This is a genomic window from Alteromonas sp. KS69 (assembly GCF_003989595.1).
Lineage (GTDB): Bacteria > Pseudomonadota > Gammaproteobacteria > Enterobacterales > Alteromonadaceae > Alteromonas > Alteromonas naphthalenivorans.
This window is the reverse complement of the sequence record NZ_PYHU01000044.1, coordinates 1-57671: the sequence shown is the minus strand read 5'-3', so window position 1 is coordinate 57671 and position 57671 is coordinate 1. Positions and strand designations below refer to the sequence as shown.

Annotated in this window: 46 protein-coding genes and 1 other RNA gene (1 of these 47 running past the window's edge); 29 read left to right on the top strand and 18 right to left on the bottom strand. The window is 43.8% G+C overall.

Annotation, left to right across the window (positions count from 1 at the left end):
* Nucleotides 1-368 carry the 5' portion of a TIGR02281 family clan AA aspartic protease gene (locus tag C7Y69_RS18525; protein WP_126873769.1) on the bottom strand. The gene continues 163 nt to the left of window position 1, outside the view, so the window shows 368 of its 531 coding nt (coding positions 1-368); its start codon is at nucleotides 366-368; its stop codon lies beyond the left edge, outside the window.
* A gap of 676 nt (nucleotides 369-1044) precedes the next feature.
* On the opposite strand from C7Y69_RS18525, the gene ampD reads away from it, so the two are divergent.
* The 7 genes from ampD to C7Y69_RS21985 all read left to right on the top strand — a co-directional run bounded on the left by ampD (nucleotide 1045) and on the right by C7Y69_RS21985 (nucleotide 10673).
* Nucleotides 1045-1605: a 1,6-anhydro-N-acetylmuramyl-L-alanine amidase AmpD gene (ampD, locus tag C7Y69_RS18520; RefSeq protein WP_126873768.1), complete on the top strand. Its 561-nt coding sequence runs from the start codon at nucleotides 1045-1047 to the stop codon at nucleotides 1603-1605.
* A gap of 62 nt (nucleotides 1606-1667) precedes the next feature.
* Entirely contained in the window at nucleotides 1668-2537 is an 870-nt protein-coding gene (gene ampE / locus C7Y69_RS18515) for a beta-lactamase regulator AmpE (protein ID WP_126873767.1), read from the top strand.
* A gap of 319 nt (nucleotides 2538-2856) precedes the next feature.
* Complete coding sequence (locus C7Y69_RS18510) at nucleotides 2857-3603, top strand: FCD domain-containing protein (RefSeq protein WP_057789987.1); 747 nt, start codon at nucleotides 2857-2859, stop codon at nucleotides 3601-3603.
* A gap of 202 nt (nucleotides 3604-3805) precedes the next feature.
* Nucleotides 3806-6481: a pyruvate dehydrogenase (acetyl-transferring), homodimeric type gene (aceE, locus tag C7Y69_RS18505; RefSeq protein ID WP_126873766.1), complete on the top strand. Its 2676-nt coding sequence runs from the start codon at nucleotides 3806-3808 to the stop codon at nucleotides 6479-6481.
* A 26-nt stretch (nucleotides 6482-6507) separates the two neighbouring features.
* Nucleotides 6508-8541, top strand: coding sequence for a pyruvate dehydrogenase complex dihydrolipoyllysine-residue acetyltransferase (gene aceF / locus C7Y69_RS18500; protein ID WP_126873765.1), 2034 nt, complete (start codon nucleotides 6508-6510; stop codon nucleotides 8539-8541).
* Nucleotides 8542-8669: 128 nt separating this feature from the next.
* Entirely contained in the window at nucleotides 8670-10091 is a 1422-nt protein-coding gene (lpdA, locus tag C7Y69_RS18495) for a dihydrolipoyl dehydrogenase (protein WP_126873764.1), read from the top strand.
* Between the two features lie 135 nt (nucleotides 10092-10226).
* Nucleotides 10227-10673, top strand: coding sequence for a hypothetical protein (locus tag C7Y69_RS21985; RefSeq protein WP_260563712.1), 447 nt, complete (start codon nucleotides 10227-10229; stop codon nucleotides 10671-10673).
* 97 nt (nucleotides 10674-10770) lie between these two features.
* Here the strand turns inward: C7Y69_RS21985 and C7Y69_RS18485 are convergent, their stop codons facing one another.
* A complete protein-coding gene (locus C7Y69_RS18485) occupies nucleotides 10771-11877 on the bottom strand; it encodes a LysR family transcriptional regulator (protein WP_126873763.1) in 1107 nt (368 codons plus the stop codon).
* A 337-nt stretch (nucleotides 11878-12214) separates the two neighbouring features.
* On the opposite strand from C7Y69_RS18485, the gene C7Y69_RS18480 reads away from it, so the two are divergent.
* The 9 genes from C7Y69_RS18480 (at nucleotide 12215) to C7Y69_RS18440 (ending at nucleotide 23124) form a co-directional block, all read left to right on the top strand.
* Nucleotides 12215-13456: an efflux RND transporter periplasmic adaptor subunit gene (locus tag C7Y69_RS18480; RefSeq protein ID WP_041452471.1), complete on the top strand. Its 1242-nt coding sequence runs from the start codon at nucleotides 12215-12217 to the stop codon at nucleotides 13454-13456.
* Nucleotides 13456-16578: an efflux RND transporter permease subunit gene (locus tag C7Y69_RS18475; protein ID WP_126873762.1), complete on the top strand. Its 3123-nt coding sequence runs from the start codon at nucleotides 13456-13458 to the stop codon at nucleotides 16576-16578. Before C7Y69_RS18480 ends, C7Y69_RS18475 begins: the two co-directional genes overlap by 1 nt.
* Nucleotides 16579-16864: 286 nt before the next feature.
* Nucleotides 16865-18106: a putative DNA modification/repair radical SAM protein gene (locus tag C7Y69_RS18470; protein WP_013782966.1), complete on the top strand. Its 1242-nt coding sequence runs from the start codon at nucleotides 16865-16867 to the stop codon at nucleotides 18104-18106.
* 28 nt (nucleotides 18107-18134) lie between these two features.
* Entirely contained in the window at nucleotides 18135-18929 is a 795-nt protein-coding gene (locus C7Y69_RS18465; RefSeq protein ID WP_126873761.1) for a TIGR03915 family putative DNA repair protein, read from the top strand.
* Between the two features lie 142 nt (nucleotides 18930-19071).
* Complete coding sequence (locus tag C7Y69_RS18460) at nucleotides 19072-19782, top strand: SIMPL domain-containing protein (RefSeq protein ID WP_126873760.1); 711 nt, start codon at nucleotides 19072-19074, stop codon at nucleotides 19780-19782.
* A 167-nt stretch (nucleotides 19783-19949) separates the two neighbouring features.
* Nucleotides 19950-20252: a DUF1289 domain-containing protein gene (locus tag C7Y69_RS18455; protein ID WP_013782969.1), complete on the top strand. Its 303-nt coding sequence runs from the start codon at nucleotides 19950-19952 to the stop codon at nucleotides 20250-20252.
* 58 nt (nucleotides 20253-20310) lie between these two features.
* Complete coding sequence (locus tag C7Y69_RS18450) at nucleotides 20311-21135, top strand: HDOD domain-containing protein (protein ID WP_013782970.1); 825 nt, start codon at nucleotides 20311-20313, stop codon at nucleotides 21133-21135.
* 256 nt (nucleotides 21136-21391) lie between these two features.
* Nucleotides 21392-22195, top strand: a complete 804-nt coding sequence (locus C7Y69_RS18445; protein WP_013782971.1) for a YdiY family protein — start codon at nucleotides 21392-21394, stop codon at nucleotides 22193-22195.
* Nucleotides 22196-22380: 185 nt separating this feature from the next.
* On the top strand, nucleotides 22381-23124 hold the full coding sequence (locus C7Y69_RS18440) for a YdiY family protein (protein WP_126873759.1): 744 nt from the start codon (nucleotides 22381-22383) through the stop codon (nucleotides 23122-23124).
* A 103-nt stretch (nucleotides 23125-23227) separates the two neighbouring features.
* Here the strand turns inward: C7Y69_RS18440 and serA are convergent, their stop codons facing one another.
* The 7 genes from serA to ssrS form a co-directional block, all read right to left on the bottom strand.
* On the bottom strand, nucleotides 23228-24457 hold the full coding sequence (serA, locus tag C7Y69_RS18435) for a phosphoglycerate dehydrogenase (protein ID WP_013782973.1): 1230 nt from the start codon (nucleotides 24455-24457) through the stop codon (nucleotides 23228-23230).
* A 241-nt stretch (nucleotides 24458-24698) separates the two neighbouring features.
* The gene (gene rpiA, locus C7Y69_RS18430) at nucleotides 24699-25355 is read right to left on the bottom strand and encodes a ribose-5-phosphate isomerase RpiA (protein WP_013782974.1); all 657 of its coding nucleotides are present in this window, start codon (nucleotides 25353-25355) and stop codon (nucleotides 24699-24701) included.
* Nucleotides 25356-25436: 81 nt separating this feature from the next.
* On the bottom strand, nucleotides 25437-26048 hold the full coding sequence (locus tag C7Y69_RS18425; RefSeq protein WP_260563698.1) for a 5-formyltetrahydrofolate cyclo-ligase: 612 nt from the start codon (nucleotides 26046-26048) through the stop codon (nucleotides 25437-25439).
* A 54-nt stretch (nucleotides 26049-26102) separates the two neighbouring features.
* Nucleotides 26103-27722 (bottom strand): GAF domain-containing hybrid sensor histidine kinase/response regulator, encoded by a 1620-nt coding sequence (locus tag C7Y69_RS18420; RefSeq protein ID WP_126873757.1) that lies wholly within the window; start codon nucleotides 27720-27722, stop codon nucleotides 26103-26105.
* A gap of 70 nt (nucleotides 27723-27792) precedes the next feature.
* Nucleotides 27793-28734 (bottom strand): nucleoside hydrolase, encoded by a 942-nt coding sequence (locus tag C7Y69_RS18415; RefSeq protein ID WP_126873756.1) that lies wholly within the window; start codon nucleotides 28732-28734, stop codon nucleotides 27793-27795.
* A gap of 23 nt (nucleotides 28735-28757) precedes the next feature.
* Nucleotides 28758-29654 (bottom strand): ribokinase, encoded by an 897-nt coding sequence (locus C7Y69_RS18410; protein WP_126873755.1) that lies wholly within the window; start codon nucleotides 29652-29654, stop codon nucleotides 28758-28760.
* Between the two features lie 21 nt (nucleotides 29655-29675).
* Nucleotides 29676-29857: non-coding RNA, 6S RNA (ssrS, locus tag C7Y69_RS18405), on the bottom strand.
* A 394-nt stretch (nucleotides 29858-30251) separates the two neighbouring features.
* Here ssrS and C7Y69_RS18400 point away from each other — a divergent pair.
* The 7 genes from C7Y69_RS18400 (at nucleotide 30252) to C7Y69_RS18370 (ending at nucleotide 39148) form a co-directional block, all read left to right on the top strand.
* Entirely contained in the window at nucleotides 30252-30818 is a 567-nt protein-coding gene (locus C7Y69_RS18400) for a UPF0149 family protein (protein ID WP_013782979.1), read from the top strand.
* A 151-nt stretch (nucleotides 30819-30969) separates the two neighbouring features.
* Nucleotides 30970-32328 (top strand): Xaa-Pro aminopeptidase, encoded by a 1359-nt coding sequence (pepP, locus tag C7Y69_RS18395; protein ID WP_013782980.1) that lies wholly within the window; start codon nucleotides 30970-30972, stop codon nucleotides 32326-32328.
* On the top strand, nucleotides 32325-33566 hold the full coding sequence (locus C7Y69_RS18390; protein ID WP_013782981.1) for an FAD-dependent oxidoreductase: 1242 nt from the start codon (nucleotides 32325-32327) through the stop codon (nucleotides 33564-33566). Before pepP ends, C7Y69_RS18390 begins: the two co-directional genes overlap by 4 nt.
* A 114-nt stretch (nucleotides 33567-33680) precedes the next feature.
* Nucleotides 33681-34865 carry an FAD-dependent 2-octaprenylphenol hydroxylase gene (locus tag C7Y69_RS18385; protein WP_013782982.1) on the top strand — a complete coding sequence of 395 codons (1185 nt, stop codon included), beginning with the start codon at nucleotides 33681-33683 and terminating at the stop codon, nucleotides 34863-34865.
* Nucleotides 34866-35116: 251 nt separating this feature from the next.
* Complete coding sequence (locus C7Y69_RS18380) at nucleotides 35117-36799, top strand: M28 family metallopeptidase (RefSeq protein ID WP_260563741.1); 1683 nt, start codon at nucleotides 35117-35119, stop codon at nucleotides 36797-36799.
* Nucleotides 36800-36870: 71 nt separating this feature from the next.
* Nucleotides 36871-37782, top strand: coding sequence for a multidrug transporter (locus C7Y69_RS18375; RefSeq protein WP_013782984.1), 912 nt, complete (start codon nucleotides 36871-36873; stop codon nucleotides 37780-37782).
* A 61-nt stretch (nucleotides 37783-37843) separates the two neighbouring features.
* The gene (locus tag C7Y69_RS18370; protein ID WP_126873753.1) at nucleotides 37844-39148 is read left to right on the top strand and encodes a M24 family metallopeptidase; all 1305 of its coding nucleotides are present in this window, start codon (nucleotides 37844-37846) and stop codon (nucleotides 39146-39148) included.
* A 146-nt stretch (nucleotides 39149-39294) separates the two neighbouring features.
* Here C7Y69_RS18370 and C7Y69_RS18365 read toward each other — a convergent pair whose 3' ends face one another.
* Nucleotides 39295-40149, bottom strand: coding sequence for a LysR substrate-binding domain-containing protein (locus C7Y69_RS18365; protein ID WP_126873752.1), 855 nt, complete (start codon nucleotides 40147-40149; stop codon nucleotides 39295-39297).
* Nucleotides 40150-40286: 137 nt separating this feature from the next.
* On the opposite strand from C7Y69_RS18365, the gene gcvT reads away from it, so the two are divergent.
* From gcvT to gcvP, 3 genes are all read left to right on the top strand, one after another.
* Nucleotides 40287-41366 (top strand): glycine cleavage system aminomethyltransferase GcvT, encoded by a 1080-nt coding sequence (gcvT, locus tag C7Y69_RS18360; protein WP_013782988.1) that lies wholly within the window; start codon nucleotides 40287-40289, stop codon nucleotides 41364-41366.
* Nucleotides 41367-41392: 26 nt separating this feature from the next.
* Entirely contained in the window at nucleotides 41393-41782 is a 390-nt protein-coding gene (gcvH, locus tag C7Y69_RS18355; protein ID WP_013782989.1) for a glycine cleavage system protein GcvH, read from the top strand.
* Nucleotides 41783-41925: 143 nt separating this feature from the next.
* Nucleotides 41926-44823 carry an aminomethyl-transferring glycine dehydrogenase gene (gcvP, locus tag C7Y69_RS18350; RefSeq protein WP_126873751.1) on the top strand — a complete coding sequence of 966 codons (2898 nt, stop codon included), beginning with the start codon at nucleotides 41926-41928 and terminating at the stop codon, nucleotides 44821-44823.
* Nucleotides 44824-45024: 201 nt separating this feature from the next.
* Here the strand turns inward: gcvP and C7Y69_RS18345 are convergent, their stop codons facing one another.
* From C7Y69_RS18345 to C7Y69_RS18325, 6 genes are read right to left on the bottom strand one after another with little or no spacing between them, the layout of a single operon-like run.
* The gene (locus C7Y69_RS18345; protein ID WP_126873750.1) at nucleotides 45025-45825 is read right to left on the bottom strand and encodes an adenylate/guanylate cyclase domain-containing protein; all 801 of its coding nucleotides are present in this window, start codon (nucleotides 45823-45825) and stop codon (nucleotides 45025-45027) included.
* Between the two features lie 3 nt (nucleotides 45826-45828).
* Nucleotides 45829-46377 carry a Pycsar system effector family protein gene (locus C7Y69_RS18340; protein WP_126873749.1) on the bottom strand — a complete coding sequence of 183 codons (549 nt, stop codon included), beginning with the start codon at nucleotides 46375-46377 and terminating at the stop codon, nucleotides 45829-45831.
* Between the two features lie 17 nt (nucleotides 46378-46394).
* Complete coding sequence (locus C7Y69_RS18335; protein ID WP_126873748.1) at nucleotides 46395-47639, bottom strand: restriction endonuclease subunit S; 1245 nt, start codon at nucleotides 47637-47639, stop codon at nucleotides 46395-46397.
* Nucleotides 47632-48342 (bottom strand): class I SAM-dependent DNA methyltransferase, encoded by a 711-nt coding sequence (locus C7Y69_RS21975; protein WP_260563738.1) that lies wholly within the window; start codon nucleotides 48340-48342, stop codon nucleotides 47632-47634. The genes C7Y69_RS18335 and C7Y69_RS21975 overlap by 8 nt, the downstream gene beginning before the upstream one ends.
* A gap of 14 nt (nucleotides 48343-48356) precedes the next feature.
* Nucleotides 48357-49220 (bottom strand): N-6 DNA methylase, encoded by an 864-nt coding sequence (locus C7Y69_RS21970; RefSeq protein WP_260563690.1) that lies wholly within the window; start codon nucleotides 49218-49220, stop codon nucleotides 48357-48359.
* A gap of 31 nt (nucleotides 49221-49251) precedes the next feature.
* Nucleotides 49252-52338, bottom strand: a complete 3087-nt coding sequence (locus C7Y69_RS18325) for a type I restriction endonuclease subunit R (protein WP_126873747.1) — start codon at nucleotides 52336-52338, stop codon at nucleotides 49252-49254.
* Between the two features lie 524 nt (nucleotides 52339-52862).
* Between C7Y69_RS18325 and C7Y69_RS18320 the strand changes: the two genes are divergently transcribed.
* The 3 genes from C7Y69_RS18320 to C7Y69_RS18310 all read left to right on the top strand — a co-directional run bounded on the left by C7Y69_RS18320 (nucleotide 52863) and on the right by C7Y69_RS18310 (nucleotide 55719).
* Nucleotides 52863-53720: a TnsA endonuclease N-terminal domain-containing protein gene (locus C7Y69_RS18320; RefSeq protein WP_126873746.1), complete on the top strand. Its 858-nt coding sequence runs from the start codon at nucleotides 52863-52865 to the stop codon at nucleotides 53718-53720.
* A complete protein-coding gene (locus C7Y69_RS18315) occupies nucleotides 53717-54694 on the top strand; it encodes a hypothetical protein (protein ID WP_126873745.1) in 978 nt (325 codons plus the stop codon). Before C7Y69_RS18320 ends, C7Y69_RS18315 begins: the two co-directional genes overlap by 4 nt.
* A 440-nt stretch (nucleotides 54695-55134) precedes the next feature.
* Nucleotides 55135-55719 carry a hypothetical protein gene (locus C7Y69_RS18310; RefSeq protein ID WP_126873744.1) on the top strand — a complete coding sequence of 195 codons (585 nt, stop codon included), beginning with the start codon at nucleotides 55135-55137 and terminating at the stop codon, nucleotides 55717-55719.
* Between the two features lie 159 nt (nucleotides 55720-55878).
* Here the strand turns inward: C7Y69_RS18310 and C7Y69_RS18305 are convergent, their stop codons facing one another.
* Nucleotides 55879-56100 (bottom strand): hypothetical protein, encoded by a 222-nt coding sequence (locus tag C7Y69_RS18305; RefSeq protein ID WP_126873743.1) that lies wholly within the window; start codon nucleotides 56098-56100, stop codon nucleotides 55879-55881.
* A gap of 823 nt (nucleotides 56101-56923) precedes the next feature.
* The coding region (locus tag C7Y69_RS21630) for a hypothetical protein (RefSeq protein ID WP_185864200.1) at nucleotides 56924-57671 on the bottom strand (748 nt) is incomplete at its 5' end.

The window sequence follows — 57671 nt, the reverse complement described above, 5'->3', positions numbered from 1 at the left end:
TCAGCAACGGTAACGGTTCCATTCGCTGTATTGGCTAAGCCTTTACGACCCGCTTGTAATTGAAGTCTCTGGGCTAGATGGGCGGGAATAGACACATCGGTAGCGCCGGTATCTACCAAAAACACCACTTCTTCGCCATTAATAAAGCCTGAGGTCACGTAATGTCCTGCTCGGTTTTGCTTTAAGCGTACTTCGGTTTGTGACCCAATACGCTGTGATTGAGGTTCGCTATTAGGGTTAACTTGCTTATCGAGCAAGCCAGAAAAGACATAGACCAGCAGGCCAAACCCACAAATCCACGCCAGCACCACCATATACTTTGCCGCAGAATTCTCGCCCACAGAATCATCTTCACTCATATAAAACATCTCACTTCTTTTTATACGTTCTATTTATACCGCCTTTCTACGTATATATAAATGTATCGGCCTAACAAAAGGAGTTCGTACCCAGTGAAACTTTATGGAGTAAGGGGTAGCACTTTTTTCTTTTTCAAAAAACGCTCGCGATTATTAAGTGCAAGGTGAGTTTGAGGGTAAAGCCGTCTGCGCAATATCTCTTGAAACATTATTCACGCTCAATTCAAGTGGTCATTCGTCAAAGCAGTAAGGCAGCATCCATTTAAAACCTTATGCAGCAAGGAGCTGAATTCTTCTCTTTTTTAATATGTAACTTGCCTATTTAAGTGCAAGGTGAATTTGAGAGTAAAGCCATCTGCGCAATTTTTCTTGAAACATTATTAACGTTCAAATCAAGTGGTCATTCGTCAAAGCAGTAAGGCAGCATCCATTTAAAACTTTATGCAGCAGGGAGCTGCATTCTTCTCTTTTTTCAAATATGTAACTTGCCTATTTAAGTGCAAGGTGATTTTGAGGGTAAAGCCGTCTGCAGCATGGATGCTGCAGCCGAGCCTCCATGGATGGATTCACGGCGTGCTTTACCCTCAAACTCACCTTTCACCAGAAACGGCGTTTAGCTTGTGCCCTTGGGCAGCTGGTGTCACACTGTTATTAATGAAAACCACGTAACGAATCTTCAAATTATATGGTGTTATACAAGCCCGCGAAGCAAATTGATTGCCCCCATTATGATGAACGGCCCGACGAAAGCGATGTGAGTGTGTTGGTTATTCATAATATTTCGTTGCCACCCTCACAGTTTGGTACATCAGGCATTCGTGAACTGTTTACCGGTACGTTAAACCCTGATGAGCACCCATTTTACAAATCAATAGCAGGAATTAGGGTATCTGCCCATTGCGTTATTTACCGCAACGGCGAAATAGAGCAGTTTGTTCCCTTTAATAAGCGGGCGTGGCATGCAGGGTTATCGACATTTCAAGGTCGCTCACGTTGTAACGACTTTACCATTGGTATTGAATTAGAAGGTACGGATACTCTGCCTTACACGGATGCTCAATATGAGCAACTATCGATATTGAGTAGGTTTATATTACAACAATACCCGCGCATTACCTTGGGTCGAATTGTGGGTCATAATGATATTGCGCCAGGGCGAAAGACCGATCCAGGTGTAGCGTTCGATTGGTCACGCTACAGACAGTCACTTGATGCAACTAACATCTCAAGCAACACGATTATTTAAATCGGTAAGCAAGGCGATTATGCGTCTGCCTATTACCTATAATTCTACGGTAGGAAATAAACATGATACTAATGAGTTTACTGCTGGTATTAAGTCTTGAAAGGCTCATTACTAAAACGCCGGTATGGCACATAGAACGTTATGCAGTTGCCTATCAAAATTGGCTTTACGAGCGAAAATGGCTAGAAGAAGACACGTCATCGATTGCTTTTTATTTATATATGTTGCTGCCAGCAATAATCATTGGGCTAATTGAGCATTGGCTGTTCGGCGCTTTTCTTACCTTTATTGAACAAAGTATCATTCTGTTTATTTGTATAGGCTGCCCGGTATTGCGTGCCACGTATAAGCAATTTTTGAACGCCGCAGACCGAGGCGATTTACAAGCTTGCAGTATGTACACCGACCAACTAGGGCATTGCGGTAGCAAGCGTGATAGTGACGGTACGGCCATGGCTGAGGGAAAAAGCTTCGGCCAACACCTTACTTGGCTGAACTATCAGCACTACGCTGCGGTGATGTTGTGGTTTATAGCATTTGGTGCACCGGGTGCCGTGTTCTACTGTTTCAGTAGAAGTGCTACTGAGCGTTTCTGTGCATCTCAACATCCATTAGCTATGGCGGCGGGCAAGTTAATGTACGCACTTGATTTTATACCGGTACGCATTACTGCGTTTGGCATGCTGATGATGGGGCACTTTTCTCGTGCATTACCTGAATGGCTGAAAGACGGCTTATCATTGAATATTTCTGCGTATGACCTACTCACTAAAGTGTCGTCAAAAGCTGAGATGTTAACGGCTGAAGAGCATAAAGCTCAGACAGAAAATGCAGCCGTAGAGCCTAAAGTGTTGGTCAAGTTAGCAAAACGTAATGTTATTTTTCTACTTGTTATTACCTCTGTACTTACCGTTATTGGCACCCTTGCCTAACTAATACCGTTAACAAACGTATTACCATTCTATCCTGGTCTATAAATTTTTTATTTATAGATCAGGCATTTCATGTCTCATATGCATGTTACCTCACCTCATCAGACCAGTAAGGCTTTGCTAAATTTTTGCAACAAATTCAACAATAAAGCTTAACAATAAGCAACTCGTTACAAGTTTGCTATGCTTGAGAGTATTTACCTCACTTTCAAACTATCTTAAACTGTATAGGTAAAATGGTATTACCAATTGTGACTGTAGACCTTACTTGTTTACAAAATAGTCGCATACTCAAGTAAACGAAGGAATATAGTCACGCATGCGTCAGCAGCGAAAAAAACTTGCCGATGTTATCACCGAGCAGCTTGAGTCCATGATTTTGGATGGGAGCTTATTGGCAGGTCAGAAATTGCCACCAGAGCGTGAACTTGCGATTCAGTTTGAGGTATCACGGCCTTCCTTACGAGAAGCCATAGGTAATCTCCAGGCACGTGGATTGGTTGAGCGCAAGCAGGGCGGCGGCACGTTTGTAAACCGCAACCTTAACTCTGCCATGAAAGACCCATTGATGGCACTTGTCAGTAAACGGCCTGAAACTCAGTTCGATTTACTTGAGTTCCGTCATGCCTTAGAAGGAATGGCTGCGTATTACGCAGCGCTTCGCGGGCAACCTGAAGATTATGAAGCGCTGAAAAATGCGCTTAATGAACTACCCACGCCAGCACCCGAAGAAAGTAAGCGGGAACAAGCGGAAGCGCTAGGTAAGTTCTACATCATTATGGCAAGAGCATCCCATAACATGGTGCTTTTACATGTAATGAGCACCATGCAAAGTATGCTGGTGGAAAACATTGAACGTAACTTTGATATGTTAGCGACTCATCCGGATGCCGTGGCCGATATTGCTCGTCAAAGACGAGAAATTGTTGAGGCTATCGCTGCAAGGGATCCAGAAGCGGCACGTCAGGCGTGTAATACGCACCTTGCGTTCATTGAAAAGACATTATTAACCATTAATCAGCGTGACACTCGTGTACAACGCGCGTTACGACGATTGGAAATTTAACACGCCTTCTTGTTTACCCAGTTTTATGAGGCGTGATTATATAAGCAGAGGCTTAAAGAGAATTTTAGCTACTGCGATAGGCAAAAAGCACAGGTGAGCCACTAAGGGTCACAGCGAGTACAACGTAATTTGGTCATTCTTCTTTCGATAATTAGGTCGAAGGAAGAATTCTCTATATATAAAGCAAAAATAGGATGGCACCATGACTGATATGATGCACCAAGATGTGGATCCTCAAGAAACTAAAGAGTGGATTGACGCTCTTGAATCTGTTTTGGAAGAGGAAGGTGTAGAACGCGCCCATTATCTACTCGAGAAACTTATTGATAAGGCTCGTCGTAGCGGAGCGCACTTACCGTACGACGCCACCACAGCGTACATCAATACAATTCCTTCAGCGCAAGAGCCAAAAATGCCTGGCGACCTAACGATTGAAGCACGTATTCGTGCCGCCATTCGTTGGAATGCATTGATGATTGTATTACGTGCTTCTAAGAAAGACTTAGAGCTTGGTGGTCACATTGGTAGTTTTGCGTCATCTGCCATGCTGTACGATGTTGGTTTTAACCACTTCTTTAAAGCGCCTACAGAAAATGCTGGCGGCGACTTTATTTTTGCTCAAGGCCATATCTCTCCAGGTATTTATGCCCGTTCTTTCATTGAGGGTAACCTTACCGAAGAACAGCTAAACAACTTCCGTCAAGAATGTGCTGGTGAAGGCTTATCTTCATACCCACACCCTCACTTGATGAAAGATTACTGGCAGTTCCCAACAGTATCGATGGGTTTAGGTCCACTTCAAGCCATCTATACTGCACGTTTCCTTAAGTATCTTACTAATCGTGGTATCAAAGACTGTTCTGAACAGCGCGTATACTGCTACATGGGTGACGGTGAGTGTGATGAGCCAGAATCATTAGGTGCTATTGGTCTTGCTTCACGCGAAGGCCTAGATAACCTAACTTTCGTTATCAACTGTAACCTACAGCGCCTAGACGGCCCGGTACGTGGTAACGGCAAAATTATCCAAGAACTTGAAGGCACATTCCGCGGCGCAGGCTGGGAAGTGGTTAAAGTTATTTGGGGCAGTTACTGGGATGAGCTTCTTGCTCGTGATAAATCAGGCAAACTTATTCAGTTAATGGGCGAAACCGTAGACGGTGAGTACCAGAACTGTAAGGCGAAGGGTGGTAAATACACTCGCGAAAACTTCTTCAACAAGTACCCAGAAACGGCTGCACTTGTAGCGAACATGTCTGATGATGACATCTGGCGCTTGAACCGTGGTGGACACGATCCAGTAAAAGTCTTTGCTGCTTATCAAAAAGCGAAAGAGACCAAAGGTCGTCCAACGGTTATTCTTGCTAAAACTGTTAAAGGCTTTGGTTTAGGTGCTTCTGGTGAAGCCTTGAACATTGCGCATAACGTGAAGAAAATGGACGTTGATTCACTTAAAGTGTTCCGCGATCGTTTCAACATTCCAATCGCTGATGAGAAGATTGAAGAGCTACCTTACTTCAAGTTCCCTGAAGACAGTGAAGAAATGAAGTACTTGCGCGAGCGTCGTGAATCTTTAGGCGGCTACCTGCCTTCTCGTAGAGAGCAAGCAGAAGAGCAACTTGAAGTACCTGAGCTAAAAGCATTCGATGCAATCTTAAAAGGTTCAGGCGATCGTTCAGTTTCCTCTACTATGACCTTTGTTCGCGTACTTAATGCCTTGTTGAAAGACAAGAAAATTGGTAAGCGTATTGTGCCAATCATTCCTGATGAAGCACGTACATTCGGTATGGAAGGGCTGTTCCGCCAAGTGGGCATTTATGCTAACGAAGGCCAAAAATACGTTCCACAAGATGCAGAACAAGTGGCTTACTATCGTGAAGATAAAAAAGGTCAGGTATTGCAGGAAGGTATTAACGAATTAGGTGCAATGGCATCATGGGTTGCGGCAGGTACGTCTTACTCAACCTGTAACGCTACGACTATTCCGTTCTACATTTACTACTCAATGTTTGGTTTCCAACGTGTTGGCGACTTGGCGTGGGCAGCTGGCGATAGCCAAGCAAGAGGTTTCTTGTTAGGTGCTACTGCAGGTAGAACCACATTGAACGGTGAAGGTCTACAGCACCAAGATGGACATTCACATGTTCAAGCGAACCTTATCCCGAACTGTGTAACTTACGATCCAACTTACGGATACGAAGTAGCTGTTATTGTACAAGACGGTTTACGTCGCATGTATGGCAACAACGAAAACGTATTCTATTACCTAACATTGATGAACGAGAACTACCAACACCCAGCTATGCCTGAAGGTGATGACGTAGCAGATCAAATCATTAAAGGTATTTATAAGCTTGAACGAGTTGAAAACAAGAAGACCAAGACCAATGTACAATTAATGGGCTCGGGGACTATCTTGAATGAAGTACGTAAAGCGGCACAAATTCTTTGTGACGATTACAACGTTTCTTCAGACGTTTACTCGGTAACCTCGTTCAACGAATTGGCTCGCGAAGGTCAAGAAGTGGCGCGCTGGAACATGTTGAATCCAGAAGCAGATCAGAAAACAGCTTACGTTGGTCAGGTCATTACGAAAGATGCAGGTCCTGCTATTTCTGCTACCGACTACGTGAAGAACTATTCTGATCAGGTTCGTGCATTTATCGACACTGATTACCGCTGTCTAGGTACTGATGGCTTTGGTAGAAGTGATAGCCGTGAAAACTTGCGTACTCACTTTGAAGTTAACGCTGCATACATTGTAGTGGCTTCATTGTACGAACTAGCGCAACGCGGTGAGTTTGATAAGAAAGATGTTGCCGAAGCGATTAAACGTTTTGATATTAACGTTGAAAAACTAAACCCACTTTACGCGTAGCCGCAGGCAGATAAGGTATTTTACATATGTCAGATATTCAAAAGATTATCGTACCCGATGTAGGCGGTGACGAAGTTGAAGTTATCGAGCTATGTGTTGCCGTTGGCGACACCATTGATGCAGATGAAGGCGTTGTTACCGTAGAAAGTGACAAAGCCTCTATGGACATTCCTGCACCATTTGAAGGTGAGATTGTTAGCTTATCTGTTGCCGTTGGCGACAAGATTAAAGAAGGCGATGTTATCGGTGAAATGAAAAAAGCAGGTGGCGAAGAAGCCTCTTCTGAAGAAAAAGAAGAACCAGCTGAAGCAGCACCTGCAAAAGAAGAGCCTAAAGAATCACCAAAAGAAGAAAGCAAGTCAGAAGCGGCACCAGCATCATCAGGTGGCGGTGAAGTGATAGAAGTTGCGGTTCCTGATATTGGTGACGACGGCGAAGTAGATGTTATTGATGTATTGGTTTCTGTAGGCGATACCATCGAAAAAGAAGATGGGCTTATTACGCTAGAAACCGATAAAGCCACTATGGATGTGCCTTCTACTCACGCAGGTACGGTGAAAGAAGTATTCATCAGTACTGGCGATAAAGTAAAAGAAGGTACGCTAGTTATTAAACTAGAAACCGCTGGAAGTGGTGAAGCAGCTAGCAGCGATGCGCCTGCGGAATCAAGTTCTGAAAAAGCGGCACCTGCGGCTGAATCATCTTCTGACGACGCGGCTTCATCTGCCTCATCTTCAGAATCAGCTGGCGGCGTGGTAGAGGTTGAAGTTCCTGATATTGGTGAAGACGGCGAAGTAGACGTTATCGATGTATTAGTTTCTGTGGGCGACACCATTGAGAAAGAAGATGGTCTTATTACCCTTGAAACTGATAAAGCGACAATGGATGTGCCTTCTACCCATGCAGGTACAGTAAAAGAAGTCTTTATTAAAGCCGGTGACAAAGTTAAGCAAGGTACGTTAGTTATTAAGCTAGAAACTGCCGGAAGTGGCGGTTCAACTAGTAGCGAAGCACCTGCACCGAAGAAAGCAGAATCTGCGCCTGAGAAGCCAAAAGCGGCTGAAAAACCAGCATCGCAAAATAAGTCACCTGTGCCAGCGCAAGAAGCGCCAGAGCCTAAGGGCAATGGGAAAGCACATGCTTCTCCTTCTGTGCGCCGCGTAGCAAGAGAGTTTGGTGTAGACCTCACCCTTGTTAACGGAACAGGGCCTAAGAATCGTATTCTTAAAGAAGACGTTCAGGCTTACGTGAAAGCTGAGCTTGCTAAGCCGAAAGGCAGCGCTGCAAGTGCATCTGCACCAGCTGGCGATAACGTGCTTCAAATTGTGCCGGTTAAACCTGTTGACCACAGCAAGTTTGGTGAAGTTGAAGAAGTTAAGCTTTCACGCATTCAGAAGATTTCTGGCCCGTTCTTACACCGTAACTGGGCGACTATCCCTCATGTAACACAGTTCGATGAGGCTGATATCACCGACGTAGAAGCGTTCCGTAAAGAACAAAATGCGTATCATGCAAAAACCAAGTCTGGCTTGAAGATCACGCCACTTGTTTTCATCATGAAAGCGGTCGCAAAAGCACTAGAGAAATACGAAGTATTTAACTCTTCGCTTTCTGATGATGGTGAAAGCTTGATTATCAAGAAGTTCATCAACATTGGTATTGCGGTAGAAACTCCGGGTGGCTTGGTAGTGCCGGTAATCAAAGACGTGAACAAGAAAGGTATTGAGCAGTTATCTCAAGAGCTTATTGAAACGTCGAAGAAAGCCCGTGATGGCAAGCTGAAGTCTTCAGATATGCAAGGCGGTACGTTTACCATTTCAAGCTTAGGCGGTATTGGCGGAACAGCGTTCACGCCAATTGTTAATGCCCCTGAAGTTGCTATTTTAGGTGTATCTAAGTCTGATATGAAACCGAAGTGGAACGGTAGCGAGTTTGAACCTCGCCTAATGGTTCCGTTAAGCTTGTCGTACGACCATCGTGTTATTGATGGTGCGGTAGGTGCAAGGTTCTCTACTGAAGTAGCTGCAAACTTGACTGACTTGCGCAGAATTATACTTTAAATCAAAATACGAGAATGTTTGTTATATCATTAACATTCTCGGTGATTTTATAAGCCCTTGGGGCAGTATTTAGGTTATGCTATTACGCACAAAGTGATAGATAACAAAAAATAGGATTGAGGTTCACAATGAGCGAAATTAAAACGCAATTAGTGGTACTGGGCGGCGGCCCTGGCGGTTACTCTGCAGCATTCCGTGCTGCCGACTTAGGCATCGAGACCGTTATTGTTGATTCAAGGGAATCCCTTGGTGGTGTGTGTCTTAACGTTGGATGTATTCCTTCAAAAGCATTGCTTCACGTAGCGAAAGTAATGAAAGAAGCGAAACACTTAGCTAGCCATGGTGTAACTTTTGGCGAACCAAAAATCGATCTAGACAAAATTCGCGAATATAAAGACAGCGTTGTAAAACAGCTGACTAACGGTCTTGGCGGCATGTCAAAAATGCGTAAAACCAAGCACGTTAAAGGTTACGGTAAATTTACCGGTGCTAATACCCTTGAAGTAAAAAACGGTGACGACGTTACTACTATTACTTTTGAAAAAGCAATTATTGCTGCAGGCTCTGAGCCAGTAAGTCTTCCGTTTATTCCAGAAGACGACCGTATTATCGACTCAACTGGCGCTTTGGAAATGAAAGATATTCCAGAGAAGATGCTTGTACTTGGTGGCGGTATCATTGGCCTAGAAATGGGTACAGTGTACGAAGCATTAGGTTCAAAAATTGATGTTGTTGAATTTTTAGATCAGCTTATTCCAGCTGCTGATAAAGACATCATGAAAGTCTTTATGAAAGATTATAAAGAAAAATTCAACATCATGCTTGAAACCAAAGTGACTGCGGTTGAAGCAAAAGAAGACGGTTTGTATGTAACGTTTGAAGGTAAAAATGCACCTTCAGAACAAGTACGCTACGACAAAGTATTAGTGGCTGTTGGACGTCGTCCAAACGGTAAAATGGTTGGCGCAGACACTGCTGGTGTTAACGTTGACGACCGTGGCTTTATTAACGTTGATAAGCAAATGCGTACTAACGTTGAACATATCTTCGCTATTGGCGACTTGGTTGGCCAACCTATGCTTGCGCATAAAGCGGTTCACGAAGGTCATGTTGCAGCTGAGGTTATTGCTGGTCAGAAACATTACTTCGACCCACGTGGTATTCCTTCAGTAGCGTACACTGAGCCGGAAGTTGCTTGGGTTGGTGTTACCGAGAAAGAAGCGAAAGAGCAAGGTTTAAGCTACGAAACAGCCGTATTCCCATGGGCTGCTTCAGGTCGAGCCATTGCGTCTGACGCAACAAACGGTATGACTAAAATGATTTTCGAAAAAGACACCGGTCGTGTACTTGGTGGCGCAATGGTAGGTACTAACGCGGGCGAAATGCTTGGCGAAATTGGTCTTGCTGTTGAAATGGGCGCAGACGCGGAAGATGTTGCTTTAACAATTCACGCTCACCCAACGCTAAACGAGTCAATTGGCCTAGCGTCTGAAATATTCGAAGGTAGTATTACCGATTTGCCTAACGCTAAGGCAAAGAAAAAGAAGTAAGTTAGCTAATTAGTTAACGCAGAAACCCGCCAAATGGCGGGTTTTTTTATTTTTAGCGCAGCTAACGTGGCGTAATCTACATATAGCGCCTACTATTAGAGCAGGTAGTTAGCAGTTAATTTTAAACGAGACAAAATGGTCCCGAGCAACATTCATACTATTGGAAAAAACACCTCCCATGCAGAAACTAAGCACGCCGAATATGATATTGAGCTAATAGGTAATGTGCTGCGAGTAGACGGACGTGGCGTGGTGAATGAAGAGATTTTGAAGCAATACCACGAGGACGTTAAAGATATTGTCATTAGCCTTAAAGGCCAAAAATGGGGCTTTTTAGGATTTGTTCAGGGTACTGGGATTTTAACGCCGGCAGCAGAATCTACCTTAATAGACTCAATCAAACTTCGTAAAATATACGGTATGTCAGCCTGTGCTTTAGTGGTTGCCAACGCTGATATTCCAGCGCTGGTCCAAAGTCAGTTCGAGCGGGTGTACTTGGCAGCAGATATCGATTATTTCTTTTGTGCTGATGAAAAAGAGGGTTTAGCGTGGCTTGCCAGTAAAGAGTGCAAGTACAAGTAAGCCTAAACAGGTGAAAAGCTGTCTATCAGAGGGGATTAATAGCAGCTTATCTTTAAGGTTTATTGCAACCTGTCACCAACAAGGTTTATTTAAAAAACTACGCAATTACTTTTCCCTTCGGGTCGTTCACAGCGTTATCTAAATTTGAAATCTCGGCGGCCTCGGATACGTCTACCTCATCACCATGCTTAATATGCGATGGCGTAAAGTCGCTGCTGTCCATGTTGCGCTGAGCCAAGAAGCGCTTAACAGTTTCGGCGCAGTATGCTTTGCGGCAGCACTGAGATAGCAGCATTTCGTGGCGCTCTACACGCTCGCGAATGAACTTCACCACTAATTTACGTAACCACTGTAACCCAGCATCTAAGTCTTGGCGTTTGTGCCACATAACAGACATTGGCAGGCCTTTAATTTCAACAGGTGTTTCAAATACTGCGAGCTCACCAGAGAAAATCTCCTTCTCAACGACCAGTGATGGTGCAACACATATTAAGTTGCTTTCTTTTAGCAGCGGCGTGGCGTTGTAGAACTGATTGACCGACATAGCAATACGGCGTTTTAACCCCATGTTAGCTAATACTTGATCGGTAGGGCCGGTAACATCGCCTGTTACCGACACCAATAAGTGATCTGCGGCAATAAAGTCTTCCAAGGTAAGCTGCGCTTTCGCTAACGGGTGATCGGGGCGCATCACGACTACCCAACTAGGATCTAACACGTGCTCGGTACGTATTACCGCATCAGGTTGATGGTATTTAGAAAAAGTTAGTTCAGCCTCAGCGTCTTTTAATACCTTATCAGTACCCAAATCGTAACTGGGGATCGCATGAATATTAATGCCTGGCGCTTCATTTTCAATAACCTTACGAAGCGGCCCCCATACCATAGCAACAATGCTGTCAGTGGCTGATATACGAAAGGTGCGCTTGGCCGTAGCAGGGTCAAATTCCGCGGGGCTGACGGCAACTTCAAGTTGCCCTAGCGGGCCTTGAATTTGGCTCCACAGGTTTTTGGCATAAGAGGTAGGCTGAATACCCCGACCATCCTTTACGAATAACTCGTCTTTCCATGCGGTACGCATGCGAGAAAGGGCGTTTGAGACTGCTGGCTGTGTCATCGACAATCTATCAGCAGCACGGGTAATCGCGCCTTCCGTCATGATGGCATCAAATATCATCAATAAATTTAAATCATGTGGACGCACCAGTCTCTCCGGTTATTCGTAAAATAGTTCTGTATCTGGGTTCTAGTTCAATGCTGAGGTAAAGCCGAGGTAAGGAAATACTCCGTAAACACGCGGCGAACCCATCGCTTTTTATCGCTTCGGCTCTTCTCTACACGGCGTGTCTAACTATTATCACAACACTTTTTCGCTTCAGACTGTGGTGCCAACTTTTATGTAACACCTTGAGCAAAATAGCCTAAATTTCATACTTCTCAATATATATCATTTTATGATGTGTTGCATACGAAAATATAATTATTTTTATTGTATTGCCATGTGCATAATGCACGCCTTCACACTTTTAGAGACGCTTGCAATGACGACTTTAACTCGATTTTTGGCAATTCTAAGCCTTACAGCACTTGTCGCCGCATGTGGTAGCGACGATACGGATCCTGGCCAGCAAATGCATGCGAATGCGGGCATTCCTGTAGATGTTGCGCCAGTGGTCTCGCAGCGTTTAACTGAGTGGGACAGTTTTACTGGCCGTTTAGAAGCGCCGCAAACGGTATCGCTTCGCCCACGTGTTTCAGGCTACATTGAATTTGTAGCGTTTGAAGAAGGCGAATATGTAGAGCAGGGCGAAACCTTATTCCTTATTGATAACCGCGCTTTTAAAGCAGAAGTTGAGCGTTTAACCGCGCAACTTGAAGAAGCAAAAAGCCGTTACGACTTATCTGTGCAAAGTTACGACAGAGTCGTAAAACTTCGTAAAACCCAAGCGGTTTCACAAGAGGTGCTAGATGAGCGTTTAGCGGGTAAGAATCAAGCTTTTGCTAGCATCAATCAAACGAAAGCGGCATTAGACGTTGCTCGTTTAAATCGCGGTTTTGCCCGTGTTGAAGCGCCAATCTCTGGCCGTGTGTCTCGGGCAAACATCACCGAAGGTAACTATGTAACGGCAGGACAGTCTGAGCTTACCAGCATCGTATCTACTCATCAGCTTTACGCTTACTTCGATATTGATGAGCAAACCTACCTAAATTACGTAAGTAGCGATGGTAAAGCAGATTCTGCGGTAAACGACCAAGCGGTGGCTATGCGTCTTGCCAATGAGCAAGACTATGGTCACTGGGGACAAATCGATTTTGTCGATAATCAAGTGAATGGCAATACGGGTACCCTTCGTGTTCGCGCGGTTTTCAACAACGAAAATGGCCGTTTAATGCCGGGTTTATTTACCCACTTGAAACTAGCGGGTGATACCAACGAGCAGGGCATTTTAATTAAAGAAAAAGCGATAGGTACCGACCTTAACAACAAATTTGTATTGGTGGTAAACACCGACAATAAAGTGGAATACCGCGCTGTTACCTTGGGTGACAAAGTAGGTAGCATGCGCATTATTCAAAGTGGCCTAGTAGCTGGCGACACCATTGTAGTTGATGGCCTTCAGCGCGTACGTCCAGGAGCTGTTGTTGCGCCAAACCAGGTTGATATGGGTGATAAAGAAGCACTAGCAAGCCTACAAAATTGGCAGGCACGTGTAGATAACGTAACAAATTTGGCTAACGTTGATGCGCTAACTGGTAGCGTTGCCGGTACTGGAATTAACTAATGAATTTTTCGCAATTTTTCATTCGCCGCCCTATCTTTGCAGGTGTACTAAGCCTGCTCATTTTCATTGGCGGCGCCATTGCTGTTTGGCAACTACCTATCACAGAATACCCAGAAGTGGTGCCACCTACGGTTGTGGTAACGGCTAACTATCCTGGCGCAAATCCTAAGGTGATAGCTGAAACTGTGGCTACGCCCCTAGAGCAAGAGATTAATGGCGTAGAAGATATGATTTATATGTCTTCGCAGGCCACATCTGATGGGCGTATGACCCTTACCATTACGTTTGCCATTGGTACCGACCCTGATGATGCCACTACGCTAGTACAAAACCGTGTTAACCGCGCCACTCCGCGATTGCCACAGGAAGTACAGCGCTTAGGTATTGTTACCGAAAAATCGTCACCAGATTTAACGATGGTGGTGCATTTAACGTCGCCTGATAAACGTTACGACATGCTTTATTTGTCTAACTATGCCGACCAGTTTGTGAAAGATGAACTCGCACGTGTTGAAGGGGTAGGGCAAGTTCGTTTATTTGGTGCTGGTGAATACAGCATGCGTGTATGGCTAGATCCAAACAAGTTGGCTTCACTTCAAATGAACCCTGGCGATGTGGTTACGGCTATTTCCGAGCAAAACCAACAAGCGGCGGCAGGAAGTCTAGGCGCACAGCCTACGGGCACCAGTGAGTTTCAGTTACTAATTAATGTACGCGGTCGTCTAGAAGACGAAAGTGAGTTTGAAAATATCATCGTTAAGACGGGGGATAATGGCCAAATTACCCGCTTGAAAGACGTAGCACGCATTGAGTTAGGTGCCGATTACTACACTTTGCGTTCTCTGTTAAACAATAACCCTGCGGCAGCATTACCTATATTTCAGGCACCAGGTTCTAACGCCATTCAAATTTCTGATGACGTGCGTGCGCGCATGGCCGAGCTAGAAAAAATGTTTCCAGAAGGGTTGGAGTACGACATCGTTTACGACCCCACGGTATTCGTGCGCGGCTCAATTGAAGCGGTGGTAAATACGTTATTTGAAGCTGTGTTACTGGTTGTTTTGGTTGTTGTACTGTTTTTACAAACCTGGCGCGCCTCTATTATTCCTTTAGTGGCCGTTCCTATTTCATTGGTTGGTACTTTTGCGTTTATGCAATTGATGGGCTTTTCGTTAAACGCGCTATCGTTGTTTGGCTTGGTACTGGCTATCGGGATTGTGGTTGATGATGCCATTGTGGTGGTGGAAAACGTAGAGCGGAATATTGCCGATGGCAAAGCGCCGTTCGATGCCACTGTGCAAGCCATGAAAGAAGTTACAGGCCCTATTATAGCCACCACCTTGGTACTGGCTGCGGTGTTTATCCCTACTGCTTTTATGAGTGGCTTAACGGGTCAATTTTATAAGCAGTTTGCGTTAACGATTACCATTTCTACCTTTATTTCGGCGATCAATTCACTAACCCTAAGCCCAGCGCTGTCGGCGTTATTATTAAAGCCTCATGGGCAATCGAAAGATTGGTTAAGCCGTGGTATGGATAAACTATTTGGCCGTTTTGTATTTACGCCATTTAATAAAATGTTCGATCGCGGAGCCAAAAAATACACAGGCGCTGTAGGTGGGCTTATTCGCAAAAGCGGTGTGGTAGTGGTGCTTTATGCCGGTTTATTAGGCCTAACCTATTTCCAGTTTGCTAACACGCCTACTGGCTATGTACCACCGCAAGATAAGCAGTACCTTATTGCATTTGCTCAACTTCCTAATGCATCGTCGCTAGATAGAACCGAGGAAGTGGTACGTGAAATGTCACGAATTGCGATGGAGCACCCTGGGGTTTCTGATGCAGTAGCGTTTCCAGGTTTGAATATTAATGGCTTCACCAATAGCCCAAGTTCCGGTGTGCTGTTTACGCCGCTAAAGCCTTTTAGTGAGCGCCAAAGTCCAGAGCTTTCAGCCGGTGCAATTGCGATGCAATTAAACCAGCAATTTGGTTCTATTAAAGGGGCGTATGTGGCTATATTCCCGCCACCACCGGTAATGGGGCTTGGCACCATTGGTGGGTTTAGGCTGCAAGTTCAAGACAGAGGAAATTTGGGTTTTGCTGAACTTGAAAAAGTAACTCAAGAGGTGATTGGCAAAGCGTGGGCGCACCCTGCATTAACCGGTAACTTCACTAGCTTTACGGTTAATGTACCTCAGTTAAATGTGGATGTAGATCGCGAGAAAGCCGTTAGCCAAGGGGTAAATATTGGCACCTTGTTTGACACCATGCAGGCGTATTTAGGCTCGGTGTATGTGAACGATTTCAACTTGTTCGGTAGAACCTATCAGGTGAATGTTCAGGCCGATGCACAGTACCGCCAAGACGTTGAAAACATCACTCAATTTAAGGTGCGAAACGATAAAGGGGATATGATCCCGCTAGGTTCATTCCTAGATATTCAGCACAGTGCAGGGCCAGACAGGGTGATGCATTACAACGGTTATGTCACCGCTGAAGTAAATGGTTCACCAGCGCCGGGCTACAGTTCAGATCAAGCCAAAGCCGCGATTGAGCAAATTCTTGATGAAACGCTTCCGCTAGGCATGACCTACGAGTGGACCGAGCTAACCTATCAGCAAATATTGGCAGGTAATGCGTCGGCCTTTATTTTCCCGTTAGTCGTACTGTTGGTGTTCTTAGTGTTGGCGGCACAGTATGAAAGCTTACGCTTACCACTGGCTATTATATTAATTGTTCCCATGACCTTGCTAAGCGCATTAATTGGTGTGGTGATTTATGGCGGCGACAACAACATATTTACCCAAATTGGCTTAATTGTGTTGGTGGGGCTTGCTACTAAAAATGCCATTCTGATTGTGGAATTTGCCAAAGAACTACAAGACAAGGGTATGGACGCACTATCAGCCATTAAAGAGGCCAGCAAGTTGCGTCTTCGCCCCATCCTGATGACATCGATTGCTTTCATTATGGGTGTGTTACCTATGGTGCTTTCCACTGGTGCGGGTGCAGAAATGCGTCAAGCCATGGGCGTAGCGGTATTCTCAGGCATGATAGGGGTTACCGTGTTCGGCTTAATTCTTACCCCTGTATTTTACTATTTGTTGAAACGTAACGGTTAACTCTCCCGTTTACCCAAGCGTTGCCTCCTCCTCGTACTTTGGAGGCACTTCAGGCCACTTAATTTAAGTGGCCTTTTTTTATGGTAGGCATAGGGGATGGGCCACAATGGCTCAACGCTACACCCCTTTATTTTGTGATAGCAGAATGCATTTGTACTGTATATTTATACATGATATAACGGCTTTGTAATCTAAAAACCACCTATAAATACACACTTCTATTTTCGTATTTTATTACCGAACCCGCTGATTTTGTGTATTTGCTTAGAGAAAGTGACAATTTGCAATGCATGACAAACTGATTCAAAAACTCGAAATTCTCTCAGATGCAGCCAAGTATGACGCTTCCTGTGCAAGCGGTTCGGCAGGTAAACGAAAGGCAGGTAAAACTGATAAAACTGGTATTGGTTCTCTTACTGGCGGAATGGGTATATGCCACAGTTTTACTCCTGATGGACGGTGTGTTTCTTTACTGAAGATACTCATGACAAACTACTGTATTTACGATTGTCACTATTGCATCAATAGAGTATCGAGTAGTGTTCAACGTGCCCGTTTCACGGTCAAAGAAACGGTTGAGCTAACACTGAATTTTTATAAGCGTAACTATATCGAAGGTTTATTTCTTAGTTCAGGCATTGTCGGTTCGCCAGACCTTACAATGGAAAGCATGGTGCGTATTGCCAAATCCTTACGTATCGATCACGGATTTAAGGGGTATATTCATCTTAAAACCATTCCCAATGCATCGCCTGAACTTCAGGCCGAAGCAGGTTTATACGCTGACAGGCTTAGTATTAATGTAGAAATGCCTACCCAGCCTTCATTAAATCAATACGCGCCCGAAAAAGATCTCGGCGCTATTCATAGCGCGATGAATACCCTGAAAGACAAAATTACTGAGCATAAAGTAGATAAAACGCATACAGGCAAACGTCCTCCTCGTTTTGCCCCTGGCGGGCAGTCCACTCAAATGATTATAGGAGCCGATGGCTCAAATGATAAAACCATCTTGGGAGCGAGTGTTCAACTTTATAGCCAACAAAAGCTGCGCCGAGTTTATTATTCTGCGTTCTCGCCAATACCTGATGCATCAGAAGTTTTGCCTTTGAAACCTGCGCCTTTGGTGCGAGAGCATCGTCTTTATCAAGCTGATTGGCTACTGCGTTTCTATGGATTTACGCTTGACGAAATCGTGCACGATGACATGCTTGATATGGACCACGATCCTAAACTAGCGTGGGCATTGCGCAATCGTCATGTGTTTCCCATTGATTTAAATAAAGCCGACAAACTCATGTTGTTAAGAGTGCCAGGTCTTGGTGCACGCACCGTACAAAAAATTCTGGCGATTCGTCGTTATACAAAGCTTAGCTGGATGGATCTCACGAAATTGCGTCTGCCATTACAAAAGCTGAAACCTTTCATTAGCGTAAGTGATTACTCACCTGCTATTCACTTACTCGATAGTAATAATTTTGAGTTGCAGTTCAAACAGCCGAAGCAGTTTGAGTTATTCGGCGCCTAACTGAAGTAGGATTAGCAGTAAGATCAAGATGAAAACAATTACAATCACTTCGGTGCCTGGGTACGATGAGTGGCGCATTGCAGCAAGAGAATGTTTGGCGCAAGCTATCCCCCCCGAAAATATTATCTGGCAAAATTCAGAGTCGATACAAGACGACCTGTTTGGCGATGGGGAACAAGACATAGCAGCCAGTAAGCCAAAAACGCAACACACTATTCCCAAGTCAGTCTTAATACTTTTTAAATATGCACTGTGTCATCAAGATGCGAGCCGATTCGCATTGTGTTATCGGGTGTTATGGCGCGTTATTTTCGAGAACAAAAACCTTATTCAGTTAAAGACTGACCAAGATATACTGCAACTTACTACGTTAGCCAAAGCGGTAAAGCGCGATGCATATAAAATAAGTGCTTTTTTGAGATTTCGAGAAGTTACGCTTGACGGACAAGAGCACTTTATCGCTTGGTATGAACCAGAACATTTTAGCTTAGAGATTAAACTCGACTTCTTCCAAACTCGCTTTAAGAATATGCGGTGGTCTATATTGACGCCTTATCGGGCTGCTCATTGGGATACTGAAAAGCTAGTTTTAGAAGATAATCCCGATCCGAGAGTGTTTCCTGATGAAGATCGTATCGAAAAATATTGGCTCACTTACTACGCTAATATATTTAATCCCGCCCGTATCAAAAAGAGCGCAATGTTGAGCTCAATGCCCAAAAAGTACTGGAAGAATATGCCCGAAACAGCTTTGATTGACGATATGATTCGAAATTCGGATGCGAGAGCGCGCAAAATGATAGTTGATGGGAATAAACGCTAATTCATTTCTCCAGCCTCTTTGCGGCCACAATTGGTCATTATGTATCGTTAAGTATCAACAATCTCGGCTTTTTTCATCCCTAAATTCGACTCCAACTGAACGTAAGCTAGCACTATCAACAATAAAAACTGGAACGAGAGTTATGAAGATAGGTGCAGCAGTGGTAGTGGCAATAGGGATGGTGAGTGCGCTTGGCGTATTGGGTCAACAGGTGTCTTCGGCCTTAAACGAGATGCAAACGTGGGACAGGGTAGTTACCGTTAAAGGATTATCAGAACGAGAATACGTGGCTGATCGCGTGATTTGGCCTATTCAATTTGTTGATGCGGGCAATGATTTACCCGCGCTATACAACCACATTGAAGCTAACAGCATGAAAGTATCTACCTTCTTACAGAATAACGGTATTGCCAAAGAGGGAATTTCCATCGGTAAGCCAGACATTACCGACAAGCTAGCCCAGCAATATGGAGGAACAGAAAAAGCGCCGTTTCGTTATAGCGCAGTGCAAACCATTACCGTGTTTTCAAACGATGTAGAAAATGTGCGCTTAGTCATGAGCCAGATAGGTAGCTTATTAAAGTCTGGTGTTGTGCTAACCAATCAACACTATCAAGCACAGCCCGAGTATGTATTTACGCGTTTAAATGAAGTGAAGCCAGCAATGATTGAGGAAGCCACTGTTAACGCCAGAGAGGTTGCTGAAAAATTCGCGCAAGACTCAAAAAGTACCTTAGGGAAAATAAAGCGGGCTAATCAGGGACGGTTTTCTATCTCGAGTAGAGACCATCATCACCCCCATATTAAGCAGGTACGGGTAGTTTCGACTATTGACTATACACTGGTAGATTAATACTCATGTATTATTACAGAGTTGCTATTTTGGTGAGTTTGCCCAAAATATACTGGAGTAATGTAATAACTATCTTGGTTTACGTGGCCAGTAACAATATATTAGTGGCATTAAGAAGGTGTTTTTAATTTAACGCAACGCGTTTTAGCAAGCGCATACAGGTAAACATGACAGACCAAAAGCCACCAGCACAGCAACTGGAGTTCTTTGAAATTCCAAGCCCCTGTATTGGTGTTTGTGAGTCTGGACCGCGAGGGTATTGCAAAGGATGCTACCGCAGCCGAGAAGAGCGATTGTATTGGCTCAAGATTGACGACGGAACTCGCCGAAAAGTTATAGTGGCATGTCAGCGCCGTAAAAAAGCGGCCTTAAGCAGAGACCGTCGTCAAAACGAAGCAATACAAGAAGTCCGAGAGCCGAGTCAAATTTCTATGTTTGATACGCCTCCCGAGAAAATTGATAAAGCATAAGTGGTGTAGTTTTTTTCTTTATACACCGCTATGTAATAGTTAAAAGTGGAACCTTTGCATGTCTTTAGATAAATATGTGTCGTTTGCTACAAAGTCATTTACCTTGCCAGATATATGTATACGTATCCGCTCGGTATTAGATAACCCGCGTTCAAGTGCAAACGACCTTGGCGATTTGATCAGTTTAGATTCGTCATTAACAGCCAAGGTGCTGCGATTGGCAAATAGTTCACTGTTCCGATTTCCATCACAGGTAGAGTCTGTTTCAAAAGCCATTAACATTATTGGTGGTGAAGCATTGTATAATTTGGTAGTGGCAGAAACCGCAAACACCGCATTTAAATACTTTGATACCAAGCTTATTGATCTTGATAAACATTGGTTCGATTCGGTGTATTGTGGAATGGTGGCGAAGCAATTGGCCAAGGCCAGTAATATTCGTGGTAGCGAGCGTTTCTTCGTGATGGGGATATTGCAAAATCTCAGTGAGTTGGTGATTGCTAAACGCTCGCCCGAGCTTTACAAAAACTACATTGAGCAAGATAACGATATGCTGCTAGGGGCAAGACAAATTCACCATTTTGGTTTTACCTTTTCTAACTGTAGCGGTACCATATTAGAAAGTTGGAAGCTTCCTCTTGTGCTCTATTATCCGGTTATGCACGCTAATGATATGTCTAGGCAGGCTGCAGATAGCGATATTGCGCTACTGGCATTGGCGTCAAGGGTCACTTCCATGCAGCAAAATAAAAAAACTGATGCTGACATTGAACTTTTTTTAGAAGACATAGCCAATAATAGTGGTGTGAATCTAGATGACGTGGCAAATGCCATAGAGTTCGCCGATAGAGAAACAGCAAAAATTTCTATGCTTATACATTGATTTACCGGCAGTGAGGTAAAACAATGGTAAGTAGCTTTGGGCTTTATGTGGCGCAAAGCAGCTTGATGGTTGTTGAATATGAATTTAGAAACCGTTCTACAAGCGCTCGATTGTACAACTAAGCGGTAAAAAGCAAAGCGGTAAAAAGCTAAGCGGTAAAAACACATAGCTTACGTAATACCCACGGAAGGGCATAATAGGGTGTTAAATGGCTATGCCATAACAGCACCGAACCTATAAAAAATTACTAAAAATTATGCTTAATCTAACCAAATTATTTTGTGCAGCATGCTGTCTACTCAGTATAAGCACTGCCGTCTTTGCGGCAGATCGCGATTTAATTCAAACGCTTTATCACGCCGATTTTACGCCAGACACCGACGACGAAGTACCTAGATTTTCGCTGAACGGTGAGTTAGGTATTCTGTCAAATACTGGAAATACATCTGCAGCGAGCATCAAAGCGGGTATTAACGCCGATCATGAAACTGAAAATTGGAGCAGTCTGTACTTTGCAGAAATGCTTTATCAAGAAAGTAATACCGATGGCACTGGTCGCGAAGTATCGGCCAAACGCTTCTATGGCAGCGCTCAGTTCGATTACAAATTAAACCAGCCTGGTAGACGTTTATTCATGTACGGCGATTATGAAGATGATTCTTTTAGCGGGTATGATCATCGTGCTTCACTGGCTGCTGGTTGGTCACAGCGTGTGTGGCGAGACGAAGTCAGTGAGTTTCGTTACAGTGTTGGGCCTGGTTATTCTTTTGTCGAGCTTGAAGAGCCGTTAGATGAAGATATCAACGACGGTGTAATTGTAAGGGCATCTGCTGAATACAAATACCATTGGGCATCGGGTGCTAACCTTCGACAATTTGTTAGCACTGAAGCGGGTGATGAAAATACTAAATCTCGTTCTGAGACGTCTTTGTCAGCCAACGTTTTCGGCTCTTTAGCCATGAAGCTGTCGTTTATTTTAAATCACGAAACCGATACTACCGAAGATGTAGATGGGTTAAGTACAGAGACTTCGGTTGCTTTGGTTTATCAATTCTTCTAATAATCAGGCTCAAAGCTTATCAATAAGTGTAAATTTTGCGTCTTATAGTCTAATTTTTATTCGACCCTCATTGACTCGCTCTATTAGGTAGGTACTATTGGCGCAGATTTTTCAGGCTATGCTGGCTAGCGCTTACGCAGGGTATTTACAGCATGGCAAAGGATAAAACACTACTAGGATTGCTAATGAAAAAACAGCTTCTCGCTTCACTTTTGGCCTTGTCTTTCTCTTCTGTTACTTTTGCTCAAGACGATGTTAAACCTTTCACGATGGAAGGTGAGCTAGGTATTATCGCAACAACAGGTAACACTGAAACGTCATCAATCAGTGCTGGTATTACTGCTCACCAAGAATTGCAGCAGTGGAGCAACGACTACATTCTTGAAGGTCTTTACAAGAAAGAAACGGTAGATAACGACGACGGTACTGAAGAAGAATACACATCGGCACAAAAGTTTTACGGTTCTGCACAGGGTAACTACAAGTTAGATAACCCTGATTATCGTTTGTTTGGTTTCGCATCGTATGAAGATGACCGTTTAAGTAACTTCGACTATCAATCAACACTTGCTGTGGGTTGGAACCAAAAAGTACTTGAAAATAAACGTCACACTTTAGAGTACTCAATCGGTCCTGGTTACTCGTTTGCTGAAACACAAGAAGGCGAAGAGCAGAACAGTATGATTGTTCGTGCTTCAAGTGCTTACTCTTGGAAAATTTCAGACACAGCTAAATTTACTCAAACAGTGAGTACGGAAGTGGGTTCTGATAACACGAAATCTCGTGCTGAGTCGGCGCTTACGGCTACTATTAGCGGTAACCTTTCTATGAAGCTGTCGTTTAAGTTAGACCATAACTCAAACGTATCTGACGACGTTGAAAAGCTTGATACTGAAACTGCAGTAACACTAGTTTACAACTTCTTCTAAAACCGTATTAACGGTTGTAGAAACAAAAAACGCTGTCAATTGGCAGCGTTTTTTTATGTCTTCAAAAGAGTATGACGGTAACTAACGACCGCCACCCCTAGCATTAGTGAAGAATACGGGTCTTAATCGTACCGTCAATCTGTTGTAGTTGTGCAAGCGCGTCATAAGCTCTGTCTTGCTGAACATCTACCACTACATAACCAATTTCTGCGTTAGTTTGAAGGTACTGGGCTTCAATGTTAATGCCTTTCTCTGCAAATGCTTGGTTAATCTGTGTAAGAATACCCGGCTGGTTTTTGTGCACGTGAAGCAGACGAGAGCGGCTAATGTGCTCTGGTAATGATACTTCAGGGAAGTTAACTGCAGATAAGGTAGAACCATTATCACTGTACTTCGCCAATTTACCGGCTACTTCTATGCCAATGTTTTCTTGGGCTTCTTGAGTGCTACCGCCTACATGCGGCGTAAGAATCACGTTATCAAACTTACGTAGAGGTGATTGGAATTCTTCGTTATTCGACTTAGGCTCAACGGGGAATACGTCAATAGCAGCGCCATTTAACTGCCCGCTTTCAAGTGCATCGGCAAGAGCGTCAATATCTACAACCGTTCCGCGTGAAGCATTAATAAAAATGCTGCCTTTTTTCATTTGCGCAAATTGCTCAGCTGCAAACATGTTTTGCGTTTGCTGAGTTTCAGGCACGTGAAGCGATACCACATCAGAAGTGTTTAATAGCTTCTCTAACGACTTTATCTGCGTAGAGTTACCTAATACCAACTTATCTTCAATATCGAAAAACTGTACACGCATACCAAGGTGTTCAGCAAGAATACTTAGTTGAGTACCAATGTGTCCATAACCAATAATACCCAGTGTTTTTCCACGGGCTTCGTATGAACCATTTGCTGTTTTTTCCCACTCACCGCGGTGCGCTTTAGCACTTTTGCTAGGCACTTGGCGAAGCAAAAGAATAAGCTGACCAAGCACAAGCTCTGCTACTGAACGAGTATTAGAAAATGGGGCATTAAATACCGGAATACCACGGCGCTGTGTTGCTTCTAAATTAACTTGGTTAGTACCAATACAGAAACAACCAATAGCCACCAATTTTTGAGCGGCGTCTACCACCTTCTCAGTAATTTGAGTGCGCGAACGAAGGCCAATAAAATGTGCATCTTTCACTTTCTCAACAAGCTCTTCTTCAGGAAGGGACGTTTTGAGATACTCAATATTGGTGTATCCATTATTCTTAAAGGTTTCTAGTGCACTTTGATGCACACCCTCTAACAACAATATCCGGATCTTATCCTTCTCTAGTGAAACTTTGCTCATGGATTTGCTATCTCTTAAAAAGTATTAGTATTTACAGAGCTCGAGGCTGGTGCAGGCGGGGTAGGTAAGACTGGAGCAAACCCTCCGCCGCATGGATGCGGCGGCGGAGCTCCCATGGATGGGTTCACAGCGTGTTTGCGGAAGTCTTACCTACCCCGACTAGTACTAACCTCAAACTCTCGAAAGGCCATCTAGACGTCTAAACGGAAATCTAACAGAAATCAGTTTAACTTGAAAGCTATTATTTAAAGGTATCAACACCGGTTTCGGTGGCCGATAGTACGATGTCTGCGCCACGTAGGGCGAATATGCCGTTGGTGACCACACCAGGAATATTATTAATCGACTGTTCAAGCTCTCTTGGGTTTAAGATTTCAAGGTTATGTACGTCTAAAATAACGTTGCCGTTATCGGTTACTACGCCTTGACGGTATTCAGGATCGCCGCCTAGTTTTACCAACTCGCGAGCCACAAAAGATCGCGCCATTGGAATAACTTCAACAGGAAGAGGGAATTTGCCAAGCACGGGAACGCGCTTGCTATCATCTACAATACACACGAATGTAGTTGATGCACCCGCCACAATTTTTTCCCGGGTAAGGGCTGCACCGCCGCCTTTAATCATGTGTTTGTGTTCGGTAACTTCATCAGCACCGTCGATATACACTGAAATATTGCTAACATCGTTTAGTGCGAATACTTCAATGCCTAGGGCTTCTAGCAACTTGGTAGAGGCATCAGAACTGGATACTGCCCCTTCAATGTTATTTTTAATTTTGCCGAGTTCTTCAATGAAAAAATTAACCGTGGAGCCAGTACCTACACCAACAATACTGCCGTTTTCAACATATTCGATGGCTGCTTTCGCTACTGCTTGCTTCTTTGCATTCTGATCCATAGTGACTCTCCTAACTAAATTTTCATCAGTTTACCGGAAAACCGCTAGCTAACCCACCGTGATAGGGGAATTTACGGTGCGTTATGTACGATTAAAGCTCAACTGCTGTGTTGGGGTGACAATAGCGTTTACAGGAATGTCCCAATGCTGAACCGGAAGTTGGTCTACTTGCTGGCAATCGTGGGCAATACCTATGAGCTTTGGCTTTATGATTTGTGCTTGAATGCTAGCTAACGTGCGGTCGTAATAGCCACCGCCCATGCCCAAACGATTTCCACTCGCATCAAACCCTACCAATGGCATAAGTATCACCTGATGATGGAAGGTCGGAATTACATCTGAGCAGGCTAGTATTGGCTCTTCAATGTTGTATTTGTTCACGCGCATTGGCGTTTTTTCTGTATACCGAAGAAAAAGCAGGTGGCCTTTGCAAACTGGATGCAACACAGGCAAAGAAGTATGAAGGGCAGATGCGTTGTTCAGCTTCCAGCATGCGTGCATAAAGGGGCGTAAGTCTACTTCACCGTCGTTAGGCAGGTAACAAGCAATAGATGATGCGTTGGTAATATCGGGTAATGACAAGAGGTTGTCGCGTACTGCGAAAGCAGCGTGCTGCTGCTCAGATTCAGGTAATTCATTGCGCAATGCTCTTAATGCCTTTCGCAGTGTTGCTCGTGATGTTTTTTTTGACATAATTTGTGACGTGTTCCGTTTCATACAGCAGGCTTCCAGTGGCTCCACGTTGTCTTACTTTCCTAAATAGTGATTAAGTACCCTAATAAGCTCTGCGTTTTCAACGGGCTTGGTGAGTAGGTCGTCTAAGCCATTTTTTAATAACAAATCTCGTTGCGTGATAACATCTGCGGTTAAGGCTATAACAGGTAGTGTGGCGCGCACTTTCTTAATTTGCCGAGTGGCTTCTGTTCCGTCAATTCCCGGTAAGTTAATGTCCATCAGCACCAAATCTACAGGGTTCGATTTTACATACTCTACGCCTTCTTCACCGCTATCTACAACCGATAATGGCAAACCAAGTTTATCAAATATGGTTTTAATCACTATCTGATTAATATAATGATCTTCCACTACTAGTACGTGAGAGTCTGTAGGAATATTTAGCTCTTGGGGCTGTAAAAGCGCGGGATCGTGCTCGATAGTATCGGCGCTAACTTTTTCTGCAGGAATGGCTACGCTTACGTGAGTACCTTCGTTTAGCTTACTGCTAAGTTTTATAGACCCTCCCATCAACTCAACCAGCTTCTTGGTAATATTTAGGCCTAAGCCTGTACCATCAAATTGATGCGCGTTCTCCATTCGCTCGAATGGTGCGAAGAGCTTTTTTTGTTCCTCTTCACTAATACCGATGCCTTCGTCTTTAATCGCCAGCAACAAATTCCCTTGCTTGTACTTCACTCGAATGGATACGTGCTTATTGGCATGAGTGTACTTAATGGCATTCGATAATAGGTTTAAGGCTACTTGTCCAAACTTAGTGTCGTCGAAATTAAGAGAGTAGGGAACATTGTCATCAATAACAGAATTAAAAATAACATTCCCGTCTTCAGCGCGAATTCGGGTTAACGAGAATAAATGCGTGAAAAAATCGGCTGTGCTGACGGGGCGGGGCATGACGCGCATTTTACCCGCTTCTATTTGCTTCATATCTAACACTGAGTTCACTATTTCAAGCAAGCGCTCACCGCTTTTGCTTATATGCCCAAGCGAGTCTGTAAAGTTAGTGGGCAGTGAAAATTGCTTGGCTTCGCCTTCAAGCAAATGGCTGAACGTGTTTATCGCATTTAGCGGCGTTCTTATTTCGTGGCTAATGTAGGAAAGAAAGTCAGATTTAAACTTGCTGGTTCGTTCAAGTTCTTTGTTCTTGCGTTTTAATTCCAGATGCGCAACCACTGATTCACTGAGTGTTTTAAGTGCATTGCGTTGAAGACTAGTTAGGGTTTTGGGTTTATCGCCGATTGTGCATAGCGTGCCAATGGCATGCCCAGATGGAGTAATTAGCGGTGCGCCAGCATAGAATCGAATATTTGGCTCGCCTGTTACAAGAGGGTTATCGTGAAAGCGAGGGTCTTCTTTTGCGTTGTGCACTTCAAATACTTCACGCTGTAAAATAGCATGAGAGCAAAAGGCGATATTACGGGAGGTTTCGGTGGCTTCAATTCCTACACGAGATTTGAACCATTGCCTGTCGGGGTCAACTAGGCTAATTAATGCAATGGGTGAGTCGCAAATTTGCGAAGCAAGTTGAGTTAAATCGTCGAAGAGTTGCTCGGCGTCCGTATCAAGTACATCGTAGCTTAATAGCTCTCTAAGGCGTTGTTCTTCGTTTGCTGGAACCTTGGCAGGGATCATTCTTTCACATTACCTCAACTAAAATGTGAAAGCAGGAGGCCGGCTACCATAGAACAGCCTCCTTTCACATCTATAAAGCATAGGTGTCTATGAACAATTGTTCCAATTTAGCGTGATCTACTTTTGTAGCCACTTTAATGGTGTTCGCATTGTTCCACAGTGGGCTAGGGGTTGTACCCTTAGGGGCCACTGCTGTTTGACCACGATCTAGCTCGCCAGTACCAACACGCACTTGACCTTCGGTGAGTTCGAATAACTCAGGGTGGCGTAAATGTGCAAGCGGGAATGCATCGTGGAAGAAACAAACACGATCTTCACGATTAGCTGAATAGAAATCCATATAGAACTGGGCAGTGTCTTTCACAAAACCACCAAGCTTCGCATTCTTTTCTTCTAATGTTTCAACAAAAGAAGGAGAAAACGGCGTGTCGTTAGTTACGTCTAAGCCGAACATGGTTAAGTCCCAATCTGCACCGAATACAATTTCGGCAGCGTAGGCATCGTTCCAAATGTTAGCTTCGGCAAGTGGCGTTACGTTGCCACGTACAAATGCAGCACCACCCATAATGGTGACGCCCTTTACTAACTTGGGCAGTTCTGGCTCTAAACGTAGTGCTAGCGCTAGGTTACCTAATGGGCCAATAGCCACAAGCGTCACTTCGCCAGGGTACTTACGGGCCATATCCACAATAAACTGAGCAGAGCTACGAGGGTCTAGTTCGGTTTTAGGCGCTTCTGGTTTAATGTGACCAAAGCCATAATCACCATGTACAAAATGCGCGTACGTTGATTCAGGACCTACCCAAGGCATACCAACACCTTTGGTTACTGGAATGTCTTTACCTGCAATTTCGCAAAGGGTAAGGGCATTTTGTGCCGCCATGGTGACAGGTACGTTACCGTAAACAGTAGTTAAACCAAGTACTTCAATATCTGGAGACTGAAACGCAAAAAATATTGCCATCGCATCATCGATGCCAGGATCCGTATCTAAAATTATCTTATGTGCCATTAATAATACTCTAGTGCGTTTTCTTATTTAGTGTGCTTTGCCAAAAAACGGTCAACTTCTTTCTGCGTAGGAATACTTTGCGCCGCGCCTTCACGTGTAACCGCAATAGCAGAAGCTGCACAACCTCTAATTAATGCACGTTTGGCATCAGTGTGAGTACTGTAAGCAGACAAAAAGTAACCTATAAAAGTATCGCCAGCGGCTGTGGTATCTACTGCATCAACAGAAAACGCTTCCACTTCTATGGTATCGCTTCCTCTTAACATCATTACACCCGCTTTACCTAGTGTAATGATAACTTCGCAATGAGACCACTGCTCTTTAAATACCGTAAGAATATCGTCTAATTCTTCTTTATCCGTTAATGCTGCTGCTTCCGTCTCGTTTACAATCAGTAAATCGATACAATCTAAAGGAAGGGCTTTAACCGACTCACTCATAGGTGCAGGGTTAAAGGCAACTTTAAGCTGACTTTCTTTTGCCAAGCGAAGTACGTCAGCAATACTGCTGGTTTCGTTTTGGGTAAGTACCCAATCGGAAGACGACGTATCTAACAACGCTTTGTTTACGGTATCGGCAGTAATGGTTTGGTTTGCGCCACCAAATAACACAATAGCATTTTCGCCACTGGGCGTTACTTGAATAATGGCATGACCTGAAGGGGTTTCAGAGCATTTAACGCCACGACAATCTACGCCTTTTTTAATGAGCGTTTGTTTGAACGTTGCGTCATTTTCATGAATGCTGCCTACGTGACGAACATCTGCACCGGCTTGCGCTAGGGCAATGGATTGGTTCGCACCTTTACCACCAAGTAATTGTTGGTAGTGAGTAGACGCAAGAGTTTCACCAGGTTGAACGAAGTGATCTACCTGATAAACATGATCGATATTAATAGAGCCAAAATTTATTATTGCCATTTCTTCTTCCGTCGAAAGAGGGCGTCTCCCGAAATGCCGCTGTTCATCGTTCGCCCGTGAACCGAAAGTTCAGGGCGGAAGCATCACTATGGCCGTAGGCTTCTCGATACGAGCCGAGCTTGCACAGTAGCCATTGTTTCAACTTCCTAGTTTAATAGCATCGGCCAGGGACAAGAGTGAACTGGCGAACATTCCAGGAAACATTGTTATTGTATAACGCAACAGGGTATATCAAACGCGGTGTGGGGTGAAGTAGATCACCAAAGCGCCAATGAATTATTTGCGTAGCTAATTTAACCATTACTGATGAGATTCGATAAATCTAATCTTGACCAGTTGGTCAGCAATTATACACGCTATTCACTTAAGCTCAAATTTGCTTCGCTTAAGTGTGGCCTACCTTATTCATTTACCTTAATCTGCTGCAAAGGAAGTTCCATATCCAATAACGACGATCATAGAGCAATTGATCCTAGGTTGCCAGTTAAAACCCATAAGACCAGTACTACTTGAATAACATCTGACCAAATCACCAATGGTGTGTTTTATAGCGCTATTTTGCTAATATTAAGTTTCAACGAAAAAGGAAACCTATTTGTGGAAAAACAGCTCGATTACGACAGCGTTAGCAACAAGTTATCGCAACACGGCATAGTAGTAGATGGCGCCGAAGTTCACGGTATTTTATGTGGCATGTTGTGTGGCGGAATGTCGCTAACCGATCAGAAGTGGCTTTCTGCATTAAGTGACACTATTAATCAAGGTGAAAACTTCAACGATGCGACCACTTATCTGTTAAACACATTGTTTAATCAAACGTGTCAGCAGTTACTTGAACCAGAGTTCGCCTTACAGTTGATGCTGCCTGACGATCAAGCCCCTATCAATGACAGAGGCGAAGCGTTAATTAATTGGGTGCACGGCTTTATGTTAGGGTTTGGCCTACACCAGCAAGATTTAATGCAATGTTCTGCCGATGTGAAAGAAGCATTAGAAGATTTTGCTGACATCGCCCGTATGGAAGAACCTATGGATGCCGATGAAGAGTCGGAGCGCGCCTTATTTGAAGTAATGGAATACGTGAAGATTTCCGCTATTTTGTGCTTCAGCGAATTAGGGCAGTCTTTACTTGATGATCAGCAAGATAAGCCATCTGTTCATTAAATAAATAATCTCAAGCTTGTTGGAACGCGTAAGCAATAAAACGTTGTTCCATAAGGCATGAGTGAAGTGACAAGCAAGAGTAATCTTTCGAATAGCATGATCGTCATTAGATGCATGAGTTTTATAATATTGATGAAGAAAGGCGAATGAGATGATTAGTGCGCAAGAATTTATCGCTCGTCAAGATAGACTGTTAGCGCAATGTTTGCCTAATAGTGTCTGTGTTATTCCGGCAGCAGGTTTAGTGACCCGAAGCCGAGATACTGAATACTTGTTCAGACAAAACAGCGACTTTTGGTATTTAACCGGGTTTGAAGAAGCCGACGCTTGGTTAATTTTATCGAATCATCCACGCTATGGTGAAAGTTATCGTGCCATGGTGTGTTTACCAAAAGATAAAGACGCTGAAATTTGGCAAGGCAGACGTTTAGGCGCAGAAGCGGCACTATCACGCTTCAGCCTAGATGAAGCCTTTGAGCTATCTGAACTAGGCGATGCTTTGCTTGAATCACTTCAAGGCCAAGACCATCTTTATTTCGCCTTAGGTGAAAATGAAGAAGCCGATGCACAGGTGAATAGCGCTGTTGCTACTTTGCGCAATGCACCAAAAGAAGCCTTAGCGCCCAAAACTATTACCGACGTTCGCCCTATTTTGCATGAAATGCGGGTGTTTAAATCGGCCTGTGAAGTGGCCATGATGAAAGCCGCCGCAGAAATTACCGCCCGCGCGCACAAGCGGGCTATGCAATATGCCAAACCTGGCTGCTTCGAATATCAACTGGAAGCGGAATTACATCATGAGTTCGCTATGGCAGGTGCTCGCGCGCCGGCTTACAGCACAATTGTGGGTAGCGGTGAAAATGCCTGTATTTTGCATTACACCGAAAATTCATCGCAAATCCAAGACGGCGATTTAGTACTAATAGACGCAGGCGCTGAATTTCAGGGTTATGCCGCAGACATTACCCGTACTTTCCCCGTAAATGGTAAATTTACTAAGCCACAGCGCGAGATATATGAGTTGGTGTTAAAAGCACAAGAGAGTGTATTGGCCATGCTTGGGCCAGGTATTACCTTAACCGATGCTATGACCCACAGCGCTGAAGTCATCACCGAAGGCTTGGTTGCCCTTGGCGTGTTAAAAGGCTCGGTAGGTGAAAACCTTGACCAAAAAGCATGGCGGCAGTTTTACATGCACGGGCTAGGGCACTTTTTAGGCTTAGATGTGCATGATGTAGGTAACTACAAATTGAACGGCCAAGACCGCTTATTAAAACCCGGCATGGTGCTTACCGTAGAACCGGGTATTTATATTGCTAGCGACAGCGATGTGCCTGAACAATACAAAGGTATTGGGGTGCGTATTGAAGATGATGTTGTGGTGACTGCAACAGGCGTAGACATCCTAACCGCCGATGTACCTAAAACGGTGAAAGACATCGAAGCCCTGATACAGCCAGCTAATAAAGAAAGTAAAAAAGAAAATACAAAAGAAGGTTCTAAAGCGTGAGCCAGCAAGACGTAGTGATTGTAGGTGGCGGCATAGTAGGCTGCGTGTTGGCTAAAGGCCTATCTGAACAAGCGGGCCTTTCGGTGACTTTGGTAGATGCCGCCAGCCCCTCAAATGCAGCTAGCTCTTCCAATGCAAGCAGCTCCTCTAATGAAAGCAACGTCTTTAACCCGTTAACCGATACGCGGGTAATCGCCCTTGCTAGGCGAACAGTCAATGAGTTAAATGCCATGGGCGTAGGGCTAGCTGAGCTAGCAAAACAAAATCAAGGCAAAATTGAACATATTGAAGTAAGCGATAAAGGTGGTATTGGCTTAACGAATTTATCGAGCAGTGAATTTGGTATTAATACCTTTGGGCAAGTAGTGTCGCTAAGTGCGCTTACCCATAATGTGATGTCGCAAAGCAAGCAGTATCAGCACATTGCACCCGCCACGGTCACTCATTTAGCCCGTGAAACCGACAGTACGCTAGTCACGCTTAATAACGGCAGCACCATTAATGCAAAACTTTTGGTGATTGCCGATGGTGGTCGCTCTTCACTTGCTCAGCAAGTAGGGCTAACCCGCCACACTGACGATTACCAGCAAGTGGCTATTATCTTCAATGCCCATACTAGCGAGCCTCATCACAACAAAGCTTACGAGCGTTTTACCAAAAACGGGCCCGTTGCATTTTTACCTTTCGACAGTGAAATTAATGGGCATGTGGCGAAAGGAAAGGGGTTTTCCGTAGTATGGACGGTTGCTCGTGAGCACGCGGAATCACTTATTCAGCTTAGCCCTGAAGCGTTTATTCGGCGGTTACAGCAAGAATTTGGTTACCGGCAGGGGCAAATTACAGCCATCAGTGAATTGGCTAGCTACCCACTAGCATTAAGTTACACCGATGCACTTACCAGCCATCGTGCGGTAGTGGTAGGTAATGCGGCCCAAGCGTTGCACCCAATTGCAGGGCAAGGGTTTAACCTTGGACTTCGCGATATTATTACCTTGGTGAACACGCTTAAAGGCGTGACCGATCCGGGGGAATTTAACGTACTTAATGATTACGCCGCCAAGCGCAGTAAAGACAGAACCGCCACTATTACGTTAACCGACACGTTAGTACGTACGTTTTCGAATAGTCATTTCCCCTTAGTGGCAGCAAGAAATATGGCACTAACTGCATTAAATGTGATACCAAGTGCGAAGCGTGCGTTTGTGCAGCAAACCACAGGATATGGGCGCAGTGTTTAAGCTATAGGGCTGGCAGGAAAAAGTTAGTATCAAAAGCCTAGCACCAAGAAGCTAAAACCAAGAAGCTAAAACCAAGATCTAGAACCCAAAAAAACAGAAAAAAAGAGAGCCGATATGCAACATGCCGATATCGCCATTGTAGGCGGTGGAATAGTAGGGTTAACCCTAGCCGCAGCGCTAAAAGACGCGCCGTGCCGTATCGCTATTATAAATAAAGGCTTGATAGACCAGCCACTAGGCGACAAGCCAGGGGCACGGGTTAGCGCAATTAATCAGGCTAATATTAGCGCGTTGAAAAAAGCCGATGTTTGGCAGCATATCGATGCAAGCAGAGCTAACCCGTACAATGCCATGCACGTGTGGGATAAAGACAGCTTTGGTGATATTCACTTTGCAGGTAACGATACTGGGGGTGAACTAGAAAGCGATACCTTGGGCGTTATTATCGAAAATCTTGCTTTAGTTAATGGCCTAGCCCATTCGGTACTAAAGCAAGATAACGTTGTGGTAATTGATACCACCATAGAGCGTGTATTAAGTAGCTCTCAGCAAAACATGCTAATGCTAGAAAACGGCGATGCGCTGTCGTGCAGATTATTAGTGGGCGCCGACGGTGCTAATTCCTTCGTGCGCAAACAAGCTAATTTTCCTATTACGTTTCGCGATTACGAACACACCGCCATTGTTGCAAACATTCGTACCCAACAACCTCATGAAAACGTAGCGCGCCAAGCATTCACGCCAACAGGGCCATTAGCGTTATTGCCTATGCGCGACCCCAATGTATGCTCTATTGTATGGTCGCAAACCCCAGATGCTGCTAAAACCTTACAAGGGTATTCCGATAGCGAATTTTGTAATGCGCTAGTAGCGGCAAGCAACAATGCATTAGGCCCAGTATCGCTTGAAACCTCTAGAACCGCATTTCCGCTAACGATGCGTTATGCCCGAGAATGGGCAAAAGACGGCATAGTGCTGGTGGGCGATGCTGCCCACACTATTCATCCATTGGCGGGGCAGGGGGCCAACTTAGGTATGCAAGACGCATTAGCCTTGGCTGCATTACTCGGCACCTTGTTAGAGGAACAAAAAGACATAGGCCAGCTTCGTTACCTGCGCCCTTACGAGCGAGCGCGTAAAACCGAGGCAATGAAGATGATTGCCGCGATGGACGGGTTTAAATTTTTATTCGATGGCAACGACCCGCTTAAGAAGCTAATTAGAGGTGTAGGCTTAGCCGCTACCGATAAACTTAGCGCGGTTAAACAGGCTTTTGTCAACCACGCAATGGGGCTTTAAACACATTCAGGCACAACCGATCACATTTTCAGTCACGTTATCAGCCACATTCAAGCCGCATACAAAAGCAGCCAAATACGCCCAAATGCATACCAACGATTGAGCTAGGCGCTGTATAACGATACTCTTAAGGTATCTGTTTTATACAAGCGCCTAAATTAATGATAATTCGTCAATTTATCCAGAAAGTTTGTTTTACTTCTTCGTTTACTGTTCGCACCTCTTCACTTACTACCAGTAAGTCTGGGCTAATGGCTTTTGCCTTATTGGCGCTAGCCAGTATAGGATCAGCCAGTGTAGCGCTACCCGCGTTAGCGCAGGCAGATACGCCTTCAACGCTTGCCATCAGCGACAGCGACTTAGACTTATATCGTACTCATGTTAGTACGTTAGCAAGCGACAAGTTTGAAGGCCGCGGGCCCTTGTCAGCAGGCGAAACCCTTACCGTTAATTATTTAGTGGAAGCCTACAAAGCCCTTGGTTTAAAACCGGCTTTTGGCGATAGCTACACCCAGCCTGTGCCCTTGGCAAAAATTACCCCTTCAAGTGATATGGCCTTAACCTTAGGCCAGCACACCTTTGCTGGTGGCAGTGCATTCACCGCTAGAACTCAACGAATTGTGAAAGACATCACATTAAAAAATAGCGATGTCATTTTTGTGGGCTACGGCATTAATGCGCCTGAATATAATTGGAATGACTACGCTGGGTTAGATGTGAAAGGCAAAACAGTGGTTATGCTGGTGAACGACCCTGGCTTTGCGTCAAAAGACCCTGACTTATTCCAAGGCAATGCCATGACCTACTATGGCCGCTGGACTTACAAGTACGAAGAAGCCGCCCGTCAAGGCGCTGAAGCCGTATTTATTGTTCACGAAACCATGCCTGCTGGTTATGGCTGGGGTGTGGTTGAAAACTCTAACTCAAATACCAAATTCACCTTAGTAGATAACAATAAAAACTTATCTCAAGTTGGCGTAATGGGGTGGTTACATCTTAATACGGCACGTACGGTGTTCGAACAAGCTGGGCTAGATTACGCCGCACTTAAAGAACAAGCATCAACGCCAGGGTTCAAACCTATTCCTATGAAAGTGAAAGCCTCGTTGACCTTTTCAAATACCATCACCCATGCTCAGTCGCTGAACGTAGCCGCCATATTGCCCGGCGCATCGGCCGCAGACGAGTGGGTAATGTTGCATGCCCATTGGGATCACTTAGGGAAAAGTGAGAAAAACGGTAAAACCGTGATTTATAATGGCGCGGTAGATAATGCCTCGGGCGTGGCCGGAGTGCTAACCCTAGCCAATAACTTGGTAGCACAAAGCGAGCAAACACCGTTTGAACGTACCCTAATGTTCAGTGCATTTACTGCCGAAGAAACCGGCTTACTGGGCGCCGATCACTTTGCCAAAAATCCGCCTATTCCAACCGCTAATATGGTGGCGTTTTTAAATATAGACGGCATGAACGTAAATAACGCGGTAGATTATATTTTGCAGTATGGCGAAGGGTACTCTTCACTTGAAGATGATTTAAGTGCTACTGCCGCAGCGCAAGGGCGCTCGGTGAAGCTCGATCCGCGCCCACAAAATGGGTTGTTCTTTCGCTCTGATCATTTCGCGCTTGCTCGCCAAGGCGTGCCTTCATTATTGTTTATGAGCTTAGGCGATACCGACCCTAATTTTATAGCCAACCGCTACCACAAAGCCGACGACGATTACCTACCAAGCTGGACATTGGGCGGTGTACAACAAGACTTAGCTTTAATTGGCACCATGATGTCTAATTTAGCAAACGGCCAGCAATGGCCGGTGTGGAAACGCGATTCAGACTTTAAGAAAAAACGCTTGATAGACAGACCAGAGGCACCGGCCGCCGGCTTAGTTGAAACAGCGGCTGAAACAGCAGAGTCTGAAGCACCAAAACAGTAGTACGGCTGATATTTAATGGCCGTTCTAAAGCGGCGGTTTAAAACATCTAAACAATAAGCGAATTAACATCTATGAGCTGGGTATTTTTCACCCTTGGTGCGGTAGTAATGCAAACCGTGCGAAATGCCCTGCAAAGCAAACTTAGCGCTCACGTCGATACCGTGGGCGTTACCCTTTCTCGGTTTTTATTCGCACCACCCATAGCCCTAATTTATTTAATTATTCTGCATACAGTTTCACCTCAGCCTCTTCCTTCTTTTGGAAGCTCTTTAGTAGAAGCATCAAGCGCTTCGTTTAGCCTCTCATTTATAGTCGTTGTACTGTTAGCCTCGGTACTTCAAATTGCAGCCACCGCGTTTATGGTGGTGTTATTCAAACAAAAGAACTTTGCCATTGGAGCAGGGCTTGCCAAAAGTGAAGCGCTGGTGGCGGGCGTGCTAGGTATGCTGTTTTTTGGCAGCTATTTAACGTTACTCGGATGGATAGGCATTGGAATAGGTGGGCTAGCCGTATTTGTCTTAAGTAGTGGCAACAAAGCGCAGGGCTTAAGTTTAAAAACCTTGTTGATAGGCATAGCGTGTGGAACCTGCTTTGCACTTACCTCGTTATTTGTTCGCGAAGCCAGCCATATGCTAGCCATGCCTTTTGTGCACAGTGCTGCTTGGGTGTTGTTGTGGGTGTTATGTATTCAGGCCGTTGGTTTAAGCAGTTATATTTTGGTTACCAAACCTCAAGTGTTTAAACAGATTGTTGGGCGTTTACCCCACTGCATTACTATTAGTGCGGTGAGTTGCTTCGGCTCTATATGCTGGTTTACTGCCATGGCGCTGCAACATGTGGCGTTAGTAAAAACTTTAGGGCAATTAGAAGTATTATTAACCTTGCTGCTAGCGCACTATTGGCTTAAAAATAAAGTCACCTTGCAAGAAATAGTGGGCTTGTTACTCATTGCCCTAGCGGCGGTGCTAGTTATGTGGGCCTAGTGTGGGCTTAACCCTCAAAAATAGTCTTTCGGCAGATAAAAATCTATAAAAAGGAATGATGATGAACAAACGCGATTTTCTAAAGCTTTCTGGCGCAGCAACATTGGCCCCTCTTACCTTAGCATCCACCGCAGCTTTCGCTGATGCCAATGACGCTGGGAGTGCTAGTGCAAATAGCAGTTCGTCATCGTTACAATCTATTACTTCTGGTGTTTCGCCCATTACCAATGCCGAGCGTGAAGCGCGTATTAAAAAAGCGCAGTCGTTAATGGCGCAGCATAATATGGCTGCCATGATCATAGAGCCGGGCGCGGCCATGGATTATTTCTCGGGTATTCAGTGGTGGCGCAGCGAGCGCTTAACCGCATTAGTTATTCCGCAAAAAGGTGAGGTAGCCGTGGTTACTCCCTTCTTTGAACAACCCAGTGTGTTAGAAAGTTTAAAAGTGGGCGACGACGTTCGAGTATGGCAAGAACACGAAAGCCCGTTCGATGTGGTCGCTAACATATTAAAATCTCGCAGTATCGAAAGAGGCAATATTGGCTTTGAAAGCAGCGTTCGCTATTTTGTAGTAACAGGCGTAACCAAGGCACTGCCTAATATGAATATTGTAGCAGCCGAGCCGGTTACCCGCGGCTGTAGAATGTATAAAACGGCGGCTGAACTTACCCTTATGCATAAAGCCAACGAAGTCACCCTTCGCGCTTACGAGTATGTATTCAGCAAACTTGAAATTGGCATGAGCCAAGCCCAAGTGAAAAGCTTGATGAATAGCGCACAGCAACAATTGGGCGGCAGTGGCGCATGGTGCTTAGCGTTGTTCAACGACGCCAGTGCGTACCCGCATGGCACCAATGCCAAACAAACCATTAGTGAAGGCTCGGTAATATTGTTAGACAGCGGCTGTAGCGTACATGGGTATCAGTCGGACATTAGCCGTACATTGGTATTTGGTAAAGCATCACAGCAGGTGGTAGATGTTTGGAATACCGTGCGTGAAGGCCAAAACGTGGCGTTTGCTGCGGCTAAAATAGGTACGGCTGCTGGCAAAGTAGATGATGCGGTTCGCAAGTATTATGTTACCCAAGGCTACGATAAAGACTACGCGTTGCCAGGCTTAAGCCACCGTACCGGCCATGGTATTGGTATGGAAGGCCACGAAAGCGTGAACTTTGTGCGCGGCGAAACCACGCCACTTAACAAAGGCATGTGCTTTTCAAACGAACCCGGCTTATACATACCAGGCAAATTCGGTGTGCGCCTAGAAGACTGTTTATACATGACCGACAAAGCGCCGGTTTACTTTACCGAACCACCAGAAAGTATTGAAAAACCGTTGGGTAAATTGGTGCCTTTAAGTGCGTAAAGCAAGGTGACGGTGGGCTAGTTTCTGGTATGTGGCTTGGTATTCAGCATCTATCTAGTAGCTAATATCTAACAGTGCGTCGGCTTTTAAATGCCCATATCGGCGGTTTTCAAAAGTATGAAAGCCGCGGCGTTTAGCGTTAGCGCTTACGCACTGTCTTTTAGTCGCGAGGTGATAAACTCCGCCAACGTTTTACTAATAACCGGGTGTTGGGTGTCTTGGTTAAATAGGCAAATATTCACTCTGCCTAGTTTGGGTAGTTTGGGGTGGTTAAGGGGCGCTAGGTTTGGCGGTAAACTAGAGCGGGCAAGGGCGGTAATGCCCAAACCTTGTTGAATAGCCGCTACCAAACCGCCTAAATCGGCGTTGGTATAGGTAATTTTCCACGCAAAGGTTTGCTGTTTTAGTTCTTCTATCACCCGGCTTCGGTACATACAGCCATCGGGGGCAAGCACCAACGGAATGCTGTCGCCTACAAAAGGGCGGGTGGCATCACCTACCCATACTACTTCATCTTCAAGTACCACTTCCCCTTTGGTATCTTCACTAGGGTTTACCAGCGCTAAAATTAAATCGAAATGATCGCGCTGGCTAGGGTGCAGTAAATCGCGGCTAAGTGATGAGGTAACTTCAAGCGACACATCAGGGTAGCGCTTCGAAAATTCACCAATAAGCCCAGGCAATAAGGTAGATGCAAATTCGTTAGGAATACCTAAACGCAACCGGCCACTTAACGGCGCAGGAATTAGGCTTTTAAATATGTTGTCGTTAAGCTCTAGTAATTCCTTGGCTTTAGGGTAAAGCCAATTGCCATCGGCGCTAGGCAAGTGCCGTTGGCCTACTTTAGTAAACAGCTTTCGCTCTAACTGGGATTCTAGTTTTTTTATTTGCAAACTAATAGCAGGCTGAGAACGGCCCACAAATTCCCCCGCTTTGGCATAGCCGCCAAGCTCTATAACACTCACAAAAGTGCGCAAATTATCTAGCGATAGCTGCTTCATTAAGATTTGAATTCCTGATGTAGTAAATCGTAAACATTACCTTTATAAATGTATTGATAAGAATTTTCAATTTGTTGTGCTTTATTTCACTCACTATACTCGATGGTGTTTTCTACCCTTACCTAAGAGAATGTGGAATGTCTAACACCACCGCCCTACATGCAAAGCACCTAGAATCTGGTGCCAAAATGGTTGATTTCTTTGGCTGGGATATGCCAATTAACTATGGTTCGCAAATAGAAGAGCATCACGCTGTTCGCCAAGATGCAGGCATGTTTGACGTGTCGCACATGACCATTGTTGATGTAAAAGGCACACAAGCCAAAGCATACCTTCAACACCTTCTTGCCAACGACGTTGCTAAACTTCAAATAAAAGGCAAAGCGCTATACAGCGGCATGCTTAATGAAGAAGGCGGCGTGGTAGATGATTTAATTGTTTATTACTTCGATGAAACTAACTATCGCCTAGTAGTAAATTCAGCCACACGCGAAAAAGACATGAACTGGCTTAATAGCAACGCCGAAGGTTTCGACGTATCTATTACCGAACGCCCAGAATTCGCCATGATTGCCGTGCAAGGCCCTAACGCCAAAGAAAAAGCCGCAACGCTTTTCAGCGCCGCGCAAAAAGAAGCGGTTGCAGGCATGAAGCCATTTTTCGGTGTGCAAGCTGAAGATTTATTTATTGCTACTACGGGTTACACCGGTGAAGCAGGCTACGAAATTATGGTGCCTACTAGTGAAGCCGCTGGCTTCTGGCAAAACTTGCTAGACGCAGGCGTTAAGCCTTGCGGTTTAGGTGCACGTGACACCCTTCGTTTAGAAGCAGGCATGAACTTGTACGGCCAAGATATGGATGAAACCGTATCGCCACTAGCCGCTAACATGGGCTGGACTATTACGTGGGAACCAAGCGACCGTAACTTTGTTGGCCGCAGCGCACTAGAAGCACAGCGTGAAGCCGGTACCGACAAGTTAGTTGGCTTAGTGATGACAGATAAAGGCGTGTTGCGCCACGGTCAAAAAATTAGAACCGAAAGCGGCGAAGGCATTATTACCTCGGGCACATTTTCACCTACATTAGGCCACTCTGTTGCGTTAGCACGAGTACCTTCAGATGTTGGCGAAACTGTTGAGGTGGAAATGCGCAAAAAGTGGGTTACAGTAAAAGTGGTTAAGCCCTCCTTTGTTCGCAACGGAAAAAGTGTTTTATAAGTTAACAGAGAATAACAGGAACGATTATGAGCAACATTCCAACAGATTTACGTTACGCATCTACCCACGAATGGGTTCGCCCAGAAGGTGACGGGGTATTCACAGTAGGTATTTCTGAGCACGCTCAAGGCTTGCTTGGCGATATGGTATTTGTAGAACTGCCAGACGTTGGCGACACCGTAAGTACTGGCGACGATATCGCTGTTGCTGAATCGGTAAAAGCGGCTTCAGACGTTTACGCGCCTATTAGCGGCGAAGTCGTTGGCGTTAATGAAGACCTAGAAGATTCACCAGAGCTTGTAAACTCAGACCCTTACGGCGATGGCTGGTTATTCAAAATTAAAGCAGATGATGCCGAAGAAGTTGAAGGCTTGTTAGACGCTGAAGGTTATGAAAACAGCATTGACGAAGAATAATTCGTTAGTTGCTTCTAAACCGGAGCGTAGTAACCAGTAATAATTAAAAAGGGGCTTCTAATTGGCCCCTTTTTATCTTTACGTTTTTATTTGTGTTTTATCCTGCCTTTCGGGGCAATACATTGCGAGTGCTTAACAACGTTATGTCGAATACTTCCCCTACATTAGCTCAACTAGAGCAAAAAGACGCATTCATTCGCCGCCACGTAGGCCCAGGCGAAGAAGAAATTCAACAAATGCTGTCGGCCATTGACGCAACATCGTTAGACGATTTAATTGCGCAAACCGTACCGGCTGGCATAGCGCTACCAGAGCCGCTAAAAGTAGGCGAAGGGGCAACCGAAGTAGATGCACTAGCCGCATTAAAAACAGTTGCTGGCAAAAACGTAGTGAACCGATCTTTCATTGGTATGGGCTATTACGACACCCACGTGCCTAACGTTATTTTGCGCAATGTATTGGAAAACCCAGGTTGGTACACCGCCTACACCCCGTATCAGCCAGAAATTGCCCAAGGCCGTTTAGAAGCTATTCTTAACTTCCAACAGTTAACCATTGATTTAACCGGTTTAGAGCTAGCGTCTGCTTCATTACTTGATGAAGGCACCGCCGCCGCTGAAGCCATGACATTGGCAAAGCGTGTATCAAAAAACAAAAAAGCCAGCAGTTACTTTATTGCTGACGACGTACACCCACAAACTCACGACGTAGTAGCCACACGCGCTGAAATGTTTGGTTTTGGTATTATTACCGGCCCGGCTAGCGAAGCTGCCGATCACGATGTATTTGGTGCGTTACTGCAATACCCAAGCACTACCGGTGAAGTTAGCGATATTTCAGACATTATTGCCGCGGTACAAGCCAAAAAAGGCATAGTGGCAGTAGCCGCCGACCTAATGAGCTTGGTGTTATTAAAATCGCCCGGTGAACTAGGCGCAGACGTTGCCTTAGGCAGCGCACAACGCTTCGGTGTACCAATGGGGTACGGCGGCCCACATGCTGCCTTCTTCGCAACACGCGACAGCTACAAGCGTTCATTGCCTGGCCGTATTATTGGCGTAAGTAAAGACACCCGCGGCCGCCCAGCACTGCGTATGGCATTGCAAACTCGCGAGCAACATATTCGCCGCGAAAAAGCCAACTCGAACATTTGTACCGCGCAAGTACTGCTAGCCAACATGGCTAGCTTTTACGCCGTATACCACGGCCCTAAAGGCTTAAAAACCATTGCTCAGCGCATACACCGCTTAACCAATATTTTAGCGACAGGGCTAACAAACAAGGGTGTAGCCCTTAAGCACAGCACCTACTTCGATACGCTAACCGTATTGGTAGATAACAAAGACGCTGTATTAAACAAAGGCTACGAACACGGCCTAAACCTACGTGCCGATTTAGAAGGTGCAGTAGGGGTTTCACTTGATGAAACCACTACCCGTGAAGACATTGCTACCTTGTTTAACGTTATTCTAGGCAGCGACCATGGCCTAAGCGTAGAAGCACTAGATGCCGATGTAACCACGCAGCCTGCTAGCGCCATTCCAGAAAACCTATTGCGTACTAGCGATATTCTTACTCACGAAGTGTTTAACCAGTACCATTCAGAAACTGAGATGCTGCGTTATATTAAAAGCTTAGAGAATAAAGATTTAGCCTTGAACCACTCAATGATTTCATTGGGTTCATGCACCATGAAGCTAAACGCTACCGCGGAAATGATACCCGTTACGTGGGCAGAGTTCGGCCAAATTCACCCGTTTGCACCACTAAACCAAGCAGAAGGCTATCAAGAAATGATTGCCGAGCTAGCCGAGTGGTTAATTAACGTCACTGGGTACGACAACCTTTCTATGCAACCTAACTCAGGTGCACAAGGTGAATACGCAGGCTTGTTGGCCATTCAGCGTTACCACGAAAGCCGCGGTGAAGGGCACAGAAACGTATGCTTAATTCCAAGTTCAGCACACGGCACCAACCCTGCTTCGGCACAAATGGTTAGCCTAAACGTAGTGGTAGTGAAGTGTGACAACAACGGTAACGTAGATTTAGACGACCTTCGCAAGAAAGCCGAAGAAGTGGGCGATAACTTATCGTGCGCTATGATCACTTACCCATCTACCCACGGTGTGTACGAAGAAACCATTCGTGAAATGTGTGAAATTGTGCACCAGTACGGCGGCCAAGTGTACATGGATGGCGCGAACATGAACGCGCAGGTGGGCATTACGTCACCTGGTTACATAGGCTCAGACGTATCGCACTTAAACCTACACAAAACCTTCTGTATTCCACACGGGGGCGGCGGCCCAGGTATGGGGCCAATTGGTGTTAAGTCGCACCTTGCGCCTTTCTTACCAAACCACACGGTAGTGAATATTGAAACAGCAGGTAAAGACTGCGGTGCGGTTTCAGCAGCACCATGGGGCAGTGCGTCTATTCTGCCAATAAGCTACATGTACATTAAAATGATGGGCTCGGCTGGCCTACGTAAGGCCACCGAAGTAGCCATACTTAACGCCAACTATGTAGCCAAGGCATTAGAAGGGCACTACAACGTATTGTACAAAGGCCAAAACGGCCGCGTAGCCCACGAATGTATTATTGACCTGCGCCCCTTAAAAGAAGCCAGCGGTGTAACCGAAGTAGACATAGCAAAACGCTTGAATGACTACGGTTTCCACGCGCCAACCATGAGCTTCCCAGTAGCCGGCACGCTAATGATTGAGCCGACTGAATCGGAAGCGAAATACGAGCTAGACCGCTTCGTGAACGCCATGATAAGCATTCGCCAAGAAGTGGCGAAAGTAGAAAGCGGCGAGTGGGATGCCACCGACAACCCGTTACACAATGCACCACATACGCTAGCCGATATTTGTGACAGCGACTGGAACCGCAGCTACGACCGCAACTTAGCGGCGTACCCAGTACCAGAAGTACACAGAAACAAATTCTGGCCGTCGGTTAACCGCATTGATGATGTGTTCGGTGATAGAAACTTGATTTGTTCTTGCCCTAGTATAGAGAGTTATATTGAGGGGTAGGGGCTTAGTGACTAACTGCAATTAAAATTGTGAACGCGACAATTAAGTTTGTGAATACAATTAAGATTGTGAATGTGGAATTTGCACCATAATCGAGCCTGCGATTTATAGGTCTTAGCAAACGTAATTAAAAACCCGCTACCTAGCGGGTTTTTTTTGTTGTCTATTTTAAAGCTTTCTTTCAGTATTGACGTAAAGGAATTAACCGTCCGCTTCGATAATCTCTTGTAGATACTCAGCGCCATGAACTTTACACCAGTGACTTTCAAGTTTATATAACGTATTAACCGGTACTTTTGATTCCCATGAAGTATCTACCTCGTTCCAGAGAGGAACTTCATCACCGCAGGCACAAGACATCAAAGCTTTGCGGCATTTAATATTTCGATAATACCGCTCAGACACGAATATCTCATCGTTCTTTGAATAGCTTGCAATTTTTGATGCAAAGTTGACTGCTTTTCCTGCCCATACTTCGTTGAACATGTCTGTTGTATCTCTGGTTTTATTTAACCCAATTTTACTGGCAAGTAATGTCCTTTGATCAATACCGATATGGATTCCTGTATCAAAGTCGGCTTTTTTGGCTATGACTCTCGGGACAAAAATTTCTTTGGAGAATGTCTTCATAGTGACAGCAGATGCAAGTGCCGAATGTACTTTATTTTTGTCAAATAAGCCGAAGACACCATCCCCACGTATGTCGATGTATGAAGCTCCAAATTTTTTAAAAATCCTCACCGCTGTACCAGTAAATAAGGTATAGATTCTTCCTGTAGTTGCTCCATGGCTCGAAGCACTGAACTGAGTTGAGTTCTTCATATCTACATAGACACATATAACATCTTCAATCTTCAACCATTTATCAGATGCTTCGCTAGGATAATCTGAAGACTTTTCAGGTATTTTGTCAACTTGTTTGGTGGTTACTGTTCTTTTAAATTTCTGTTCTTGTTTTTGTATAATGTCAATAATATCTTGAGGAAGCTGATTGTTATTCATTTTTCATCCTTGAAAGTAATTAAACAGAAAAGATGCAACTAATCCTGAGCAGCCAGTTAAAGTGAACCACGAAGCAAATTTGATTCGTTGAAACTTCACTGTTGTGATTTTTGCATTTGTAACTATTTGGGAAGCAAGATCCTTTACATATGATGAGTGTGTTGTCGTTTCTATCTCCAGCTTTTTACATATCAACGATAAATATTCGTGAGCCCTATACTTTTGAATGTCAGCAAAAAATAGCGCGTTATCAGAATCAGATTTATTCTCATTATACAGCCATAACTTTGTAAGCACCGGAAGCATAGCAACAATACATGTGAAAATTGAGATTATTATCAAGAAATAACCGATAAAGCTTAAACCCTCAGTAAGGCAGCTAATCGACTGGAATTGTTTGGTGTACCTACCGTAACCCCATAAAACACCAACATTTAAAACAGTGAGACCTGCCAGCTTTTGGTCTGAATACTTCAACCACTCATTTACTGTGGTTTGAGTCTTTTCAAGCTTGTCTACCAGCAGAGCTTCATAGGCAGCTTCTGTTTCCATATTAAATTTCCTTTTTTCTATTTTACAGTAACTTGCCCATTCATGAGCATTGGTAGTAACCAGTCACGAAGATTTATCATCTGCTTACTCTCTAAAGAGTTAACTTTTATTTGTTGAAATATAGGAGAAACGTCTTGATGATAATTTTTTAATATTTGAGTTGAAGGCTTCAGAATTGGGATAGAGCTGAAATCATCTTTATTCATGTTTGCAAAAGTGTTTCCAGATTTAGCTTTCGCTCCACTAAAATATCTTTTTATAGCGAAATAGAGATAATATTTATTAATTTCATTTTTACAAACTATAGAGTTAATTTGCTGATTAGTTTGCGCTTGTGTAGTGATAAATCCGACTAATCCGGGGCTAGCGATGCAAGTAACACAAATACTATCTTCGGGTAGATATTTATTTCCTTGAGTTGCAGCGCCCTCTTCAGTCAGAGTCTCAGCAGTATGTGCTATATATGTATTTCCTCGTATATCGCCAATTGTGATAAACGGTATAGGACCACCAAAATATTCAGCTTTCGTTTTTGAAGGAGTTTTACCTGTAATTATTTTTTGTTCAATTGCTCCCAAAGTTGTTCCTTCCCACCCCTCGGGTATTTCTCGCTTAAGCTCTTCGTTGTAAATCATCTTGCCGCCGGAGGATTTATAGGGTTTGCCGTTTGTATTGGGGAAATCGAACTGTATAAACCAGTAGTCGTATATGAGCTTTGCCATGGCTTCTAGCTCGGAATTGATTTTGTTGTTGAGTTCTATTTTTTCATCGATAAGAGCTAGAGAGTGTGCAATTCTTCTTTGTTCAATAAGACCGATATAAGGAATTTTTACTGCGCTAAGAATTCCTTGGTTGAGGTTATTTATGTTTGTGCCATCTGCTTTCGCAATTGACATTCTGAAATACTTTGACTTAGCGAAATAAGAAAGAAACAAAGGGTCAACGTTGTCACTTTTCAATCTGGCTCGAATGCAAAAGCCTGAATACAGAGCTTTGATATTTTGGTCGATATACATGCTCCGACCTACCAATTTTTTGTTTCCGTTAGAACGGACAAAAATTAAATCACCTTTCTTTAAGTAATCTTCTTCTTTTGCTACCCCTTCAGGATTTATTTCTTTCACCGTCTCATACTGAGGTTTGAAGTTATCTTTGAAGTCAGAAACACCAATCAGCAAGCAACCTCTGCCGTGACTACTCTTATCAAAGTTAAGGCCATTTCTGAAGTCCGCTACATCGCCAAATAGGATGAAATCACTCATATTTCAACTCCGATAGGCGAGCTATAATTTCTTCTCCATTCTTTTGTGACTCATCAAACATCAACGATAAGTTTTTTTTGAACCTAATAATGGTTTTAGAAAACTCTTCTTCGGTTATGTCAACATAATCAATCTTAACCTCAAAATACTGCCCTGCACCGAGCGAGTAATTCTTAGCCTCAATATCGGCATAGCTAACCACGACACTAAAGTCATCTACTACAGCTTTGTTGTTAAAAGTATCGATGATCTGCTCTTCTTCAGCATGAGTTAGTACTGTCTTCTGGTTTTTACCGTCTTTAATGGTTTCACCAAGGTTGGATGCATCTATTAGCACTACATCACCTTGGTTGGCTTTATCGATGAAGAGGATAGAAACATTCGTGCCGGTATTTGCAAAGATGTTAGATGGCATACTCACAACACCAGCCAGCATCTTTTCGTCTATAAGCTTTTGGCGTATTTTTTTGTCTATACCGCTTTGTGCCGTAATAAAACCAGTAGGAACTACTATGGCAGCTTTACCGTTTTCTTTAAGAGAATACATTATGTGCTGAATAAACATTAGATAGATGGCCATCGACTCTTTCTTTTTAGCGGGTATTTTTGGAATACCTGCGAAGAAACGCTCTTGATTCGCTTTTGTCTCAAGGTCAGCACTGAAGTCAGAAAAATCTAGTTTGAACGGTGGGTTGGAAACGATGTAATCGAACTTCTCTAACTCACCATTTGCTTGCTTATGATATGGGTCGAGTGAACAAGGTCATTCAACACAAGGTTCAGGCGCAATAAGCTAGATGATTTTTGAGATATGTCCTGAGAGTAAATAGTGCATTTATCTTCACCGATTTGGTGAGCCAAATTCATTAATAATGTGCCTGAACCTGCTGATGGATCGTAGCAAGTAGCATTGTTTACTTCACCGTCAACCAAGCAACGGGCCATTATTTTTGATACCGCGTGAGGGGTAAAATATTCCGCGTATTTACCGCCGCTATTGGTGTTGTAGTCTTTTATCAAGTATTCAAATATTGTGGCATAGAAATCGAATTTTTCATCAAAGATGTTTTCAAAGCTGAAATCAACTAGCTTATTTACGATTGCTTTGCAGAATTGGTCGCGGTTATCAGTAACGTATTTACTAAGGTTTTCGAAAAGAACTATTTTTTCGCCACCTTCGGTTAATACCGAGAATATGTCGCTGTTGTCCTTAGCGATATCAGTCAACGTAGTGTCGAAGATTTCGGCAAAGTTAGGCTTTTCCTGACTATTAAACAATGAAGATATGAAGTGGTCTGGTCGTATCTTGGCCACACTTGGCTTCAAGCGCATATTCAGCTTTGCTACTTCTTTCTCAGAGAAAGTCGCAAATACATCTTCCCAGTTCTCAACATCAGAAAGTCGCTTATCTAGCTTTTTCAGCTCAAAAACATACTTATCGTTAAGGAACTTATACAAGAAAACTTGCGTGATGACCTTGAACTCATTTCCGTCATTACCTAGGCCGAAATTAGCACATACCTTCTTAATGTTATCTATGAGCGCTTTGGTTTGTTGCTCAAATTGTTGTGTCTTTGTCATATTACTTCTTTATATGTTATTGGTTTAGGGCTTACTGATATCCCGATAAACCGTGATATTCGTTCATGTATTCTCTAACAACGAGTTGGTTAATCATGTCTACAGAATCAATTTCAAGATCAATGCCTTGCTTGTCTTCAAACTCGTCAAAAATGAGTGGGGGGATCATCTGTTTGATAAAATTTTCATTATCTAGCATTTTTGAGTTCTGCTGTATCTGGATATCGACAGCAGTTTTTAAACCTTTTAATGCTTCAAATAACTTGCTCTCACTGTCTGTAAGCGGGTCTTTTTCCATCAAACGTTTATGCAAGCGTGCGTACTTCTCGTCATTGTCATACTTGGCTTTAAGTAACTGATTTTTGCGCTCCAGTTCTTTGGCGCTATTGTAAATGGCGTTAAGGGCTGCAATGTTGCTTTCCATTTGCTCTTTGGAGACTTCGTTTAATTTTTTCTTTTTAAACAAGCGCTCAAGTTCTTGTTTGAGCGAGATGAATTCTGGATCTTTAGGATCAAAGTTTCCACCAAGCTGTTCACGAGTTTTTTGCAGCGTATTTTTTAATGCGTCCGCTAAAACAAGCTCTTCTTCTTTCACTTTAGTAAATGCAAATACGACATCTTCAAGTGCAACGTTAAGCAAATTGGTTGTATCTACGCTATGCTCTAATGCTTCTTTCGTATTGATTAATGCAAGCCGATTATTCGCTTCTCTAGAAAGTACAGTCAGCTTACTAAAATCCAGTTTTTCCAGCATTTCATAGTCGCCAGATAAGCGAATAAGATTGTACAGGCTTTTGGCATTGTTTAACGCCTGTGTGACTTTGAGTATTTCACCGCGAGAGTCTATCTGACTGATTTGCTCTGAAAAGTTTTCTGCGTTTTGCGTATCGAAGTGAAATAATACATCTTTAATTTTGACTATTTCTTGTTCGATTTCTTCTTTTGTCTTGAATAAGTTGCTGTAGTGTTCAATTTCATCGCCAAGCTCTGATTGCAACTCTTTAAAGTAGTCTTTATTAGTTTTTTCAAACTCACTTTCTATATCAGCAAAATCGACCACGTATCCATAGCTGAAATTCTTATACGTTCGGTTTACGCGGGTAAGGGTTTGTAGCAAGTTATGAGAGCGTATTACACGGCCCAAATAGAGCTTTTTAAGGCGCGGTGAGTCGAATCCGGTCAGCAACATGTTATAGACAAACAAGAAGTCAATTTTGCCTTCTTTGAACTCTTCAACAAGATCTTTTCGTTCTTGTTTAGTACCTACATCATGCAAAATAAGTGCTGCATTAGTAACACTACTGTTCAGTTTTTTAAAGGCGTTATAACTCTTAGATTGCTCGTTAATTCCGCTTACTTGGTCTGTTACAGGCAGGGCTGAAGCGTATTTGTGCTGAAAAATCTTGTACATCATCTTGGCTTGGTCAGATGAGTCGCAGACTACCATGCCACCGATTGAATTAATGTTCATTGAAATACGGGCTTGTTCAAAGTCTTTTACGATGTAATCAAGCATCGGCTCAACGAACTTTTCATGTGCGTACACGACTTTTTTGTCAGCGTTGCCCTTGAGGATCTCAATTTGTTCTAGTGTTTTCTGCAAGTTGAGTTTGTAGCTGGTTTCAATATCCTCACGGATGAGTCGTAAGGTGTAACCGTCTTTTATTGATGCATTGTAGTAATACTTATGAATGTAGCCGCCAAAAAGTGACTTGGAATCATACTCATCACCTAGCAGTGGTGTTCCTGTAAGTCCTATCTTGATAGCGTTGGTATCAGCTTGCTCCAGATTGGCTAAAAAGCTTCCTCGTGGATTATAGCTGCGATGCACTTCATCCAAGAAAAATACACGTTGTACATTCACTTTGTAATCAAGGTTTTGAATAACCGCTGGGTCGTCTTGGAACTTTTGAATGTTGACGACAGTTATTTCGCGCTGGCCCGATGCATTGTGTACGGCAGCGGTTTGCTTGATATCAGCAGCGAACGCGTCACGCGAATCGATGTTATGAACTTTTAAGCCTCTTGCTTTGAACTCTCTACCTGCCTGAATTAATAGGTCAATTCTATCGACGATAAAGTAGAACTTAGCAATTACGCCCTTATTCTGAAAATAGTCAGCGAGGTGCTTCACATTGTAATACGTGAGAGCTGTCTTACCACTTCCTTGTGTGTGCCAAATGATCCCCTTCTTCACACCCTCATTTAGTTTGTTCTCTATTGCCTTGGTTGCAAACATCTGCGGATAGCGCATTACATGCTTTTGCAAACCTTTGCGTTCTTTCACATAAGCCAATGCATATTGCAGAACGAAAGACAGTCTTGAACGTTGCAGAAGAGACGTACAGATACGATTAGTTGGGGTAAGGGGGGATTTATTCTTCGCAAACTCGGGAGACTGTTTGATACTAAGTAAATTGTTGTCTTTAAGCACAGCTTGTTGGTCTGCTTGAGATATTCCTGATAAAAGGGTGCTTAAATCAAACTCTTCTTCTTCTCGAAAGTAGTTAAAACCGGGTTTTTGATAAGACGCAGTGGCATAAAATGCGCCCTCAATCGGTCGCGGAGAGCTATCATCGTATTCCATGTTGTTAGAAAAAATCATCAACTGCGTGATGTTGACAAAGTTTCTGAACTTCGAATTTTCAAAACGTGTTTGAATGCGTTTGTGCTCAGCGAGTACGCCATCTTTGTTGTTAGGGCGTTTTACCTCTATAAACACCAGTGGCATACCGTTGATGAGCAAAATGATATCAGGGCGAAATTCTTCGTCGTCTTTTTTGTAGGTCAGTTCGGTGACTACATGAAAAGTGTTGTTATCAAAATTGTTAAAATCGATGAGCCGAATGCCAGAGGTCGCGATAAGCTTTTCGTAAAACGCTTTGCCTAAGTCTTCGTTTTCTAAACACAGCGACACATCGTCATGGCACAGTTTCACCTCAGCATCTGTCATCGACGGATTGATGCGTTTAATGCTGTCGTGAAATATGTGGGTAAAAATATTAGTAGATTCGTCCCACGTAACAGCAGGATCTTTTAGAGAAAGGTATTTATAACCAAGCTGCATCAAATGCAGAATAGTAGGGATCTTGACGCGAGAATCTTCATTGAATTTCATAATTTACAACATCCTTATAGCACGCAGAGCCTAACTAATGAGGTAATGGAACACCTTAAAAACACCTCAAATACAATAACATAAAAGAAAACACACTACGAAAGTATACTAAAATTATGGATAGGTAAACCAATCAATCACTAGTTTAAAAAATATACGAGATAGACCGCTAGCTTTGCGCATTACAATGCTGCTTAGAGATAGGCAGACCCATTTGCGTTGATTAAAAAGCAAGCAGCTAGTGGCTGTGGCACAAAAACTTTGAGCAAACACCTACTTTTTTATTCCTTTTACCGGCTAACCTTAGCGACACAACAAAACCTTTGTTTCCTCTCAAGCAAATCAATCAGTTATAAAATCACCTTAAATTCCCGAATTAATATACTTCAATGTATAGTCTAAGCAAAAACTTGAAATAACAACAAAAGTGTTTTTTATCATGTGGTTAGCGGTTCTTCAGACTTGATTTTACCTCCCGTTCCGATTTCTAATACGCGCTGGAAAAAGTGTGAAAAGGAGAGCGCATGAAGAGGTTAACTTACTTAAAACTGCCCAAGACCGTGGAGAAATACAAGCAATGGACTGATGATATTGCGAGTGGCACCTATCGCTCTTATTTGACGGTGAGAGACGTAAACAAGGTGGGCCGCCGGCATTGGATGTATTGCGATAAGCAAAACCGCGAAGTGCACCTATTGTCCGACGGTGAAAGACGCATGTACATGGAGCTGCTTTACAAGCCAAGCACCGTGGCGGTGTTTGAGCAATATGCTCTCGACCTAGACGAAACCTTGGATATCGCCGTTGAGCTTAACATTATGCACCCGCGAAATTGGAAGACGTATGAGGCCTATGTCATGTCGACGGATTTCTTGGTTGAGAGCTTATCGGCTGACGAGCGCACCACGCAGCTTACGGCGTACACGTTTAAGTATTGGGACCAAATTTATAAATTAAGCTGGCTCGATGAGGTTGAGTACAAAAGCATGAGAACCTGGCAAAAATTTGCGATTGAGAGAGAATTTTGGCGCCGCCGTGGTATTGAATATCGCGTGGTGACCGAGCGCGATGCCACCAAAGTGCACTATCACAACAAATTGTTCTCAGCGTCAGCCAAAGATTTAACCGTCTCAAACGAAACCCTTACTGCCTTCTTAACCTATTTTTGTGAAATATGGCAGCGTGCGCCGTGGTGTCCATTACAAGAACTGATTGCTCAGGTCAGTCATACACTGTCAATGACAGATGGTGATGCTCGTCAGCTGTTCAGGTTTGCCCTTTTGTATGGCTTCCTTCCGGTTTCTCAGGAGTGTGAGACGCACATGGTTCGCTGGTTTCGACCTGTTTATCTCATGCAGGACGAGTTGGGGATAGCCGCATGAGGTATGAAGGCGAGCATTTATATCGCGATGAATTAGACCATCAGCGAGAACAAGTTATCTTGCGCATGTCTTTCCGCATTTGCCATATTAGCCAGTGCCGCGAGTTTTATGCCGTGGCCGACATGTTACAAGCAATGAAGGTAGCTAATCCTCCCAAGCCAAAGGTATTTAACAAAGCCCAGTTAACAGAGTTTATTAAAAAGCACGGCCTTAAGACGGGGCAGGCGTATGACTTGCCAGAAACATTGAGTACGTCTGATACGGCGCTGTTAAAACAAGGCTATAAGGGGTGGCTAGCCAAGCGAGATGATAAGTTTCGTAAAATCGCCTCGTTAACGGCGCCGCACTTACTAGAGCAATACCTCTACGGTAAAGGGCTTGGGGCCGAGATAGCGGCGCTAATTGCAACCCCCGGCTCTACGTGGAAGTCGAAAGGGGCATATCACAATGCGCTGAATCGCTTTATTGTTTTTGGCATGGTGCCCAATGCACTGGTTTCCTTTAAATGGAGCGAGATAGGAAAAAACTACCCTGTCGCCGACACCCCAGACGACCCAATTATCAAACGAGGCAGAGGCGGTAAGCATAATCAAAATAGCCTTAGCGATTTTCGTGGCATTACCGCGCGCGATAAAAAGAATATCGAAGATGTGGTGAAGCAGTGGATACGTGAGGGTAAAAAGCTCAGCAGGCGAAAAATTTTTGACCGCTATCAGGATACCTTTGAAGTGAGCACGGTGGTGAGGCAGGTCGGGCAGCATGAAATTCTCTACCATGACCTACTGCCCCCAGAAAAGCGTATTTCGCCGCGTATGTTCTACTACCATTTTAACCGCATTTTCAGTCGCGCCGACCAGCTCAAAATGGAAGAAGGCAGCTTCAAATTTGAAAAAGACCATGCGGCCCGACAAGGCACTGCGCTAGATGGAATAATATTTCTAAAGATGACTGTCTTGTTTAATAGTCTTGCTTAATATAATGCGTTGATTTACATTGTAAAATGTAGGGTTATGAATTTAACAAAGTTCTTTATATGCGCCTCTCGTTGCCTCAGCTATCCTTTCACTGAAGCCCAAAAGGTTGTTCAAGTCGTGTGCAAACGCTTTACCCAAAATTTCAGCTAGTCGACTTGATAACAAAATAATTTATTTTTACCCAAAGCGAAAACTCGATACGTTCTTTATGTGCATATGCAAATATTCTTAGGTTAATCTGATTTTTTTGACTTCATTAAGAATAGGTGGAAATATGTACAAAGCGGGTGATTAGCATCAAGGTTGAAATTAAATAGCTAGATACTTCCCTTTAAACAAGCTTGTCCGTAAAAAAAATAGTTACAACTCTTTGTGGATCAGAAGCTGACTTTTGCATCTCAGCTTTTACTGAATTGTATAAACTTATAAAGGTTTCTGAAGTGTCTGATAACGATGAGTTAAGAGAGCATGAAAACAACATTTATACTGCAAATCATTCAGCCTACAATGGTGGTGATCCTCAAGTCGAATCCGTATCTAAAGCATTAAGAAGGGCAAAGAAAGAATTAGATGAAAGGCGAAAAGAGTGTGTGTATGTTCCTCCGCCAAAACCTAAACCAGTCCTAACTCAAAAACAATCCCAAACAAAGGTTATCATTATATGCCTAGCGACTGTGCTTATTTTGTTCGCTCCGAGCATATTTACTACCTTCAAAAGCAATTACTATAGTCTTTTTCACGTGACTGGATACAGAAATTCGGCATCGTTCGCTTTTACTTTCGTTTACTTATCTATAGGAGTTATATTTCTAACAATATTGAGATTAAGATTAATGTCTGAAGTGCCTATGGGACTCTCGAAAATTGCGAGTTTTCTTCTATTGATTTTATTAGGTTTCTCTTTAGTAAGCTTGTCTGTAGTAGGCTTATTTCTAGTAGGCTGGACTTTAGCTGCCTCGATAGTAGTAGTCTTGGTTGTATTATTCTTCTTCGCATTCTTAAATTCATTACTATTTCAATACTAGCTGCCATGGGAATTTACTAAACGCTAGGCGGGATCACCGGAGGCATACGTCTTCGCTCTCAAGTGACGGCTGACCGCACTAGCTAGATTGTCAAATTCGTTGGGACACGGTCGCTCAGTAATTAGATCAAACATATCCCTTTTAAGGACATTAGTTAAGCTAGACTATAGCAAGTTTATTTAACAATTTTTTCTTAGCCTCATCTAACTTGCCTGCATTGGTTTTAATTGAGAGTGCTTCTCGTTTTTTTCGCCCAAAAAAATAATTGATTCTTTCTGCATTGGCGCCCGATGGATGAGGCATACCGCTTAAAATTTGCTTTTCTGAAATAACATTTTTCTTAGCTAGATAACGCAGTACATCATCAACTCCTTGACCCAAAGGAATGCACAATGCTGTTTTATTTAAGCTAATTAGACAGGCATAACACGCGGTATAAAAAGTGTACTGCAGTACACTTTCTTTAATTTGGTTAGCTATTCACACTGTTAAAGTAGTAAACCAACGTTAGAAAGTCCTGATGCCTAAGGCCAGAAAGTCGCAAGCTAGTTTATTGGATAAGTCGTATTATCACTGAGTTTCTCGCTGTGTAGGCCGCGCATTCTGATGTGATGAGGAAGGCGACAAAAGCTTTAAGCATCGTCGCCAATGGGTGGAAGACCGAATTCATACCCTAAGTGAAGTGTTTGCTATTTATGCCCATAATCAACATCAGCAGGGGAGACAGGTTTCTAGACGGTTACTGGGATAGTATTGCGCCTAAATAGCTAGATCTATTGCCACTTCACGCGAGTGAAGGAATAAAAATCGTTGAGTGAAAATTAGACTTACGCACACATCTACTTTTAAAAACAATCTCCAAAACATGTAAATTTATCTGCATAAATAACCTAGTGCAGAGTCGACAAGCCTGTCATTTTTGCATTTCTAAAGATGACTGTTTTGCTTGATATTATGGGCAACAGTCTTGGGCTGAAAAAAGTCTAGCTCAAATCTAATAGCGGCACCTGAAAAAACGAGCAACTGTCAGAGCAAGTACATGTTAAAGGAGGTAACTTGTCCACCTTAGATATAACGGGATTCGTCAAACTCTGCCATTACTATATAAATTTACAAATGTAATGGGTAATCTTTAATTCAGCGTCAGTTGAGAGCTTTGAGTTTCGGCTTTTGTGGGGAGTAACTCCCCTTTTAACATAAGCGCTTAAAAATCAATGAAATCAAGTGTAGGTGAATAAATGATCCGCAATGATGATGTAAAGCCATCCACGTCAATTTGACTGCCATCACTGCTTCTATTATTGTGCCATTTTATATCCACTGTCATATAAAGCTCATCAACAAACTCAAACTCGTAATAGCCACCAAAGTAAACAGTTTGAAAACTCATGTCTCTCGACGTTTCAACCGTTTCTGCCGCAGGCAAATTATTAAACGGAGTACGGTCGTTTCTAAAGCGTACATCTGTCGTAACCCGATCAGAAACACTAAACCCTGTTAATCCCATCAAAAGTCCGTAATCCATCTGACTGTTATTGGCATATTTATAAATCCACCGCTTGTAGTTACCCAAAATAGGCACTCTTACCGAAAAGTCGTATTCGACATCAAGCTCAGACACAATAGTAGTCTGGTAAATTGCGGTAGTGCTTTCAGAACCGTCCAATAACTCATTTGACACAGGTGCCGTAATTGTGCTGGCTTCAGAATAAGTAGGTATACTTAAACCAAGTTCTATCCAAGGTAGTTTGGCAGCGATTTCAAAGTTGAGATAGCTCTTGTTAGAAAACTCTTGGTCGAATGTTACAAGAGTGGTGTCACCACCTGAGTCTGGCGAAAAAGGGCTTAAATCAATATGCGAGTTGCTGCGATAATTGATAATCGGCGTGTAAGTGTAAGAAACTCCGAGACCTGCTTGAAAGCGACTGCTATCTAGGGCCTGTTGATCTTTG

Excerpts from the sequence above, each read along its gene's own strand:
- ampD (WP_126873768.1), top strand. The coding sequence starts at position 1,045 with ATGGTGTTATACAAGCCCGCGAAGCAAATTGATTGCCCCCATTATGAT.
- ampE (WP_126873767.1), top strand. The coding sequence starts at position 1,668 with ATGATACTAATGAGTTTACTGCTGGTATTAAGTCTTGAAAGGCTCATT.
- C7Y69_RS18510 (WP_057789987.1), top strand. The coding sequence starts at position 2,857 with ATGCGTCAGCAGCGAAAAAAACTTGCCGATGTTATCACCGAGCAGCTT.
- aceE (WP_126873766.1), top strand. The coding sequence starts at position 3,806 with ATGACTGATATGATGCACCAAGATGTGGATCCTCAAGAAACTAAAGAG.
- aceF (WP_126873765.1), top strand. The coding sequence starts at position 6,508 with ATGTCAGATATTCAAAAGATTATCGTACCCGATGTAGGCGGTGACGAA.
- lpdA (WP_126873764.1), top strand. The coding sequence starts at position 8,670 with ATGAGCGAAATTAAAACGCAATTAGTGGTACTGGGCGGCGGCCCTGGC.
- C7Y69_RS21985 (WP_260563712.1), top strand. The coding sequence starts at position 10,227 with ATGGTCCCGAGCAACATTCATACTATTGGAAAAAACACCTCCCATGCA.
- C7Y69_RS18480 (WP_041452471.1), top strand. The coding sequence starts at position 12,215 with ATGACGACTTTAACTCGATTTTTGGCAATTCTAAGCCTTACAGCACTT.
- C7Y69_RS18475 (WP_126873762.1), top strand. The coding sequence starts at position 13,456 with ATGAATTTTTCGCAATTTTTCATTCGCCGCCCTATCTTTGCAGGTGTA.
- C7Y69_RS18470 (WP_013782966.1), top strand. The coding sequence starts at position 16,865 with ATGCATGACAAACTGATTCAAAAACTCGAAATTCTCTCAGATGCAGCC.
- C7Y69_RS18465 (WP_126873761.1), top strand. The coding sequence starts at position 18,135 with ATGAAAACAATTACAATCACTTCGGTGCCTGGGTACGATGAGTGGCGC.
- C7Y69_RS18460 (WP_126873760.1), top strand. The coding sequence starts at position 19,072 with ATGAAGATAGGTGCAGCAGTGGTAGTGGCAATAGGGATGGTGAGTGCG.
- C7Y69_RS18455 (WP_013782969.1), top strand. The coding sequence starts at position 19,950 with ATGACAGACCAAAAGCCACCAGCACAGCAACTGGAGTTCTTTGAAATT.
- C7Y69_RS18450 (WP_013782970.1), top strand. The coding sequence starts at position 20,311 with ATGTCTTTAGATAAATATGTGTCGTTTGCTACAAAGTCATTTACCTTG.
- C7Y69_RS18445 (WP_013782971.1), top strand. The coding sequence starts at position 21,392 with ATGCTTAATCTAACCAAATTATTTTGTGCAGCATGCTGTCTACTCAGT.
- C7Y69_RS18440 (WP_126873759.1), top strand. The coding sequence starts at position 22,381 with ATGAAAAAACAGCTTCTCGCTTCACTTTTGGCCTTGTCTTTCTCTTCT.
- serA (WP_013782973.1), bottom strand. The coding sequence starts at position 24,457 with ATGAGCAAAGTTTCACTAGAGAAGGATAAGATCCGGATATTGTTGTTA.
- rpiA (WP_013782974.1), bottom strand. The coding sequence starts at position 25,355 with ATGGATCAGAATGCAAAGAAGCAAGCAGTAGCGAAAGCAGCCATCGAA.
- C7Y69_RS18425 (WP_260563698.1), bottom strand. The coding sequence starts at position 26,048 with ATGTCAAAAAAAACATCACGAGCAACACTGCGAAAGGCATTAAGAGCA.
- C7Y69_RS18420 (WP_126873757.1), bottom strand. The coding sequence starts at position 27,722 with ATGATCCCTGCCAAGGTTCCAGCAAACGAAGAACAACGCCTTAGAGAG.
- C7Y69_RS18415 (WP_126873756.1), bottom strand. The coding sequence starts at position 28,734 with ATGGCACATAAGATAATTTTAGATACGGATCCTGGCATCGATGATGCG.
- C7Y69_RS18410 (WP_126873755.1), bottom strand. The coding sequence starts at position 29,654 with ATGGCAATAATAAATTTTGGCTCTATTAATATCGATCATGTTTATCAG.
- pepP (WP_013782980.1), top strand. The coding sequence starts at position 30,970 with ATGATTAGTGCGCAAGAATTTATCGCTCGTCAAGATAGACTGTTAGCG.
- C7Y69_RS18385 (WP_013782982.1), top strand. The coding sequence starts at position 33,681 with ATGCAACATGCCGATATCGCCATTGTAGGCGGTGGAATAGTAGGGTTA.
- C7Y69_RS18380 (WP_260563741.1), top strand. The coding sequence starts at position 35,117 with ATGGCTTTTGCCTTATTGGCGCTAGCCAGTATAGGATCAGCCAGTGTA.
- C7Y69_RS18375 (WP_013782984.1), top strand. The coding sequence starts at position 36,871 with ATGAGCTGGGTATTTTTCACCCTTGGTGCGGTAGTAATGCAAACCGTG.
- C7Y69_RS18370 (WP_126873753.1), top strand. The coding sequence starts at position 37,844 with ATGAACAAACGCGATTTTCTAAAGCTTTCTGGCGCAGCAACATTGGCC.
- C7Y69_RS18365 (WP_126873752.1), bottom strand. The coding sequence starts at position 40,149 with ATGAAGCAGCTATCGCTAGATAATTTGCGCACTTTTGTGAGTGTTATA.
- gcvT (WP_013782988.1), top strand. The coding sequence starts at position 40,287 with ATGTCTAACACCACCGCCCTACATGCAAAGCACCTAGAATCTGGTGCC.
- gcvH (WP_013782989.1), top strand. The coding sequence starts at position 41,393 with ATGAGCAACATTCCAACAGATTTACGTTACGCATCTACCCACGAATGG.
- gcvP (WP_126873751.1), top strand. The coding sequence starts at position 41,926 with ATGTCGAATACTTCCCCTACATTAGCTCAACTAGAGCAAAAAGACGCA.
- C7Y69_RS18345 (WP_126873750.1), bottom strand. The coding sequence starts at position 45,825 with ATGAATAACAATCAGCTTCCTCAAGATATTATTGACATTATACAAAAA.
- C7Y69_RS18340 (WP_126873749.1), bottom strand. The coding sequence starts at position 46,377 with ATGGAAACAGAAGCTGCCTATGAAGCTCTGCTGGTAGACAAGCTTGAA.
- C7Y69_RS18335 (WP_126873748.1), bottom strand. The coding sequence starts at position 47,639 with ATGAGTGATTTCATCCTATTTGGCGATGTAGCGGACTTCAGAAATGGC.
- C7Y69_RS21970 (WP_260563690.1), bottom strand. The coding sequence starts at position 49,220 with ATGACAAAGACACAACAATTTGAGCAACAAACCAAAGCGCTCATAGAT.
- C7Y69_RS18325 (WP_126873747.1), bottom strand. The coding sequence starts at position 52,338 with ATGAAATTCAATGAAGATTCTCGCGTCAAGATCCCTACTATTCTGCAT.
- C7Y69_RS18320 (WP_126873746.1), top strand. The coding sequence starts at position 52,863 with ATGAAGAGGTTAACTTACTTAAAACTGCCCAAGACCGTGGAGAAATAC.
- C7Y69_RS18315 (WP_126873745.1), top strand. The coding sequence starts at position 53,717 with ATGAGGTATGAAGGCGAGCATTTATATCGCGATGAATTAGACCATCAG.